The organism is Marivivens donghaensis (genome assembly GCF_030410045.1).
Lineage (GTDB): Bacteria > Pseudomonadota > Alphaproteobacteria > Rhodobacterales > Rhodobacteraceae > Marivivens > Marivivens donghaensis.
Genome location: NZ_JAUFRA010000001.1, coordinates 1 through 55,815, shown reverse-complemented (window position 1 = coordinate 55,815; position 55,815 = coordinate 1). Strand labels below are relative to the sequence as shown.

Sequence of the window (55,815 nt, the reverse complement as noted above, 5' to 3'; positions counted from 1 at the left end):
GCGGTTACGATACCCTCTGGAGTGGTCATGTGTGCGATATCTTTTGCCGAATAGATCGACAGACTTTGACGAACACGGTCCGACGAACACGAGCACCCGAATTTCACGGCTTGGGCGTCATAGACACGGGGGCGTTCCTCGTGGAACAAACGGACCAAGAGGTCGGTCGGCGGGACCACAGGCCCGATCAATTCCAGAGAATCGACCGTGTCTAGCAGGATGTTCGCGCGGTTCCAGTTTTCACCTTCGTCATCATCCAACAGATCAGCAGCCGTCAGAACGCCTTCTTCGCCAGTCGCTTCCTCGCCTTTGGCAAAGGGAGAGGCCTTTGGCATGTGCTGCAGCATCACACCACCAGCGCGCCATGCTTCATCCTTGCCCGGAAGAGTGGATTTGCCGAACGACAGCTCAAACCGTGTCGGGAGCTGTTCGGACTGTGCGAAATAAGTTTCAGCGCAGGCCGAGAGCGATCCGCCCGCAATCGGTGTGATGCCTTGGTATGGGGTGGTGCCCTGACCTTGGTCGATGAGGATCGCGAAATAACCCTGTCCGATCATCTCGAACGGGGGCTTCGACGGATCGAGGCGGGTTTCGTCGAACGACGCGTAACCACGAATACGACCAATCTCGCCCTCGGATTGCGGCGCGTAATAATCCGTCGCGATCAGACGCGCTGGCCCGCTACCCCGAACCTGAAGGGACAGTTTCCAACGCAGTTTCAGCGTTTGACCGATCAGAGCCGTCAGCAGAGCCATCTCTGCGACCAAGGCTTCGATCTGGTCTGGGTAATCATGCTGCTCCAAGACGCGGTTCAGCACCCCGTCCAAACGGGCCACACGACCACGCACGTCCGACGCATCGAGTTGAAACGGGAGTACAGTGTCGTCCCAAGCGATCTGGCTGCCGAGTGTCATAGGCTTTCCTTGTTAGGCGAGGTTTGGCATACCGCGTCCATATAAGCGCATCAAGCGCAGGTCCAAGGGGTATTATCATGAGTATTCGATTTGGTGAGCCGATCCGGCGCGACGTGAAATACAAATTGCGCCCCGGCGCTTATGCCATTTTGCCCCTCGGTGGACGGCTTTTGCTGACCCATCAGGCAGAACCAGAGGACGAATACCAACTGCCCGGTGGTGGCATCGACGCAGGCGAAAGCCCGATTGCCGCGCTTCACCGCGAAGTGTTCGAGGAAACAGGCTGGCACATCGCAACCCCCCGTAAAATTGGGTTTTATCGCCGATTCTGCTATATGCCTGATTACGATATGTGGGCCGAAAAAATCTGCCACATCTATCTCGCGCGCCCTGTCGCACGCATCAGCGCCCCGACCGAAGCAGGTCACACGGCGCTTTGGATGGACAAAGACGCGGCCGAGGTTCTCTTATCAAACGAGGGCGACCGCGCCTTTATCGCGTCACTTTAATCGATCAACGGACGTTTTTCGATCAGGTGACCGTAAAGCGTGGTCAGAATGCTGATTCCGACCATGATGAATACCCAGTTCACGGCCACATCCAAAACAAACGCGATGATGCCCGCAAAGTTATAGACCTGACCGATGATCAAGCTGATCAAGAAGTTCAGGACAGCCAAAATCACAGATACGCCGAAAATGGTGCCAGACATCGGCTTGGTCGCAGCCATGGATTCGGACACTTTGAGCGGTTCGCGCAGTGCGGTTGCAGGGAGAACCAGACCGATACGCAGCCAAAGGTATGAGACCGCAAAACCCAATGCGACGCCGAGGAAGATCGCCACCCCCATTGAAGCCGTCACCGCTGTTAGAAAGCCGATAACAAAGGCAAAAGCAAACGCGGCCAACGCAACGAGTAACGACAGAACCAATGTCTTTCCGATGTAGGCGCCAATTGGCTGACCTTTAAACGCAGGCAACATCCCCGGATATTGTTCCAGTAAGACAAAGCGGTGCCATGCAACTGCGATCCACGCGAAGACGACCGTGAAGATGACGATCGCAAGTAGGACGAACATCAAAGCAGCGCCAGCATTAGAACTGCGACCTTGTTCCATCTGAGAAATAAAATCGAAATTCAGGCCTAACCCGAAAAAGCTGATACCGATCAGCAATAGACCGATCAGGATCGGTCCGACCGACACTTTAAGCGCTTCAGCGAGGTTGCCGAAGATCATGTTGAAAGAGTGTAAAATCAATTTCCACGCCATAACGTAGCTCCTATTTAAATATTTCGCAGAAAGAGCCACGATCACCCCCCTTCCGTCAATGGGCTTCCCTTGCTTGCGCCATGAAAAGAAGGTATCGCCCTGTCGATCTTATTAAAGGAGAGCCCGATGTCTGCACCCAAGAAAGTGGTCCTCGCCTATTCCGGCGGCCTCGACACGTCGATCATTCTGAAATGGTTGCAGACCGAATACGGCTGCGAAGTTGTTACCTTCACTGCTGACCTTGGTCAGGGCGAAGAACTGGAACCTGCACGTGCCAAGGCTGAAATGCTCGGCATTAAATCCGAAAACATCTACATCGAAGACGTTCGTGAAGAATTCGTTCGCGACTTCGTATTCCCGATGTTCCGCGCCAACGCCGTTTACGAAGGTCTCTACCTGCTCGGCACCTCGATCGCGCGTCCGCTGATCTCCAAACGTCTTGTTGAGATCGCGCACGCCACCGGTGCTGATGCTGTGGCCCACGGCGCAACAGGCAAAGGCAACGATCAGGTTCGTTTCGAACTGTCCGCATATGCTCTGGACCCGTCGATCAAAGTGATCGCACCTTGGCGCGAATGGGATCTAACCTCGCGCACCAAACTGATCGAGTTTGCTGAAAAGAACCAGATTCCGATCGCAAAAGACAAACGCGGTGAGGCACCGTTCTCTGTCGACGCGAACCTTCTGCACACTTCGTCCGAAGGTAAAGCGCTGGAAAATCCAGCCGATGCAGCGCCGGAATACGTCTACCAGCGCACCGTTTCGCCGGAAGAAGCACCCGATACGCCTGAGTTCATCGAAGTAACCTTTGAAAAAGGTGACGCAGTCGCGATCAATGGCGAGGCAATGTCGCCCGCGACGATCCTTACCGCTCTGAACGAATACGGCCGCAAGCATGGCGTTGGGCGTCTCGACTTTGTTGAGAACCGCTTTGTTGGTATGAAATCGCGCGGCATCTACGAAACTCCGGGCGGCACCATCCTGCTCGAAGCACACCGTGGTATCGAACAGATCACCCTCGATTCCGGCGCTGGCCACCTCAAAGACAGCCTAATGCCGCGTTATGCAGAGCTGATCTACAACGGCTTCTGGTTCTCGCCTGAGCGCGAAATGCTGCAAGCTGCCATCGATAAATCCCAAGAGCACGTCACTGGCACCGTTCGCCTGAAACTCTACAAGGGTTCGGTTAACACCGTGGGCCGCTGGTCGGATCACAGCCTCTATTCCGAAGCACACGTCACGTTCGAGGACGATGCTGGTGCATACGATCAGAAAGACGCTGCAGGCTTTATCCAGCTGAACGCTCTGCGCCTGAAGCTTTTGGCTGCACGCAACAACCGCGTCAAAGGCTGACGCAGCGTTTCAATTGCGCAATTGATGGCCGCTCCCTAGCCGTATCTAACGGCAGATACAGGGGGCGGCCATGTTATTTTCAGAGATCGTAGAACGGCTAACTAAAGGGCTAGACCCGAGCCGTTTGAGCGACGTTCTAAAGTTCGACTGCGGGCAAGATGGCGTCGTCACGCTCGGCCCCAATGGTGTTGGCACCGTCGATCAAGATGCCGATTGCACCATCGCAATAACGACCGAAAACCTTGCCAAGCTGCTCGCTGGAAAGCTGAACCCGATGACGGGTGTGGTGACTGGCAAACTAAAGATTTCTGGTAATCCTGCTGTCGCCATGAAACTCGGTAAGTTACTGGGCTAGCATCGTATTTTCAGTTTTTCGAGACGTTCATGATGCGGGATCGCCTGCTCGAGCAGAGCTTCATGCTCTGCCTGAACAGCGGGCAATGGACCCTCTGCGCCAGCAAATCCTGTCGAATTATGAACGGCCTCATACCAAACCTTGGCCCAGACGCCGTCAGCAGGATGCCCGCCAGTTGGCCATGACAACATCGCTGGGTCCCAATCCAGACCCAACGCATTACACAGTGCGCGCAGCATACCTTCAGGATTTTGGCGTATGTCAAAGCTATCAATCACGATGGGCTGTTTTCCATCCGCGACAAGTTGATCGAACAACTCGCTCTGTTGGGTGAACCCAATATCGGCCAAAGTCAGGTCGGCATATTTCTTCGAAAAACTCGCAATCACCCGGGCCGGATGACGCAAGAGAAACACATTCTCTACCGCAGCAATCCAATCGCGCGGAATGTGGGGCAGCATGTGTTGGCACATGTGTTTTTGATAATAATGAGGTTTCCCCTCTGGAATTGGCCCCAAAAGGTCGTCAACGACCGCCGCGGCGTTCGTTTTCTGCGAGGCGATCACCTCATCTCGCATCGGGTGATCCAATCCCGTTTTCACCAGATAGGCTGCGTAAAACGGCTCATCGACAACGGCGAAATCCTCTCGCGCCCCGAAAGAATACATCATCGCTGTCGAAAGGTTCCTTGGCCCAGACCACATCGCGATCCGCATCAGTTTGCCTCGCTTTCGATCAGTGCTTTGTAGAGGTCCCGAATGCACTGCGTCACAGGCCCCATTGTGCCCGTTCCGACCTGCCGACCATCGATTTCTGACACAGGTGTTTGCGCACCGAAAGTGCCCGTAAGGAATGCCTCATCCGCGCCGTAAGTATCGACAAGAGAATAGTTTTTCTCGAACACTGGAATGCCGTTCTGACGACAGACTTCGATCACTTTGGCCCGCGTAATCCCGTTCATGCAGTAGTCGCCCGTGCTCGTCCAAACCTCGCCCTTTCGAACGATAAAGAAGTTGCACGCGTTGGTCGTGTTCACAAACCCATGCACGTCGAGCATCAGGGCTTCGTCCGCTCCAGCCTTTTCCGCGGCAATGCATGCGAGGATGCAATTCAGTTTAGAGTGGCTGTTCAGTTTCGGATCTTGGGTCATCGGCAACCCACGGATATGCGGAACTGTGGCCAGACGGATCGGACGCGGAATGGAGGGTTTCGAATGTTCCATGATGATCGTCACCGTCGGTCCCTGACGCGACAGCGACGGATGTTGGAACGGACGACTTTTGACACCGCGCGTCACCATCAACCGCGCATGCGCATCTGTTGTCATCTCATTCGCCGCCCGCGTTTGTTCGAGCGCATCAATCACCTCGGCACGGGTCATCCCAATATTGAGGTCGATCGCCTTGGCCGCCTCGAACAGTCGATCCATGTGATCGTCTAGAAACGCCCAGCGCCCGTCATAAAGGCGAAGCCCCTCCCACACACCATCACCCAACATGAAGCCAGAATCGTAGACCGACACCAAAGCTTCGGCTTTGGGGACGATACGACCGTTTAGGTAAATGAGGATGGTTTCGTTTCGGCTGTCTTCTTCCGCTTGGTGCGTGGTCACATGAGTCATCGCATCCTCCTTTTGATCAAAAGGCTAGACGCGAGATTGGGCGTAGAAAAGCGAAAAATCGGCTTTAGCTCAGCGTGGAATTCATCGACCAAAGTTGCCGAGCGGGACGAGAGAATCCAAATGTAAACATAATACAAAAATAGACTCTAAAGCCCCTTATTAGGGTCTATTTTAAGGGCGAAATGCCTGCACTTCGGCCAGATCAGGGATCACATCGGCGGTGCCTTTGCGCGTCACCATTAGTGCGCCCGCCTTCGTCGCCTGCTGGATCGCCTGCGCCATCGGCATCCCACGATCCAACCCAGCGAGGACATATCCCGTGAACGTGTCCCCTGCCCCCGTGGTATCGACGGGTTCAACTTTGATCGCGGGGAATTCAGTTCGGGCTCCACCTTCGATCAAAACCGCGCCTTTCGATCCCATCGTGATGATGACCGACGCAACACCGAGGTCTTCGGCATCCTTGCCCAGCGCATCGCGGAGCTGCGCCATTTCAATCTCGTTCAGGATCAAGAAATCGAGGTATGGCAAAACGGCCTCAACCGCTTCCGCAGAAAACGGTGCGGAAGCATATGCCACCCGAAGCCCCATTTCGCGACCAAGGGCCAGAGCATCCGCCTGACCGTTGGTTTCGTTCTGCGTCACGATCCAATCGCCAACCTGAGCTTCGGACAATGCGCCACGGATCAGATCGTCGGGTATGGCGATGTTCGCGCCTTGATGCAGGATGATCGCATTTTCGCCCTCGGCATCAACCATGATGATGGCTTGGGCTGGATCGGCATCGACCTCTTGGATGAAACGCGTATCAACGCCGTATTCCATCAAGCGATCACGGGTCCAAAGGCTGTCGGCGGTCACCGCGCCAATATGCCGAACGTGCGATCCCGCCCGCGCTGCCGCGACGGACATATTCGCGCCCTTCCCACCCAGAAAAACCTGTCGGCTGAGTGACGCGAGAGTTTCCCCCGGGGCGGGAATATGCGGCATGGAATAAACGATGTCGGTGTTGATCGACCCTAAATTCCATACCGCCATGTCATCATCCTACGTTGCAGGCAGCCAGAACCGCCATGTTCATAATATCGTTCACTGTCGACACCGTAGAACAAATCTGGATTGGCTTGTCCACGCCAGCGAGGATCGGACCAATTACGGTCGCGCCACCCATTTCCTGCATCAACTTGACCGAGATCGAGGCCGAGTGACGTGCAGGAACAACGAGAACGTTTGCTGGACCTGTGAGACGGCTGAACGGGTAATGTTCCGCCGATTTCGGGTTCAGAGCCACGTCCACGGTCATTTCGCCTTCGTATTCGAAGTCGACGCCGCGTTTATCCAGAACTTTCGGCGCGATGTGCATCTTTTCAGCGCGTTCAGACACCGGATAACCGAAGGTCGAGAACGAAACGAACGCAACGCGCGGATCAAGCCCGAGGTCTTTGGCAACAGCAGCGCCGCGCTCGGCAATGTCGGCAAGGTCTTCTTGATCCGGCCATTCGTGAACCAGAGTATCAGCGATCAGAACGATGCGGCCTTTGTTCAGGATGGCAGAAACGCCAGCCGCACCCGATTTCGGGCTTGCGTCGAACACATGGTTGATCGCTTCGAGGACGTGTGCAGATTTACGGGTCGCACCAGTGACGAGGCCATCACCGTGACCGTGAGCCAACATCAGCGCGCCGAACACGTGGCGGTCACGGGATGCGAGACGGTTGATATCGCTGCGGTCAAAGCCTTTGCGCTGAAGGCGCTGATACAGGAACTCTTTGTACTGCTCGAGGTGCTGCGTGTTACGCGCATTGACGACTTTAACCTCGTCAATCGCATCAGACAGACCTTCTTGGGTCAGCAGATCAGCTACTTCCTGTTCGCGACCGATAACGAGTGCTTGGCCCATGCCGCTGCGCTGGTATTGAACCGCTGCACGCAGAACACGCGGATCGTCGCCCTCTGCAAAGATGATAGTCGCTTGAGCAGCACGCGCACGAGCGCTGAGGCTCTGCAGGATGCTGGCGGTCGGATCCATGCGTGACTTGAGCGACAGCTCGTATGCTTCCATGTCGACGATCGGACGACGCGCAACGCCTGTGTCCATGCCAGCTTTGGCAACGGCGGTCGGGATACGGTGGATCAAACGCGGGTCAAACGGCGTCGGGATGATGTAATCGCGGCCAAAGGTCAATTTTTTGCCGTAGGCCACAGCAACTTCGTCAGGCACATCTTCACGAGCCAGCTCAGCAAGCGCATTCGCACAGGCGATCTTCATCTCGTCGTTGATCGCACGAGCGTTCACGTCCAGTGCACCACGGAACAGATAAGGGAAGCCCAGAACGTTATTCACTTGGTTCGGATAGTCAGAACGGCCCGTCGCAACGATGGCGTCTTCACGGACAGAGTGCGCCTCTTCGGGCGTAATCTCTGGATCAGGGTTCGCCATTGCGAAAATAACGGGGTTCGGCGCCATGCTGGCAACCATCTCGGTGGTCACGGCACCTTTGGCCGAAACGCCCAAAAACACGTCAGCGCCATTCATCGCATCCGCGAGGGTGCGGGCATCCGTGGCTGCAGCATGAGCCGATTTCCACTGGTTCATACCTTCGGTGCGGCCTTTGTAGATCACGCCCTTGGTGTCGCACATGATGCAGTTGTCATGCTTTGCGCCCATCGCTTTGACCAGTTCGAGGCATGCAATCCCTGCTGCCCCTGCGCCGTTCAGAACGATCTTACAATCTTCGATCTTTTTGCCAGAGATGTGCAGCGCGTTGATCAGGCCAGCGGCACAAATAACAGCGGTCCCGTGCTGGTCGTCGTGAAAGACGGGAATATCCATCTCTTCTTTGAGGCGTTGCTCAATGATGAAGCACTCAGGCGCTTTGATATCTTCGAGGTTGATGCCGCCGAACGACGGTCCAAGCAGGCGAACAGCGCGACAGAATTCATCTGGGTCTTCGGTATCAACTTCGAGGTCGATAGAGTTTACATCTGCGAACCGTTTAAACAGGACGGACTTGCCTTCCATCACGGGCTTAGACGCCAGCGCACCGAGGTTCCCAAGGCCCAGAACAGCCGTGCCGTTCGAGATCACAGCCACAAGGTTGCCCTTGTTGGTGTAGTCATATGCCGTCTCAGGGCTGGCGGCGATTTCTTCACACGGGACTGCAACACCAGGCGAATAAGCAAGCGACAAATCCCGCTGGGTCATCATGGGTACGGTCGCTGAGACCTCCCATTTACCGGGGGTTGGTTCCATGTGGAACGTCAGTGCATCCTCGCGTGTGACCTTAGATTTGGACATTGCTTCCTCCGTTAGCACCACAACCCATTACCTTTCCTTACACTATTGCCGCAACGGGATATCTTTGCACTTTCGTCGCTAACATTGGCTGGTTAGGTATATTCCCGACCGAAAAGAGGAAAATTATGTCCAACGTTACGCCGATGATGGCGCAATATCTCGAAATCAAGGCCGCTCACCCCGGTGCATTGTTGTTCTATCGCATGGGCGATTTCTACGAGATGTTCTTTGAGGATGCCGTCGCGGCCTCAGAGGCGTTGGATATTGCGCTGACCAAACGCGGGAAGCATGACGACGAAGATATTCCCATGTGCGGCGTTCCCGTTCATGCCGCCGAAGGCTATTTGCTGACGCTAATCCGCAAAGGGTTCCGCGTTGCCGTTTGCGAACAGTTGGAAAACCCCGCCGAGGCAAAAAAGCGCGGCTACAAAGCGGTCGTCAAACGCGATGTCGTGCGACTGGTCACGCCCGGCACCCTGACCGAAGACAGCCTTTTGGATGCACGCCGCCACAACTACCTCGCCGCTTTTGCCGAAGTGCGGGATGAGGGCGCGTTGGCGTGGGTCGATATTTCAACGGGCGCGTTTCACGTGGTTCCTTGCGCGGCGGTTCGACTTGGGCCTGAACTGGCGCGTCTCACCCCGCGCGAAGTACTGCTGTCCGACGATAGCGCACACCGCGCAACGGTCGAAGAGTCAGGCGCTGCCGTGTCGGAACTCGGTAAAGCAGCATTTGATAGCACTTTGGGCGAAAAGCGCCTTTGCAGTCTCTATGATGTGGCCTCCCTCGACGCGTTCGGGGCGTTCACCCGCGCCCAAGTTTCGGCCATGGCTGCGGTCGTTGAGTATCTTGAGATTACGCAAAAAGGGAATCTGCCCCTCCTGCGTCCGCCCGTTGCCGAAGGCGAAACGGCCAATATGCAGATCGACGCTGCGACGCGTCGGTCGCTTGAATTGACCCACTCTATGGCGGGCGGTCGTGCTGGATCGCTCCTCGCTACGATTGACCGCACGGTTACGGCCGCTGGCGCCCGCTTGCTAGAGCGTCGCTTGTCCTCTCCATCACGCACAATCGACACTATTCAGGCCCGACAAGATGCGGTGAGCTATTTTGTCGAACAGACCAAACTGCGCCAATCAATCCGCGATGGGCTCCGCGGTGTGCATGACATTGACCGCGCCCTTTCCCGTCTTGCACTCGATCGAGCGGGCCCGCGGGACATGACTGCAATCCGCAATACTCTGGGTCAGGCAGAGCAGATCGCGGCCAGTTTGCCAGACAGCTTGCCCGACCATCTACAGTCAGTGACGGGCGACCTGATCGGGCATGACGACCTCTTGGACCTCTTGGATCAAGCACTGATCGCAGAACCGCCGCTACTGACCCGCGATGGTGGCTTCATCGCGCCGGGTTATGACGAGGAACTCGACGAAGCGCGCACCCTTCGGGACGAAGGCCGCAGCGTGATTGCAGCAATGCAGGCGGAGTATTCAGAGCTCTCTGGGGTTCCGAGCCTTAAGATCAAGCACAACAACGTTCTGGGCTACTTCATCGAAACCACCGCGACCCACGCGGAAAAGATGATGACGCCACCGCTGAACGAAACCTTTATCCACCGCCAAACCACCGCCAATCAGGTGCGTTTCACCACCGTTCCATTGAGCGAGATTGAAACGAAAATTCTGAACGCAGGTGGTCGTGCGCTGGAGATCGAAAAACGTCTCTATTCCAGCCTAAGAGAGGCGATTATTGCAAAGGCTGCCCCTCTTTCGGCGCTTGCTAGGGCGCTTTCCGAATTGGACGTTTCTGCAGCCCTCGCCGATCTCGCGAAGGCCGAGGATTGGACCCGCCCGGTCGTCGATTCCAGCCGCGCCTTTAACATTTCCAAAGGGCGCCACCCTGTCGTGGAACAATCGTTGAAGAAATCGGGCGACCCGTTTGTGGCGAACGATACCGACCTGTCCAAATCGAACATCTGGCTCCTCACTGGCCCGAACATGGCTGGTAAATCGACCTACCTTCGTCAGAACGCGCTGATCGCGGTGCTGGCGCAGATGGGTGCTTGGGTGCCTGCGCAGTCGGCACATATTGGTTTGGTCAGCCAGATCTTTAGCCGCGTGGGTGCATCCGATGACCTTGCCCGTGGTCGTTCGACATTCATGGTCGAGATGGTGGAAACCGCAGCGATCCTGAACCAAGCAGACGACCGTGCCTTGGTCATCTTGGACGAAATTGGACGCGGGACGGCGACATACGACGGCCTGTCTATCGCTTGGGCAACGCTAGAGCATCTGCATGACGTGAACCGTTGCCGCGCACTGTTCGCGACGCATTACCATGAAATGTGCCAGCTTGCGGACAAATTGGACGGTGTCGACAACGCGACTGTCACCGTGAAGGAATGGGATGGCGATGTGATCTTCCTCCACGAGGTCAAACGTGGCACGGCGGACCGCAGCTACGGCGTTCAGGTCGCGCGCCTCGCTGGTTTGCCTGCTGCGGTTGTGAACCGAGCCAAGGTTGTTCTGGAGGCGTTGGAAAAAGGCGAACGCGAAGGCGGGACGGCCCAGAAAGCGCTGATCGACGACCTGCCGCTCTTTGCCGCCGTTGCCCCAGCACCCACGCCCGCAAAACCGGCGCAGTCCGAAGTCGAAGACCGTCTCAAGGATATTTTCCCAGACGACCTATCGCCCAAAGAGGCGCTATCACTGCTCTACGAACTAAAAGAGCTGGCGCAAAAATAACGCCAGCTCCGAATTTTGACTGATCGTGTGTGGTCCGATTAGGACGCAGGCATCGACGACACACCGACCTGCGCAGGGCGCAGCAGACGGTCGTGGAGCATAAAGCCAAGCGCGGAAATCTGAATGATGTCACCCGCTTTCGTGCCTGGGAGCGGTGCCTCAAACATCGCCTCATGCTGCTGCGGATCGAATTTGTCGCCAACAGCCGGTTCAATCTTGGTGATGCCATGCTTTGCGAACACGTTCAGCAGTTCGCGCATGGTCAGTTCGATGCCCTCGATCAGAGCGGCTTGAGCTTCGCGCTGATCTTCAGAGATCGCATCAATCGCACGGTGCATGTTGTCGTAAACAGGCAGCAAATCGCGCGCCAGTTTCGAACCACCATAGTTTTCGGCTTCGCGACGATCACGCTCTGCACGGCGGCGCGAGTTTTCGGCATCAGCCACAGCACGCAAGAAGCGGTCTTTGAACTCATCGCGCTCTGCGGTCAGTTGGGCAACCACATCAACTTCGCCCTCGCCTTCGGCCTGATCTTCTGCACCCAGTTCAATCTCGTCAGCCTCGGCGGCAAGTTCATCAAGGCTTTTCGGTTCTTCGCTCATTTCTATTCCTCAACTTTGTCCGGACAGGACACGCCCGACCAGTTGCGCTGTATAATCTACGATTGGCACGATCCGTCCGTAATTGAGACGAGTCGGCCCAATGACGCCAACAGCGCCAATGATCTTACGGTCGGCGTTCATATATGGAGAAACCACCAAAGAGGAACCCGAAAGTGAAAAAAGCTTGTTCTCTGAGCCAATAAAAATGCGAACGCCCTCGCCTTCTTCGGCAAGTTCTAGGAATTCAGAGATATCTTGCTTGCGTTCAAGGTCATCAAACAGGCTCCGAATACGTTCGAGGTCGATGCCGCTCTCTTGATCAGCAAGCAGATTGCCTCGTCCACGCACGATCAAACGCTCGGTCGATTCGCCCTTGTTTTCCCAGACAGCGATACCGCTTTCGACCAGCTGCGCGGCAAGACTGTCAATTTCTTGACGCCTTGCGTTGATCTCGCGGGTCATGACCGTAGACAGCTCGGATAGCGTACGGCCCTCGGCAAAAGAATTGACGAAGTTCGCGGCCTCACGAAGTGAACTCGGCGTTTGACCAGCCGGCGGCGTGAACAAGCGGTTTTCCACATGGCCATCCGCAAACACAAGAACGACCAGTGCGCGATCGGGGCCGAGCGATACGAACTCAATATGCTTGATCGGGGCCTCGTGTTTCGGCGTCAGAACCAAAGATGCCCCACGGGTCACACCAGAGAGCGCAGACCCAACCCGATCCAAAAGCACATTCACATCGCCATTGGCCGCGTCCAGCGTTTGGTCGATCTTTTCACGGTCATCCCCGCTGAGAGAAACCTCAAGCAGACCATCTACAAACATCCGAAGACCCGTTTGGGTCGGAATACGACCAGCCGACACATGAGGACTACCGACGAGGCCGAGGTATTCGAGGTCCTGCATCACGTTGCGGATCGTCGCCGCGCTGACCTTTTCAGACATTTCGCGGGACAAAGTGCGCGACCCGACGGGCGCACCAGTGTCCAGATACCCCTCAACAACACGGCGAAAGACTTCGCGTGAGCGGTCATTCATTTCACTTAACAGTGGCGTATTGTTCATTTCAGCGTTTCCCTAGGGCGAGACAATTAAAACGCTGGGGATCGGCGCGTCAATCGGGCTTGGTTTTCGGACCCGTCCAGCGTATCCCACCCTCAACAGATAAAGGAGAGTTTAATGCGCCCCTCAGGTCGTCAGATAGATGAAATGCGTCCGATTTCAATCGAAGTCGGTGTCACGAAACATGCCGAAGGGTCTTGCCTGATCAAAGTGGGCGACACTCATGTCCTTTGCACTGCCACGATCGAAGACCGCGTGCCTCCGTTTATCAAAGGCTCGGGCCTTGGCTGGGTGACTGCTGAATACGGCATGCTACCGCGTTCGACGGGTTCGCGGATGCGCCGCGAGTCCACGCAAGGCAAACAAGGTGGCCGCACCGTTGAAATCCAGCGTCTGATCGGTCGCTCGCTTCGCGCTGGTGTGGACCGTGTTGCGCTGGGTGAACGCCAGATCACAATCGACTGTGACGTAATCCAAGCCGACGGCGGAACCCGGTGCGCATCGATCACGGGCGGTTGGGTCGCATTGAAACTCGCCGTGAACAAGCTGATGAAGACTGGCGACGTGATCTCTGATCCGCTGGTGAACCCTGTTGCGGCAGTGTCCTGTGGCATCTACGCGGGCCAGCCCGTTCTGGACCTCGACTACCCAGAAGACTCCGAAGCAGGCGTTGACGGCAACTTTGTCATGGCGGGCGACCGTCTGGTCGAAGTCCAGATGAGCGCTGAAGGCGCAACCTTTACCCGTGATCAAATGGCAAAGCTGATGGATCTCGCGGACAAAGGGATTGCAGAACTCGTTGCAGCCCAGCTTCAGGCCGTAAAATGACACGGCGGTTTGACGGGAAAGAACTGGTCGTTGCCACTCACAACAAAGGCAAGCTTGAGGAGATCGCCGATCTCCTCGGCCCGTTCGGGATCACGCTGACCTCTGCTGCAGATCATGGCCTATCTGAGCCTGAAGAAACCGAGTCCACCTTTGTCGGAAACGCTCGGATCAAGGCACATTACGCTGCAAAAGAGACTGGTTTGCCTGCTCTCTCTGACGATTCAGGGATCGAGATCGACGGACTAGATGGCGCACCGGGTGTCTACACCGCAGACTGGGCCGAAACGCCGAACGGCCGTGACTTCGTCATGGCGATGGAAAAAACGTGGGCCAAACTGGAAGAGGTTAACGCCCCCTTCCCACGGACCGCTCGTTTTTGCTGCACCCTCGTCCTCGCTTGGCCGGATGGTCACGATGAAGTGTTCCCCGGGATCATGTCTGGACAGATCGTTTGGCCGATGCGCGGCGACCAAGGCCACGGCTACGACCCCATTTTCCAACCCGACGGCTACGACATCACGTTTGGTGAAATGGACCGTTGGGAGAAGAACAAGATCAGCCACCGTGCGGACGCGTTCGCCAAACTGGTAAAGGGTTGCTTTGCCTGAGGATTGGGAAAACGGGGGCTTTGGGCTCTACATCCACTGGCCGTTTTGCCAGTCGAAATGCCCATATTGTGACTTCAACAGTCACGTCGTCGCGTCCATCGACCAAGATCGCTGGGCGCGAGCCTATTTGTCCGAGATCGATCGCGTCGGACAATTGACCCAAGGCCGCATCCTCAAATCAGTTTTCTTTGGCGGCGGAACACCGAGCCTTATGGATCCAGAATTGGTCCACGCCATCCTCGACAAAGTCCGCAAGACATGGCGGATGACCAACTCCTGCGAGATCACTCTAGAGGCCAATCCAACGTCCGTGGAAGCAAGCCGTTTCCACGGATACCATGATGCAGGCGTCAACCGTGTTTCAATGGGATTTCAGTCTCTAAATAACGACGATTTGCGTGCTTTGGGTCGATTGCACAGCGTCGAAGACGCCATGAAAGCCTTCGATGTCGCACGGAATGTGTTTGATCGCGTCAGTTTCGACCTTATCTACGCGCGGCAAAACCAAACGCTTGAAAATTGGCGAATTGAGCTGAAACAGGCTCTATCTTTGGCCATTGATCACCTGTCGTTGTATCAACTCACAATCGAAGACGGCACAGCATTTGGTGATCGCTACGCCGTCGGCAAACTACGTGGTCTACCCGACGACGACGCGGCTGCAGACATGTATGACGCAACCCAAGAGATCTGCGATCAAATGGGGTTCCCTGTATACGAGGTCTCAAACCACGCCCCCGAAGGCGCAGAGAGCCAACATAATCTGATCTATTGGCGCTACGGCGATTACGCCGGGATCGGCCCAGGCGCGCATGGGCGACTAACGCTCAACGGCATCAGGCATGCGACCGAAACCCATACTGCTCCCCAGATGTGGCTCAATGCAGTTGAAACTAAGGGTAGCGGTGAAACTCTATCTGAAGCGCTCACCGCCGAAGATGCAGTTACGGAGTTTCTCTTGATGGGTATGCGCCTTACTGAGGGCGTTGACCTAAATCGCCTACAGGCTTTAGGCGGAGATCGGTTCTCAAACAACATTAACCGTATGACCGAAATGGGCTTTGTCGAAACGAAAGCGGGCCGCCTGTGCGTCTCTGCAACTGGGCGGCCCGTTCTAAATGGTGTTCTGCGAGAGCTTCTGGCCGATTAACCGACCGACAAAATCCGTAGCAGATCGTCGAGTTGATCAAGGTTCGAATAGCTGATCGTCACCTTGCCAGCTTCGCTACCAACTGGATGATCGATCGATACCTTCATTTTCAGGTTCGCGCTCAATTCTTGTTCGAGTTGGGCTGTATCAGGGTCTTTTGCAGCAGCACGAACGCGATTGTTCTGGGCCACCTTTTCTTTCGCAGGATCCACTTTAACCAATTTCTCAGTATCGCGGACGGACAGCCCCTGCTGAATGATCTTTTGCGCAATAGAAGAGGCTTGATCGTTACCGACCAAAGCTCGTGCGTGACCCGCACTCAACTTACCCTCAATAACCTGCGTCTGAACATCCTGCGGCAGGTTCAGAAGACGCATCAGGTTAGCAATATGGCTACGGCTCTTACCCAGCGCTTGGCTCAGTTGTTCTTGCGTATGCCCGAAACGATCCATCAACTGTTTGTAACCTGCCGCCTCATCAATTGCGTTCAGGTCAGCGCGCTGGATGTTTTCGATGATCGCAACTTCGAGGACTTCAGTATCGGTGAAATCCCGCACAATGACAGGCAGTTCATGAAGTTTAGCGATTTGCGAGGCACGCCAACGGCGTTCCCCAGCAACAATTTCGTATTTAACCTCATCTCGCGGTGATTTGCGCACGATCAGCGGCTGAATAACGCCCTTTTCTTTGATCGACGAGGCAAGTTCATTGAGCGCGTCTTCATTGAAATAGCGGCGCGGCTGATCGGGGTTCGGTTCAATGCGTTCAATAGCGACCATAAGATCAGGGGCGCGCGGTGCTGGAGCTCCAGTGCTGCGATCAACAGGTGCGGTTACGTCCGACATGAGCGCGGAAAGACCACGGCCAAGCCCACGATTTCGGTTCGGTTTATCAGCCATCTGCCTCTCCCTATGTCTTTTCTCGTTCAATTAGTTCTTCGGCCAATTCGCGATAAGCCTGACTGCCACGTGACTGCGGATCATATTCCAAAATGGTCATCGCGAAAGACGGCGCTTCGCTCAATCGAACGTTACGCGGAATGACCGTTTTAAAGACCAAATCACGTAGGTTTTCGCGCGCGTCATCTTCAACCTGTTGAGATAAGTTATTCCGACGATCATACATCGTCAAAACAACACCTTCGATGGCGAGATCGGGATTCGCCGTTAGACGCACCTCGCGGATGGTCAACATCAGCTGTGACAGACCTTCGAGCGCATAAAACTCGCTCTGCAGCGGCACGATAACCGAATCCGCAGCAACCATCGCATTGATCGTCAGAAGGTTCAGAGACGGAGGGCAGTCGATGATGATATAATCGAGGGCAAAGGCATCAATTGCAGGCTGGCGCAGCGCGTCATGGAGCAGGAAGCTCCGCTTTTCATTGGAAATAAGCTCAATATCAGCCGAGCTAAGGTCCGTCGTCGCGGGAATGACCAATAGATTCTCGACAGTCGTCTTATGAATCGCATCAAAAAGTGATTCCTCACCGACGAGCAAATCGTAGGTCGTCACATTCCGCTCATCTGGCTCGATACCCAAGCCAGTCGAGGCGTTCCCCTGCGGGTCGAGGTCAACAAGCAGAACATTTCGGCCCAATTCGGCAAGGGCTGCTGCCAGATTGATCGAGGTGGTTGTCTTACCAACTCCGCCTTTTTGGTTCGCCACCGCAATAATTTTTGGCTGAGTTGTCCGGCTCAAATCAGACACGGCAAAATCCTTTGATTGAAATCACGCAAGCATCGCCATTGGTGATACTTGGCACCTTATTGTAATCAAAGGCCCAAGTTTGCTTTGCCTCAATTATTTCGTCGTCTGCAGTTTTCCCCTTTTGGAATACAGCAACACCGGTTGGAGCCAGATGTCGCTCCGCAAAGCCGAGTAGAATGGTTAACGACGCCAAGGCGCGCGCTGAAATCACATCAGCATTCTGGGAAGGCGCTAATTCGATGCGGTCATCTAGGACAGTAGCATTCAAACCAAGTTCACGGATCGCTGTGCGCAGGAACGTCGCCTTGCGTTGATCGCTCTCAATCAGAGTAAAGCGTGCCTCCGGCTTCTTCTCGACGGCGATAGACGCAAGGATAATGGCCGGAAAACCACCGCCACTTCCGATATCAACCCAGTGGCTCCATTCGACTGGCGCGGACGCCCAAACCTGCGCGGAATCTACGATATGGCGATCCCAGATATGCTCGGCGTCATTACGAGCGATCAAGTTGATCTTTTTCGTCCATTTGCGAACGAGATCTTCAAACGCCCCTAACCTCTCCAATGTTTCACGTGAAACATCTACACCTGCGATCATGCCGACTTCGCCTTTTCGTGTTTCCTGATCCGCGCGAGCAGCAAAACAAGTGCTGCGGGCGTCATCCCCTCAATACGCGAGGCCTGTCCAATGGTCGTTGGCCGAACACGGTTTAACTTCAATGCCAGTTCATTCGATAGCCCCGACACACCCGTATATTCAAACCCTTCTGGAATCTGTACTTCTTCGTCTCGGCGCAGGCTTTCGATATCCTTTGCCTGACGGGAAATGTAGTGAGCATAAAGCGCGTCGCGTTTGATTTGCTGACGAACCTCAGTAGTGATCTCAGACGCTTCCGGTACCAGAGCGAGCAATTCGGCATCTTCAAATTCGGCGAGCGACAGCGCATCTAGAGCAGTTCTTCCAGGACCATCTGGGTTCAATTTAACACCAGTATCCGAGATCTGACGCGCACTCAAAGCGACACCCGAGAGAACGTCTCGTGCATTTGAAATCGCTGACATTTTTTCGCTGAATGTCTCCCAACGATCATCACCGACACAACCTACGTCCCGACCAAATTCGGTCAAACGCTGATCCGCGTTGTCTGCACGTAACGAAAGGCGGAACTCCGCTCGCGACGTAAACATGCGATAAGGTTCGGACACACCGCGGGTGATCAAATCATCGATCATCACACCAATGTAGCTGCTCGTACGGCTGAACGTGATTGCATCGCCGCTTTGGGCAGTCCGCGCAGCATTCAGACCAGCGACGAGCCCCTGCGCCGCCGCCTCCTCATATCCAGTCGTACCATTGATTTGGCCTGCCAAGAATAGCCCTGCGACATCTCGAAGCTCCAACGTCGGCTTCAGCGCTCGAGGGTCAACGTAGTCATACTCAATCGCGTACCCAGGCTGGAGGATCGTAACATTCTCCAAACCCTTCATTGATCGAACATAAGCTTCCTGCACATCGACGGGGAGCGATGTCGAAATGCCATTCGGGTAAATCGTCGGATCATCGACACCTTCTGGTTCAAGGAAAACCTGATGCGAGGATTTGTCAGCAAAACGCACGACTTTATCTTCAATCGACGGGCAATACCGAGGCCCAATCCCCTCAATGTGTCCACCATACATCGCGGAACGAGAGAGGTTATCGCGGATAATTTCGTGTGTTTTTTCGTTTGTATGGGTGATTCCGCAAGAAATTTGAGGCGCAGTGACGGACTTGGATAGGAACGAAAAGAGCGATGGCTCATCATCACCTGGCTGGCTTTCAAGGTCTGTCCAGTCAATCGTTCGACCATCTAGTCGCGGAGGCGTGCCAGTTTTCAATCGACCGAGCGGCAATCCAAAACCATCAAGGCGTTCCGCCAACTTGATCGAAGGCTTATCACCCATTCGACCACCCGATTTTCGGACATCTCCAATATGAATAACGCCGCGCAGGAATGTCCCAGTCGTCAGAACCACAGCGCGTGCTTTAATTTCTGATCCATCGTCCAAGATCACGCCAGCAACGCGAGCTCCGTCCATAATTAGATCGGTCGCTTCACCCTCAACAACCGAGAGATTTGGCTGAATCTGGACCAAATGCTGCATTGCGGCCTTATAACGAGCTCTGTCCGCCTGCGCCCGAGGTCCTTGAACAGCCGGCCCCTTTTTGCGGTTCAGCAGACGAAACTGAATGCCGGCAATGTCCGCCGCAACGCCCATGACGCCATCGAGCGCGTCAACTTCGCGGACGAGGTGCCCTTTACCAAGGCCACCAATCGCGGGGTTGCACGACATCACACCAATGGAATCAAAGCTCAACGTGACTAGTGCAGTTTTCGCACCCATGCGGGCCGAGGCATGTGCTGCATCGGTTCCAGCATGACCACCACCGATCACAACAACATCAAAGTCCAAATGTTTCACGTGAAACACTCCTATTTTCCGATGCAAAAGCTGGAAAAGATGACGTCCAGCAAATCTTCAACATCCACACGGCCTGTGAGCGATTCTGTCGCCCGGGCTGCTGTTCGAATCTCTTCTGCGATAAGATCGGTCATTCCCGTTTCGCTGTCCACGAGCGCAATCGCAGTATCCAACGCCTCACACCCACGCAGGAGCGCAATTCGATGACGTTCCCGCATTGCAACGCCAACACGAGCAGTCTTGGCAACCAGTCGCTCTTCAATCAGAGCAACGAGACGATCAATACCCGCGCCCGTCTTGCCTGAGACACCGATTTCAGAGCCATTAAACTGATCCTGCTTAGCCCGGACAATCAGCGTATCGTTATCAAAATGCTGTGAGATATCTTCACCGATATCCAACATGTAGATAACAAGATCAGCAGCTTCAGCACGTTTCCGCGCCAACTCGATCCCCAGACCTTCGACGACATCGTCGGTCTCACGCAGGCCAGCCGTATCCAGAACGGTGACTGGAAGACCGCCCAAATCCATACGGACCTCGATCACATCGCGTGTCGTTCCAGCGATTTCCGAAGTAATCGCCGCCTCGCGCCCAGCCAGACGGTTCAGGAGTGTCGACTTTCCAACGTTCGGTGATCCAACAATCGCGACTTCAAATCCATCGCGAATACGTTCCGCGATCCGAACACCTTCAGCCTCGGTTTGCATTTCTGTTTGAACGCCGCGCAACAACTCGGTCACTTCAGGCATCACATCGACGGGTACGTCTTCATCGACGAAATCAATCGTTGCCTCAACCAACGCTGCCGCGCGAACTAGACGCTCTCGCCAAGCGATGACCTTATCACCCAAAGCTCCCTGAAACACACGAAGTGCTTGTTTTCGTTGTGCTTCTGTTTCTGCGTCGATCAAATCAGCGAGGCCTTCAACCTGCGCGAGGTCAAGACGCCCGTTTTCAAGTGCACGCCGTGTGAATTCACCCGCTTCAGCGAGCCGAAGACCATCGAAACCAGACAACTCGGACAAAACCGCAGCGATAATTGCAGGTGAACCGTGTAGTTGGAGCTCAACAACCTCTTCGCCTGTAAAACTCCGGCCCTTATCGAAAGTCAGAACCAAGGCTTCGTCGATCAGATCGCCCTGCCCGTCCACGATCCGACGCAAGCCGCGACCCCGAGGCAGATCACGACACAACCGCCGTCCAGCTTCGAACGCGAGACCGCCCGAAATCCGGATGACAGCAACACCTGCTTTGCCCGACGCCGTGGCCAGGGCATAGATCGTGTCCATAACCAAATCCTCCTTGTGGGGATTAGCTATTCATTGAATCGAAGAAGTCAGCGTTCGATTTGGTTTGTTTCAGCTTACCGATCAGGAATTCAATCGCATCGGTCGTGCCCATCGGGTTGAGGATACGACGCAGAACATAAGTTTTCTGCAGATCGACCTTATCCACGAGCAGATCTTCCTTACGGGTACCAGACTTGAGGATATCCATCGCTGGGAAGACGCGCTTATCAGCAACCTTACGATCCAGAACGATCTCAGAGTTACCCGTACCTTTGAATTCTTCAAAGATAACCTCGTCCATACGCGAGCCTGTATCGATCAGCGCGGTCGCGATGATGGTCAACGAACCACCCTCTTCGATGTTACGAGCCGCACCGAAGAAGCGTTTCGGGCGTTGCAGTGCGTTTGCGTCCACACCACCCGTCAGAACCTTACCCGACGACGGAACGGTCGTGTTGAACGCACGGCCAAGACGCGTGATCGAGTCTAGCAGGATCACAACGTCACGTTTGTGTTCCACGAGGCGTTTCGCCTTCTCAATGACCATCTCGGACACAGCAACGTGACGGGATGCGGGTTCGTCGAAAGTTGACGACACCACCTCGCCGCGCACAGAGCGCTGCATATCGGTAACTTCTTCGGGGCGTTCATCGATCAGCAGTACGATAAGATAGCACTCAGGGTGGTTCTTTTCGATGCTGTGGGCGATATTTTGCAGCAATACCGTCTTACCAGTACGCGGTGGAGCCACGATTAGCGAACGCTGACCTTTACCAATCGGCGCAACGAGGTCGATGATACGGGCCGAACGATCCTTAACGGTCGGATCTTCGATCTCCATTTTCAGGCGTTCATCGGGATAAAGCGGGGTCAGGTTGTCGAATGCAACTTTGTGACGCGCCTTTTCAGGGTCTTCAAAGTTGATCTTTTCAACGCTGGTTAGCGCAAAATAGCGTTCGTTGTCGTTCGGCTCCTTGATCACGCCCTCAACGGTATCGCCTGTACGTAGCGAAAACTGGCGGATCATGTCAGGAGAGACGTAAATATCGTCAGGACCGGGCAGATAGTTTGCCTCTGGCGAACGCAAGAACCCGAAACCGTCCTGCAAAACTTCCAACACGCCATCGCCACCGATGATCCAGCCCTCATCTGCGCGTTCACGCAGGATCGAGAACATCATATCGCCCTTGCGCATGGTCGATGCATTTTCGATTTCCAGCTCTTCAGCAACAGAAAGCAGGTCTTTGGGGCTTTTCGCCTTGAGATCGGCAAGGTTCAGGCGGTCTTGCGACATGACAAACCCTTTCGCGGCCATCCGGCCGGCATATTGGTAAATTTTACAGACAGAGTCCCCTTCGGACGAAAGGGCCCTTCTATTACGCGCAGGACCGCGTTGGAGTCAAATTTAGAATTTAAAGATGACCGAAAAGACGATGATCAACATCAAAACGGTCGGAACCTCGTTCATCAAACGATACTGGCGCCCTGTCAGTGTGTTTTTTCCATTCATGAAGTCCTTGCGACGATAGCCAAGCCAGTGATGGAACCATGTCATAGCAATGATCGATGCACCTTTGGTGTAAGGCCAAACCATGTTCCACCCCACAACTCCGGGCGTGAAAACTAACATTAGACCAAAAATCCATGTGGCGATCATTGCAGGGTTCATAATCGCTCTCAGCAAAAGCCGCTCCTGATGCTGGAATAGCTTGTCCATATCGCTATCTGCTTCGACGCCCTGCTTTTTCAGGCCCTCAACGTGATAGACATACAAACGTGGAAGATAGAACAACCCAGCCATCCACGACATGACCGAAACGATGTGCAGGCTCTTTGTCCAAAAATAGGACGCGCTTAGAGCGTCTTGAATCCAATCGATCATTCTTTGCCTCTCTTAGGTCTTCTTACTTAAATAAATAAAGAAAGAAGAAAGGATTTTGATTGTTGTACTGTGGATAACACAGCTATTCGCAATTTTCCCCAAGTTTATCCAGATACTCACAGGCATCCACAAGGTTGAATTCATCTGTGGATATAAAAATTAACCATGTTTAATAAGAGTTTAACGCATCATGCGCCAAATTGACTCTTGGAGCTGACGGAGTCCTTTGTCGATTCTTGCTCTGCGTTTCACATGGCAAAGTTATCCTATCCCCATCTTGGTGAACTGTGCTGGAATCGGGAATGAATGACAGGCTATTTGCCCCCAGCGCCGTCAAGCCCTAAGAACTCCCCAAAGAACACCCAAACTCTCATCGGTTTATCCGCGGTTTTATCCACATGGCTGACCCTATCATCCTCGCATCCAGCTCTGAAATTCGGGCAACCCTGCTGCGCAACGCAGGGGTTCCTTTCACAACGGAAAAGCCCCGTGTCGACGAAGAGATGATCCGCGCCTCGTTAGAAGCAGAAGAAGCATCGCCTCGCGATATTGCAGATTTCCTTGCCGAAGCTAAAGCCCGAAAGGTGAGCCTAAAGGCCAACGGGGCATTGGTGATTGGCTGTGATCAGGTCTTGGATTTAGATGGCTCGGTGATGTCAAAACCTGCAGATCCGTCCGAGTGCCTTGACCAACTAACCACCCTACGCGGCAAAACGCACCGTCTGCTTTCCGCTGCGGTCATCTATAAAGATGGTGAACCCCTTTGGCGGCACGTCGGTGTGGTGCGTTTAACGATGCGTGAGTTTTCTGACGACTTTCTGCGCGATTACGTTGATCGCAATTGGGAGTCCGTCCGCTGGTCAGTCGGTGGATATAAGTTAGAAGAAGAAGGCGTGCGATTGATGTCGCGCATTGAAGGTGATTATTTCAACGTGCTCGGTCTCCCGATGATCGAGCTCCTAAACTATTTGACCGTCCGAGGAGCACTACCCGCATGAGCGACGTTAAGATCCCCCTAGCTGGTGTTATCGGCTGCCCTATTTCGCACTCGCGGTCTCCAATCCTGCATGGGTATTGGCTAAAAAAATACGGTATCGCGGGTCATTATGTTCCGATGCACGTCGAAGCTGCCGATTTCGAAGTTGCTGTTCGCAATATGCACAAGCTCGGATTTGTTGGCTGCAACGTAACGATCCCGCATAAGATCCGCGCGATCGAGATTGCTGATGTTGTGACTGATCGTGCGTCAATGATCGGCGCCGCAAACACGCTGACCTTCCGTGATGGTAAGATCTACGCCGACAATACAGATGGATACGGTTTCACGGCTTCCATCTGGCAAGGTGCCCCAGATTGGCAACCTGATGCAGGTCCTGCGCTTGTTTTAGGTGCCGGTGGAGCTGCTCGCGCTGTGATCACTGCGCTTTTGGACAGTGGCGTTCCTGAAATCCTACTCGCGAACCGCACGCGGACGAATGCCGAAGCGTTGAAAAACGATTTCGGGGCAAAGATTAAAGTCATCGAGTGGGTGCAGGTTGCTGCGACCCTTGGTTCGGCGTCGACCGTGGTGAATACGACGTCGCTGGGCATGACGGGCGGCCCAGAGTTCAAAGTGAACCTTGATGGGCTGAAGCCAAAAACAATTGTCGCGGACATTGTTTACACTCCCCTGCGGACCACGCTCCTCAATGAGGCCGAAAAGGCTGGCTGTCATACCGTCGATGGCCTCGGAATGTTGCTTCATCAGGCGGTTCCAGGATTTGAACGCTGGTTCGGTCATCGTCCTGACGTGGACGACGAAACGCGACGTGTGATTTTGGCATGACGTGGAAGCTTGGCCTGACCGGATCAATCGGGATGGGCAAATCCACGACGGCCGCCATGTTCCGCGACGAAGGCGTGCCCGTTTGGGACGCAGACGCCACGGTTCATAAGCTCTACGCGAAAGGTAGTGCAGCTGTTCTGCCGATTGAACAAGAGTTCCCAGATGCCATCGTGGATGGGGCTGTTGATCGCGATCAACTCAAGCAGATCATCGCGAATGATGTGGGGGTATTGCCGAAACTTGAAGCCATTGTTCATCCGCTCGTTGCGGCGGACAGAGCAGAGTTTTTAGATACTAATAAGGCTGAACTCGTCGTTTTTGACATCCCGCTTTTGTTCGAAACAGGTGCTGATACGTGGCTCGACTCCGTGTTGGTCGTGACCTGCCCGTCAGAGGTTCAGGCCAAACGCGTTTTGGATCGTGGAACGATGTCGCCTGAACAGTTCCAGATGATCCTATCGCGGCAAATGCCCGACGCCGAAAAACGCGCACGCGCAGATCACGTCATTGAGACGCTGACGCTGGACGCGACCCGTGCCGCCGTGCGAAACCTGATTGCAGAGTTGAAAACAAGGCAGTCCCATGCGTGAGATCGTTCTCGATACAGAGACCACAGGATTTGAACCCCACAGTGGGGATCGCATTGTTGAAATCGGGTGTCTCGAACTGTTGAACCACATGCCAACAGGCAAAACGTTTCATGTTTACATCAATCCCGAACGGTCCATGCCTATGGACGCGTTCAAGATCCACGGCATCGGTCCTGACCTTCTTGAACCGCCGCAAGAGGCGCAGCCGGGGCAGGTTAAGCTGCGTGACAAACCCTTGTTTGCCGAGATCGGCCAGAAGTTCCTCGACTTCATTCAGGACTCAAAACTGGTCATTCATAACGCCGGCTTTGACATGAAATTCTTGAACGCAGAGCTGGGCTGGATGGGCTTGCCGTTGATCCCGAACGATCAGGCTTTGGATACGCTAGCGATTGCTCGCAAGAAATTCCCAGGCTCACCCGCCTCGCTTGATGCGCTGTGCCGTCGGTTTGGCATCGACAACTCGAACCGCACGCTCCACGGCGCGTTGCTCGACTCTGAAATTTTGGCGGATGTGTATCTCGAACTGATCGGGGGCCGTCAGCCTGACTTTGCTTTGGCAACGTCATCGCAATCGTCGAGCAGAACAAATGTTGCGGAAGTGGACGACTGGCGGCCAAAACCGCGGTCTACGCCCCTGCCCTCGCGGATCACCGAAGAGGAAGCCGCCGCCCACGCCGAATTTATCGGTAAGATGGGCGACGGCGCGCTTTGGAAAAAGCTTAGTTAGGCTGTGCAGACGCTTCGGCCTGCTGAGCCTGAACGCGGCGTGCAATTTCACCACGGTAGATCGCAACGAAATCGATCGTGTCGAGGTTCACTGGCGGGAAACCACCGTCACGGGTGACGTCAGATACGATGCGGCGAATAAATGGGAAGGTCAGACGCGGGCATTCGATCATCAGGTAGGGGTGCATTTGGTCTTCTGGCACGCCTTCGATGTGGAACACACCAGAATATTCCAGCTCGAGAAGGAACAGCGGCTCTTTGTCGGCTTTGGTGTTCGACGAAACGGTGAGTTTCGTGATGACTTCGTACTGGTTGTCTGCACGTTTACGAGCATCAAGGCTAACCTTCACACCCATTTCTGGCTGTGGATCACCCTTTACGCCCTTCTGAGCGAGGATGTTTTCGAACGACATGTCACGCACGAATTGTGCGATGATGCGGTTCTTGATTTGCGGCTGCTGCGCCGCTTCGGGGGTCTGGGTCTCGGCCATCGGGCAACTCCACATTTAAAAGGTCGGGGATTGTCTATCAGGCCTTTCCAAGACCCTCAATGCTCATGGGCTGGTTAATGACGTGTCCATCCCGATGGATGGGTCGGATGTTTGTCTGGATCAACAGGTTCAAAGTCGCCGTCGATCACATCGTCATACCGTTGCTGTTGGCGCGGCGGCTCACCGAATTGGAACTTCTGAACGTTCACCTTGGTTCGCAGATACTGAAAAACGCGGCTCCGCACCTGCGGAATGAGCAGTAAGAACCCAACGGTGTCTGTGAAAAATCCAGGTGTCAGCAGCAGCGCCCCCGCGAACAGGATCATTGCACCACTGGCTAAGGACTCTGACGGGTCGCTCAGGCTGCTAAAGCTCTGTCGTAGTTTACCTAGTTCCTTTGCGCCCTCGCTCCGCACCAAATTCGCACCGATGACGGCGGTCGTCAGCACGATGAGAAGCGTCCAAGCAAGCCCGATTGCCCCGCCAACAGAGATGAAAAGCGCGATCTCGATCATCGGAACAGCAACAAAAGGTATCAAAAGCCACATCATAAGTCCTTTCTGACCCGTGGTGGACTTGACCGGGCCTCTGCCATACATAAGTCGGGTGGGTAGCGTTTTGAATGCCCACCCAATGAACAAGAGGTTTTTCTTATGAACGGAGTCCTAATTCAGCTGCTGGTCCTAGCTGGCGTTGCTGTTTTCCTGATCCTACGCTTGCGCAGCGTTCTTGGGACCCGTGAGGGATTTGAAAAACCTGCCGTCACACGAAACGAGGCGCCTGATCGTCGTCCCAGTTTCGAGGTGATTGAGGGCGGCCCAGACCGTGACATCGTGGATAACGTTCCCGAAGCCAGCCCCGCTGCCGATGCTTTGGCTGCGATGAAGCGTGTTGACCCAGACTTCACCGTTTCCGAGTTCCTGCAGGGTGCACGTGGCGCGTATGAAATGATCCTTATGGCCTTTGAAAAAGGCGATGTGGCATCGATCCGCCCGTTCATCTCTGAAGATATCTACGACGCCTTCTCTGACGTGATCGCATCGCGTGAAGCAGAAGGTCTGACCGTCGAAGCGACATTTATCGGAATTTCCGAAATTGCAGTGCAAGACGTTGAGTTCAACGACGACACCAAAGAGGCCGAAGTCGGAATCCGCTTTACGGGCGAATACACCTATACGGTTCGCGACAAAGCGGGTGATATCGTTGAAGGGGGGCCAAACAGCACCAAACGTCAGCGCGATGTCTGGACATTTGCACGCGCTATGGGCAGCAACGATCCGAACTGGGTCCTTGTGTCTACAGGTGAATGATGCGGCGGGTCGGGCGCGCGATAGCGTTCTGTCTGACCCTATTTTCGGGGGCGGCTATGGCCGAAACGACCTACACGCTTCTTAATTTCTCAGACTTGAACGGTTGGGCAGAGGATGATCATTCCGCTGCCTTTACTGCATTCAAAGAAACCTGCGACCTGATGAGTGATCCCGAATGGACGACGCTCTGTAATCTGTCCAACGACGTGTCCGATGCCCGAGGATTTTTCGAGCTGTTCTTTAAGCCCGTTATGGTCACCGATGGCGAACCTATGCTGTTCACGGGGTATTTTGAGCCTGAACTGCGTGGCAGCCTTCAGCGAACGGCGACCTTTCGTTACCCGATTTACCGCCTACCCCGCGCCCTGCCCCCAACTGGTCCGTGGTTAACCCGCCAAGAGATCGAAGAGAACGGCGCTCTAGCGTCCCAAGGGCTTGAGATTGCGTGGCTCGCTGATCCCGTTGATCGGTTCTTTCTGCAGGTTCAGGGGTCAGGTCGTATTCGCCTCCAAGACGGTTCTGTTATCCGTGTGGGATATGCAGGGAACAATCGCCGTCCCTATTCGTCGATCGGTCAGGAACTGATCCGACGTGGCATCTATAGCGAACATCAGGTCAGCGCGACGGTCATTCGGAATTGGGTCCGCAATAACCCAGACGAAGGCCGCGCTCTCCTTTGGACCAACGAAAGCTACGTGTTCTTCCGCAACGTGACCGAGGTTCCCGCTGAAAAAGGACCTCTTGGCGCGATGAACAGGTCCATTTCGGCCATGCGCTCTATCGCTGTTGATCCAGCCTACACGACGCTTGGCGCACCTGTTTGGATCGAACGTCACGGCGCAAACTCGATGAACCGTCTGATGATTGCCCAAGACACTGGCTCTGCGATCAAGGGTGCACAGCGGGCTGATATCTTTATCGGCACGGGCGTTGAGGCTGGTCTGGAAGCGGGCGAAATAAAGGATACGGGTCGCATGATCATGCTTTTGCCGATCCAGATGGCCTATGCATTGGTCCCTGAGGTCATCTGATGGCCCGCCGTCGCCGTCAGCTAACCGCTGAGGAAAAAGCTCTTTGGGATCAGGTGGCTAGCACTGCAACGCGTTTAGCATCTGAGGCCCCGACAGTTGCGCCCGATGAACCTGTTCGGGCTCCGTCCCATCATCCTGTTCCAGCACCCGCGCCGATCCCTCGGTTTCGAGTTGGGGCAAAGGTGGATATAAAACCCAAACACAACATCGCTGCCCCGATCCACGAGGCGCTAGCCGCTGCGCCTGTTTCGATGGACCACAAAACCCACCGCAAGATGACCAAGGGCAAACTTTCCCCAGATTCGCGGATCGACTTGCACGGCATGACCTTGCATGAGGCGCATGGCGAGCTGACCCATTTCATCCTGTCATCGCATGAAAAAGGGCATCGACTGGTCTTGGTCATCACGGGGAAAGGCAAGGATCGTGACGAAGGCGGTCCGATCCCGACGCGCATGGGCGTTCTGCGGCATCAAGTACCACAGTGGCTCCGTCTGCCGCCGTTGGGGCGGTTGGTTCTGCAGACTACGCCCGCCCACCTCAAACACGGCGGGCATGGCGCGTATTACGTTTACCTGCGACGTACGCGCTAAGGTTACAGCACGTACCGGCTCATATCGGTGGAGCGTGACAACTCACCGACGTTCGCTTCGACATAGGCCGCATCGATTTTCACGGATTCACCCGACCGATCTGGGGCGTTGAAGGACAGTTCTTCGAATACCCGTTCAATGATGGTGTAGAGGCGCCGCGCACCGATGTTTTCAACCGATTTGTTGACCGTCGCTGCGATATTTGCGATCGCTGCGATCCCATCCTCGGTGAATTCGACAGTGACGTCCTCGGTGCCCATCAGAGCAGAGTACTGCAGCGTCAGCGCATTGTCCGTTTCGGTTAAAATACGAACGAAGTCGCCTTCGGTCAGGTCATTCAATTCGACGCGGATCGGCAAACGGCCTTGCAATTCCGGCAGTAGGTCCGACGGTTTCGCGACGTGGAACGCACCCGACGCGATGAACAGGATGTGGTCGGTCTTAACGGGACCGTTCTTGGTCGACACTGTCGTGCCTTCGATCAATGGAAGCAGGTCGCGCTGCACGCCTTCGCGGCTCACATCAGCACCACGCGCGTCTGCACGGGCGCACACCTTATCGATTTCGTCCAAGAACACGATGCCGCTTTGCTCAACGGCTTCAATCGCGGTCTTCTTAACCAGTTCGTCGTCGAGAAGTTTGTCCGCTTCTTCCGAAACCAGAACATCATAGCTCTCAGCCACGGTGAGCTTTTTCTTCACCGATCGTTGGAATGCCTTACCGAACAGATCACCGAGGTTCATCATTCCGCCCATCTGCGGCTGACCAGGGATTTCAAAACCACCCATCGGGTTTGATGTGTCCTGAATTTCCAACTCAATAACGGTTTGATCCAACTCGCCCGAGCGGAGCTTGCGGCGGAACGCCTCGCGAGTGCCATCGCGAGCCTCGGTCCCTGCAATCGCGTCGATCACGCGCTCTTCGGCGGCGCGCTGCGCGTTTGCCCGAACGTCCTCGCGCATGAATTCACGGGTTTGCAGGATCGCAACATCAACCAGATCGCGGATGATCTGTTCCACATCGCGGCCTACATAACCGACTTCGGTGAATTTTGTGGCTTCGACCTTAATGAACGGGGCGCGGGCGAGTTTTGCCAGACGGCGGCTAATCTCCGTTTTGCCAACACCAGTCGGTCCAATCATCAGGATGTTCTTTGGGTAGACCTCATCGCGCAGATCATCGCCCAATTGTTTGCGGCGCCAACGGTTGCGAAGCGCAACGGCAACGGCGCGTTTGGCCTCATTCTGGCCGATAATAAAACGATCAAGCTCGGATACGATCTCGCGCGGGGTAAGGTCTGTCATGCTGTCCTCTTTTCAACACTTCCGATCTAGGCATCTGAGCGGCAAAAACCAACCCGCACTGTCGTGTTGGATTTGTATATATACGTGATAACCTGTGATCGGAGGACGAAAGATGACCGAGAACCTACCGAAGAAAAAGATCATGGTTCGGCGCGTCACCTCGCCAGTGCGTCCGCGTGCAACCGAAGAGAACGCACCGCAGGTATCCAGTTGGGAAGATAGCCCCCTCGACCTTCCCGAACCCAAACAGGCCATTTCCCTGCGTGTCGATCGGGACGTGTTGGAGTTTTTTAAATCAGGGGGAAAAGGGTATCAGACCCGCATGAACGCTGTCCTGCGGGCCTATATGAAATCTCATAAACGCTGATTAGGCTTTGATTTTTTCGACGGTCAGTTTGCCGTTGGTATAAACACAAATGTCTGCTGCAATCGCCATCGCATCTCGTGCAACAGTCTCTGCATCCTTATCAGTGTCCATCATCGCGCGTGCTGCAGCGAGGGCAAAGTTCCCGCCAGAGCCAATCGCAGCAACGTTGTGCTCTGGTTCCAGAACGTCACCTGCTCCCGTGATCACGAACAAATCCTTACCGTCCGTGACAATCAGCATCGCTTCGAGTTTCTGGAGGTATTTGTCCGTCCGCCAATCTTTGGCGAGGTCCACGCTGGCGCGCATCAATTGACCGGGTGCCGCCTCTAGTTTTTTCTCAAGCCGTTCCAGCAGGGTAAACGCGTCCGCTGTTGATCCAGCAAAGCCACAGACAACGTCCTGACCCCCGGGGGACAAACGGCGCACTTTACGCGCGGTGCCTTTGATCACGGTTTGACCGAGGCTGACCTGACCATCGCCCGCAACGACAACCTCGCCGCCTTTGCGCACACCGATAATCGTCGTGCCGTGCCATCCGGGGAATTCGCTCTCTGCCATATCGGGCCTCCTGTCGTTTGTTCCTATATGGCGGGCAGGGCGCATCGGAACAAGAGCAACGCAAAAGGGCGCCGGTTAGGGCGCCCTTTCGAAAGGATAGGGTGGCCCGATTAGATCGAGTCTTCGATCCAAGCCTGCAATGCTGCTTTCGGTGCAGCGCCTGCTTTGTTGGCGACAACTTCGCCGCCTTTGAAAACGAACAGAGCCGGAATACCGCGCACACCCAGCTGAGCAGGGGAATTCGGGTTTTCGTCTACGTTCACTTTGACGATCTTAACTTTACCGTCCATTTCAGCAGACAGCTCTTCGAGAGCGGGGCCGATCATGCGGCACGGGCCACACCATTCAGCCCAGAAGTCTACGACGACGGGAATATCGGACTGACGCACTTCGGCGTCAAAAGTTGCATCGGTGACAGCTACGGTGGCCATTTGTCTCTCCTACAGGATGTCGGGGCAGAAGGTATGCAGACCCCAACAGATGGTCAAGGCGTAGCGGCGCGACGCAACGCCGCCATGACAATTTCAGATGGCAAATTCATCAGTTTTCCTGTCGCCGTCCATAGGATCGAGCAGTCTATCTGACGATCAGGATAAATCTGCGATAGAGCCGCGTGATAGGCCCCCATTTGGCGCAGGACACCTTCGGGGGTTTGCTCGGGCTGTTCGGGCACGATGCGATTTGTTTTGAAATCCACGCAGGTTACGCGTTCTTTGGAAATGATCAGCCTGTCGATTGCGCCATGAATCCGCCCGCCAAGTTCAGCTAGGTCAGCAGTGATTTCAACCTCAGCCAACGTATCGGACGCAAAAACGGTGGCCAAATCGGGATTGCCCAACATTGCAATCACATCATTGAGAAGTTTATCGCGATCCTCGACTAAACCAATGTCCTCATCGCCTGACATAAGCGCCTGACCGATCCGAGGGCGTTCAGATTCGGGGTGGCTCGGCAGATGTTCGAGCAGCATGTGAACCATGCGACCGCGGGCAAGCGCCACTTCTTTATCCCCGTCTATGATTTCCCCTGCGAGCGCTTTCGCCCCGCCCAAATCAGACGGAGAAATCGTTGAGGCGCGTTGTGGGGGTGCGTCGACGACTGGTAAATTAGGAATAGTGATGGTTGCTTTAGGTTCCTCGGGTTTAGAATTAAGTTCCAAACCGCTCCAATCGTGAACAGAATAGCGGAGAATATCCATTCCACCGAATGGCACCGTCTCAGCGCCCATATGCTCCATCGCTGAACCAACGATGTCATACCATGCCTCTGTGTTGTCTTTGACATCACCAGCGCCACAAAGAATGAGCCACTTTTCTGCCCGCGTTAGCGCCACATAGAGAAGCCGTCGACGTTCACGGATTTCGGCAGCTTTTGCGTCGTCGATCAGGGGAGCGATCGCCTCTGGCGTTTCCTCGCTCAGCGGCCTCCAAATGGGTCCAACCTCAGATTTCAGAATACTGCCACGCGCTTTGACGTCTCGCGTCTGCGTTTCAGGCAGGATCACAATCGGGGCTTCGAGGCCTTTGGACCCGTGAACGGTCATCACGCGGATTTCGTCGCTGTCGCCGTCCATTTGCCGTTTCAAGGTGACGTCTTCGGCTTCCATCCAATGCAGGAACCCTGTGAGGCTCGGCACCGTGCCTTGTTCGTAAGATAGCGCCTGAGACAAGAGCGCGTCGATGGCGTCCTCAGCCTCGGCCCCTAATTGCCGAACGAGCGCTTTGCGCCCGCCGTGGCGGGTTAGAATGCGTTCGATCAGATCATAGGGCCGCAAAAAGTCAGCGCGGTTCCGTAAATCATGCAGGACGGCGAGCGTTTTTCCGTGCTGTTCGGTTTGGTCGCGCAACGCTGCCCATAGGTCGCGGCTACGACCATAGGCGAGGGTAAAGAGGTCCTGTTCAGACCACCCAAACAGCGGCGATTTAAGGGCAGCGGCGAGGGACAGATCGTCCTCTGCCAAGGCGATAAAGCGCAGGAGCGCGAGGATATCCTTAACCGCCAACTGATCGTTCAGGATCAATCGGTCAGCGCCGGCAATTGGCAGGTTCAGATCCTTACACGCACGGATGATTTCGTTGAACAAAGTCTTGCGCCGCTGGACAAGGATCAGGATGTCGCCAGGCCGCACTGGGCGCCGATGATAGGTGCCCGTTTTTCCATTTTCCGCCGGAATAGTCTCTGTATCCAGCATCACCTTAATATTCTGTGCGATGCGTTGAGACAGCTGAACATCGGCCTCTTCATCACTGACGAGGTCATGCGGATCGTGCCAATCGTTCTTTTCAGGCTTCTCGGTTTTCTCGATAAACGGCCAGAGATCGACGCGCCCCGGCATCTCGGACTTAAAGGCGCTGTGGATCACCTCATCGCTAAGACCTTCGGCCAAATCGCCAGTGAATGCATGGTCCACGAACGATAGGATCGCGTGAGAGGAACGGAACGAAAACTGAAGCTCTGTCGTGATCAGCGGCGTTTCTGTATTTTCGAGTGCCGCATCAAAATACAGGCGCATATCGTCGAATTTCTCGGGGTCCGCGCCTTGGAACGAATAGATCGACTGCTTTTTATCACCAACCACGAAAATGGTGCGTTGTTGATCGGCGCGCGCGCCTTCGCCAGCGGCAAATTCACCCGCTAGTGCCTTAACCACATCCCATTGCGCTGGGCTGGTGTCTTGGGCCTCGTCCACCAGAATGTGGTCAATCCCGCCGTCCAGTTTGAACAACACCCATTCCGCCACTTCCGAGCGTTTCAAAAGGTCACGCGTTTTCAGGATGAGATCGTCGAAATCGAGCAAGCCACGCTGAACCTTGCGGTTCTCATAGGCAGGAATGAATACCTTCGCAAAATCGTAGAGGAGCATGGTGCGGTCGAGCGCAGCACAGGCCTTGAGGTGTTGGAAGGCAGCGGCCGTTCGATCCATCCACGCATGAAGATCGTCGATCACGGGGGCGAAAGCGTCGACCGCTTTTGTGTGATTTGATTGTGGGTAGTTGACCGACTTTGAGGTATTCTTTCCCGTGTATAGGAATTCAGAAAACAGGGTCGAAAGCAGGGCAAAATCAGGATTTTTGTAATCGAGCGACTTCAGCGTCGCTGCGAATTTCTTGTAGGTATCGGTCGTTGAAGCCGCGCATTGAACGATCTCTTCCGCAAGCGCATCTTCGCCTCCGATCAGTGCGATTGAGATCGCGTCAGATGGCTGTGCGCCTGCAGGCAAGCCAAACCCAACCGCCAGATCATCACGGGTCACATCACGTTGAAAGTCGTCCTTGAACCGCAGCACATCCTTGGCCAGTGCCATCAGCTGATCGTCGGATACGTGCTTGGCCACGGCGTCGATAACATGGGCGTCTGGGCCTTCTGCGATTTGATCGAGGACCTCGGCGCGCAATAGCTCTGCCGCGCGATCTTCCATCTCAGCAAACTGCGGAGAGACGGAAGCCTCTAGCGGGAAGCGGCGCAGGATCGACGAACAAAACGAGTGAATTGTCTGGATACGGAGCCCACCCGGAACTTCGATCGCGGTCGCAAACAGACGACGAGCATCGGCGAGCTCTTCGGTCGTTAGGCCGCCTTCGACACCCATATCGAGTAAGTCCTGCCGCAGCTTGTCGTCGGGCATCATTGCCCATTCGCCGAGGCGCTTGAACAGACGGTTCTGCATCTCAGCCGCAGCGGCCTTGGTGTAGGTCAGACACAGAATATGCGAGGGATCGACCTTGTCGAGGAGCAGCCGCGCCACGCGGTCCGTCAGAACCCGTGTTTTGCCCGACCCAGCGTTTGCCGAAACCCAAGTCGATGCCCGTGGATTGGCGGCGGCAATTTGGCGGAGTGTTGCGTCATCCTTCATTTCAGAACCTCCGCTTTGGGGGCTTGGCTCAGGTTCCATTCACCATATCGCGCGAGGTGATCGTAATCGCTGCCATAGGCCGAGGTTTCGGCGGCCATCATCGCCGTGTAGCCCCGCGCCGGATCGGTCCAGGCTTTGATCAGGAGTTGGAACTTCATCCATTCATCATCGACGGACAGATCCTCTATCGCATCTTTGCGCTTCTTCGGGGAGGCATCCGTCAGAATGGGCGCACGCACCGATTTTGCGCCCGCTTTGATTGGGATGAATTCCGCATCCAAGGCCTCTTTGCGGCCAATGTCATTGAACGCGCCCAGCGCAACCATGGCCGCCTCAAGGATAAGCTGCTTGTCAAAGTAGAGCTGCTGTTTCTCGCTCGGCGGGGTGCCCGTCTTGTAATCGTAAAGGATGACCCGACCGTCGTCAGTCTTATCAATACGGTCCGCCTTGCCTTTGAGTTTGAAGTCGAGGTCAGGGAGGGTGATTTCCCCCCACGCTTCGAGCTTGGCTGGCGCACCACGTTTCCGACGGTCAACTTCGGTCGAGAGGAACCAATCCGCGGCGCTGTCCATCCGCGCATACCAGAGCCGCCGCGTTGCGGGCCAAGGACATTGCGCCTCTAGTTCGTCTTTGGTGAGTTGCATCAAACGATCACGCGCCGCAGGAGTGGCGGGATCATGATCCTCGCTTATGAACTTCTGCAGGACGTCGTGGATGATGTTACCGCGCAACGGGGCATCCGCCGTCGGGACCAGAGGGTTCAGCGCATAAAGCCCAAGCACCTTTTTCGCGTAGATTGCATATGGATCGCGGATCAGCGTTTGGATTTGCGTGACGGACAGTTCTTTGGGCCGAGCCTCGATAGGCGGGCAGGGCGATGGGCGGGGCGCAGGAGTGCCGCGCGGTTTCTCGGCCGCGCTGATGGCTTCGGCGGTTTTGATCCACTTCGACCCGCGCTCTCGCATCGCCTTTAGCGCCTCGGGTCCAGACTGATCCGTAAGACCGTCGAGCAGGTTGGTCAATCGGTTCACCCAGCGGGATGGCACAGTCTGGGCTTCCTCGGATCGCGCTGCACGGGTGATCCAGACTTCCTTGGCTGCGATGGCTTGCTGATAGTCGTGCGCGGACAGACCAATGCGGCGTTCAGGCAGTAATAGACCCGATTTCAGCCGCATATCCCTGTTCAACCACGGATCAGGCGTTGGCGTTTCAGGCCATGTACCATCGTTCATTCCGCCCAAAATCACCAAGTCGGCGCTTTGAACACGGGCTTCTAGTGTCCCCCAAAACAGAATGTTTGGGTGGCTGATGTCGGGATTGCGGACTTCGGCGCCAGACAAAATTGACCCAACGATCCCGCTATAGTCACGCGCCGACAGCGCACCACCGTGTTCGGCGTGCAGTGTAAGATCAGCCATCACCGCCTTAGCCAAACGACCAGCAGCCTCGTCCCAGAGACCACTTTCGCCAGCCATCGGGCCAGTGGCAAAGGCTTCGGTCAGTGCGAGATGCTGCGCTACGTGGTCGGGTAGCGGCAGATCATCGTCAGGCTTTGGCCCGCTATGGATTTGATCGAGCAACCCTGCGATCCATTCGGCCCAGTCTTTCTGAGCGTCCTTTTCTGCCCACCCGCGCAGGTCGGCACCGGTTGGATAGGCTGGACCTTTCTTCCGAATTGAGAGCTCTAGTTCGTTCGTTAGACGGACGTGATCACCACGGTTCCCACCCGATGACACCAGCGGATGTTTCAACAGCGCGAGGAGGCTTTCGCCCGTGATCTGATCGACCCGCAAACCAGCGACCTGACGCAGCAAACGCCCCGGTGCAGAGAGGTGTAGTGGTTGACCCGCAGAGTCATCTGGAACGACGTTCCAGCGATCCAATGCCGCAGCCACCTGACGGGTGAGCATTCGGTCGGGTGTGATCAGTGCGGCTGTGATCCCTTCGTCCATCGCAGCGCGGAGCCTTAGGGCAATCGTTTCGGCCTCTGATCTGGGGGAGGGTGCCTCGACCAAGGTCACGTTTTCCATCGCGCTGGGCAGATCGCCCAACTCTTTGCCGTCAGTCAGCCATTGATCGGTCACAGGGGCAGGGCGCAGCGATAGCGAAATCACCCGATTACGCGCTGCGCTAAACACTTCGGTCGAGTCCCAACAGGGGATGTCCGAAATCGAAAGGTCTAGCCGCTCCATCAGCAGTTTAAAGCGGTACTGGGGATGGTCCTCAAACCGTCGCCGGTCGGTCATGGCGTCCCAGATTGCGGGGGGCATATCGTAATCCACACCGGGGAGGATCACCGCGCCTTGGGGCAGGCGTGATACGGCCTCCATCAACATCGCAGTTGCGCCACGCGAGCCTGTCGAACCCGCGATAATGATCGGGTGCGTCGGGGGCTTGTCAGACCAGCGTGCAATGAGGCGTTCGATCACCATGCGTTGGCGGGCTTCTACGTCGGGTGGTTCTTGGGCAAAATCGAAGTACCTTAGAACGATGCCGATGAACTCTTGGGTACGCGCCCAATGGCCCGACCTATCAGTCACGTCGAGGTCTAGCACTGTCTGCGGATCAACGCCTTCGCCGTGCATTTCGTCCATCAGTTTGGCGAGGCTGTCCGAGAGCGCATAGAGCACCGAGCGAGGCGCCAAATCAGGCTGACTGTCCAACAAAGCGCCGACCAACGGTGCCAACTCCAACCGACGACGCAGGCTAGCAACGGGTGGCGGCACGTCTATTGCCACAGGATCGCGGGCGAGATCAGTGACCAGCCGCAGTCGTGGCAACAGTCCCGCAGGACCATTGTCGAACACCTCGCGCATACGACGCTGCATGCGACGTGTGTTCAGGAAAATCTCAACCTTGGCAACCTCTTCGGGCGGCATCCCCCGCAGACGCTCCATCACGCCTTTGGTCAGGGAGTTCGCGAAATCCACCCCGGGGGGCAGGCCAAAAATGCGAGGCTTATCGGTTGGTTCAAACATCATCACTCAACATCCCTTCGGCCACCGCGATGCTTTCGGGGCGACCAACGTCACACCATTTACCATTATATTCGACGCCGTAGAGCGTTCCTCTAGCAAGCATTCGGTTCCAGAGTTTCCACATAGAGAACGACTGTTCCATGACCTCATCCAGATCAGCAGTCCGAATGATCTGGCAGCCCGTATAGATCGCGCCAGCGCCACGGCGAATCCGCCCTGCCTCATCAGTCAGGAAATCACCCTGACCTGTGTGACCGAGCGCGTTGTCTTTGTTGACGAGCAAAAGCAAACCGTCCATGTCATCGCGCCAATGTTGGCGCAGCGTGTCAAAGGGGTTGTCACCGCGCCAAACCGCATCGGTGTTCATCGTGAAAACAGGCCCATCGCCTAGCAACGGCAAGGCATGTTTCAAACCGCCGCCCGTTTCGCGCAAGAGATCGGTTTCGTCCGAGATGTGAACGTCGGCTGGGACTGAATCGCGGATTTGTTCTGCCTTGTAATGCACGTTCACCACGCAGGTGAGCCCCTCCGCCAGATCGAGCGCATGAAACAAGAGCGGCTTGCCCGCAACATTCACCATCGGCTTGGGCCTGTCGTTGGTCAGCGGCGCCATTCGGGTGCCAAGGCCAGCAGCAAAGAACAAAGCGGATTTGGGTGTCATATGGTCAGGTCCGGAAGGATCAATTCGGAAAGGTCGCGCAAGTCTGGATGAGCTAAATCGCGTCTCAGGTGGCCGATCACGCGCGGGATGAGTGGCTGATATTTTAACTTCTTATCACGCTGCACCAGTCGTGCGAAAATACCGAGGATGCGGAGGTTTCGCTGCACAGCGATCGTCGAAAATGCTGCCATATCGATGTCTTTGGTCAGTGCTTCAACCGTGCGATCAGACACGTCCCGCCGCGCATCGCGCAGTAGCGACACGAGATCATATAAAGGGTGCGCCAAAAATGCGTCCTGAAAATCAAGGAGGCCGACGCGATCGGTTCCCTGTTTTTCAGGACGCCAAATCAGGTTCTCAGCGTGAAAGTCCCGCAGCGACAGGGTGTAAGGGTGCGGGACCAAACGCTCTAACGCGGCCTTCATTGCAAAGGCGATTTTCAATCCATCAGCGCTGGGCGCGAACCATTCGGAATAAAGCCCAACCATGTCTGCGCCGACCTCGGGGGTCATGGTTTTTAACCCAGCTGGGGCAGGGGACGCGCCGATTTTTTGGATACAGTCCGCAGCGGCTTGATACAGGGTCAGCTCATCGGCATCACCCGCCGCAATCCAATCGGCATAGTGACGAGGGCCGAGATCGTCAATGATCGCGAGGCCTGCCATTTCATCGCATTTCAGGATCTCTGGCGGACATAGCCCAATGCCTGCGAGGTGGGTCGCGATGCGCAGAAACGGCGCGAGGTCTTCACCAGTTCCCGGCGGCGCGATCATCAGGATCACGGTTTCATCATCGGGACTGGTAAGACGTCGATAGCTACGGGCAGAGGCATCGCCCGCGACAGGTGTTTGGTGCCAGTCCTGCCAAATCGTTCCGTCGAGAAATGCAGAAACCTCAGACATCGATTGCGCCCAAACGTGTTTGCCAATCAGCAGGGCCAACAAACGTGACATGGTGCGGATCGGAGGCCACAAACCGCAACGTTAGAGCCGATTTTGGCGCAAGATCGGCCAACCGATCCGGCCATTCGATCAGACAAATCGCGGTTTCGAATGCTTCGTCCAGACCAAGCTCGATCGCCTCATCGGGGTGGCTAAGTCGATAGAGGTCACAGTGCCAGATATCGACGTCATCCTCGTAGGTTTGAACCAAGGTGAAGGTTGGCGACGGTACGTCCTCTTCGTAGCCAAGGCGGGCGCGGATAAGGGCACGTGAAAAAGCGGTTTTGCCAGCGCCGATGTCCCCTTCGAGGAGTAAAACATCGCCAGCTCGCAAAATCGGTGCGATCCGCTGTGCGAGCGCATCGGTGTCCTCTTCGGACGGTAGCAAAACTGGGCCTTTGGTAAATGTCATACCCCCAAACTAAGGGTTGGTGGTGCACTCGCAAGAGGCAATCAACCCTGTGCCGCCCAAAGTGCGATGACGGCTTCGCGCCCAGACTTGCTATCTCCCGTATGACGGAACCGAACGAGCGTCGCACCGTTGGGCATAGGGCGGGTGCTGCATTCAAGCAATCGACCATCATTGTGGCGAATGGTATCGCTCCAGACCTGAGAAGATCGGCTAGGGCCACCATCTTCGCGCAACCTCGTCCAGATTGGTGTTGGGGCGGTGGCATCCTGCCAAATTCGCGATTCATCAAGTAGCGTAGACCCAACAAAGGGCGCAGTTTTTGTGTAGTGCCAAAGCTGATGATAGCTTTGGTTCGACATGACCAAAGTTCCAGCCGCCGAAAAGACAGCGATTGCGTCGTCGAGGCTATCTATTACGGCCTGGCCCGTTTCGATCTGCGCCTCAAATCGTCGAGTGAGCGAGATTTCAGAGGTTACGTCTTCAACGAGAAATGCCAATGCACCGTCAGGATGGGGTCGTCCGACAATTCTGTACACTTGGCCGTTGGGCAGTTCCCAATTCACCGAATACAGGCCTGCTTTGGCTTCCTTCTCGAGCGAGACAATCTGATCGCGCCATGATCGCTTATCTGCTGCAACATGGGTGTTCTTTTGGTCCCGAAGCTTATCGAAAAAGGCGTGCAGTTTGGGCCGAGCAGCTAGGAAATCGGCAGGGAGTTCTGTCAGATCATGAAGGGCAGGGTTGAAGACGATCAATTCGCGGTCGCTGTTGAAAATGGCCAAACCCACGGACAATTGGGCAAAGGTTTTGACCAAGGTTTGCACGTAGCTTCGCTGGGTTTCTTCGGCTTTCGTCACCTTTGTAACATCGACGGCAAAGTGGATTGTTTCGGCGTTGCGATGTGCCTTGGTGACTTCAAACCATTTTGGCGGCCGACCAGTGCCCAGATCAATGCTGTGGCGTGTCGGAATAAGGTCGTCTTGGGCATCGAGGTTAGAAAACAATTCCGCAGGTGGCCATGGTGGGATATCTGTCTCTGCACAGCCGGCCACCTGCGCGGCGATGTCGAGGTAGCTGCGGTTGGCCCAAGTGATTGTCCCTGTGTCATCCTGTTTCCAGATCAACTGAGGTGCGCTTTCTGCTATTCCCCGCAGGGTATGAAGCTCGTCCTCAATCGAAGTGAGTGTCGCGATATCGACGGCGGTTCGGCGTCGGAACCCTTCTTGAAATGTAACGCGGATGATCGCGTCACATAGTTCGACCTCCAGTCGTAAATCTGGGTCTGATGGGGATGTCAGCACCTTTGACCCACCTGATTGGATCGACGACATCGTGGTCCGGAGTTGCGGAAAATTCGACGCAAAGAAACCGAGGAAGCGATCCCAATCCGTTTTTTCTGTTGCCCTTCGGCGCAAGAGGGCACGAGCCGACGGTGTTGCGTCAATTAACTGCGTTTCGTCAAAGAGAAACACGATCTCATCTTCGGCTTCGCGGATCATGGCGCGTGCGCTTTGGTTTTTTTGATCCAAGAACTGCGCCAGAACGGCAACGATCAATCCGGCCGCCGCGACAGAGATGAGGCAGAGCCCAAAAAGATACATGCCCGACATCGGTCGAATCCCTTGTTAGCAACAAAGGAACTTTTGCGGATCAGGGTTAATTGCGCGTTAATCGCCAAAGGGCAGGTTTTCTCCCAAACCGCCAGCGCGGTCGCCCTTGGACGGGTCGATCTGGTCGCGGTTCCATGTGACGGCGACCAAGGCTCCACCGAGCGACCCACCGTTCGCAAAATCGAGCCGCGCGCCTGACCGTTCCAGCAGCGTTTTCGCGATAAACAGGCCCAAACCCATGCCTTCATACCCTGGGCGACTGGTGTCCTCTCGCCGCCGCATGAATGGATCACCGATGCGAGCGAGAATGGCGGACGGATAGCCTGGTCCATCGTCGGAAATGCGCACACTGACGGATTTGTCGGTCCATGTGCTCTCGATTAGGACTTTATCCGACGAAAAATCGACTGCATTTTGAACAAGGTTGCGAAGTCCATGCACGATCTCTGGCCGACGTTCGATGATCGGTTGGCGTGCAGGCATTTCTGTTTCGTCAGAGATCACGAACACCAACCGTTTGCCGCGCATCAGGTGGGGTTCAGCGGCCTCTCGCAAAAGACCCCCCAACGGAACGCGGCGCATGTGCAGGTCGTCTTTACCTGCGCGGCCCATCGACCGAAGGATCGCAGTGCAGCGATTGGCTTGTTCCCCGATCAGGCGCACATCGTCGGCGAGGTCTGGATCATCGCCTAGTTCATCCAATAACTCACCGCTGACCAACTTAATCGTCGCGAGAGGCGTTCCCAATTCATGCGCGGCAGCAGCGACAACACCACCCAAATCGGTGAGCTTTTGTTCACGGGCGAGAGCCATTTGCGTAGCCAGCAGCGCGTCGGACATTTCGTGGATCTCAGACGTGATCAGACGCGCATAAGCGCCAAGGAAAACTACGCCAATCACAAGCGCGACCCAGAATCCAAACCGAAAGAGGTCGGGCATTTGCAATACGTCACCTGCCATTGAGCGCAGCGGTATATGCCACGCGGCGAGGGCGGTCAGAATGAGGATCGTGATGATCCCGAGGATCGCCGTATCGCGGAGCCGCAAGAAAGTTGCTGCGATGGTAACAGGCGCCAAAACCAACAGGGCAAACGGGTTGTTTAAGCCGCCCGTGAGATACAACAGCAGACACAACTGCAGCAAATCGAAGAGAAGCATCAGCATCGCTTCGAGTTCGGACAGACGCTTGGTCTCTGGATAGAGGAACGTCGAAAACAGGTTGGCGATGATCGATGCACCGATTGCCATCGCAGCAAGGCCAACTTCGAGGTCGAGGCCCAAAATGCGCACCGAAACAACGAGCGCGATGATCTGACCTAGAATGGCGATCCACCGCAAAATGACCAAGGTCCGAAGGCGGACCCAGCTGCTTCTCTCGCGATCGTGATGTTTGATTTGCCGGTCAGGGATCATTTTCGTCCAATCTGCGTCATGCTGAACTATTGTTATTTGGACCCGCAGCGGCAATCAATGCGCGACCAAAGGAGAGTTCGATGGAAAAGAAAATTGCTCTAGCTGCTGTATCAGTCGCGGCGTTGTTCATTGGTGGCACCCTTGCTGTGGTGAAATTGAACGCGCCCGATCAGGATTTCGCCCAATGTGGTGCGACTGCAGTCGCTGGCAGTTCTGTCGGCGGTCCGTTTGAGCTGGTGAACAAAGACGGTGTGACAGTCACCGATGCTGACGTAATCACAGGCCCGACAGTTTTGTATTTCGGCTACACCTTCTGTCCAGATGTTTGCCCTCTCGACAACATGCGCAATTCTCGGGCGGTTCAGATCCTTGATGAAAAAGGGATTTCTGTCACGCCAGTCTTTATCTCCATCGACCCAGAGCGTGACACCCCAGAACGCGTGGGCGAATTTGCCTATAACTTCCACGACCGTATGATCGGCCTCACCGGGACGCCAGAACAGACCGATGCAGCCTCCAAAGCCTATCGGACCTATTACCAGAAAGAGGCGAATGGTGATCCTGAGTATTACCTCGTGGATCACTCTGTTCAGTCCTATTTCAACATCCCGGGCTATGGCGTGATCGACGTTTTCGGTCACAACGACACTCCTGAAAATGTGGCGCAAAGGATGGAGTGCTTGATCGAAATGGTCGGTGCGAATTGACCTTGGGGGCTCTGCCCGCTACCTGTTGAGAGCGCGACATATGAGGCGGACCTAATGGATAATGAACCCATTGATCTGGGCGAAGACAGAACGCTGCTCTTGGTGGATGATGACGAACCGTTTTTGAAACGGCTCGCAAAGGCTATGGAGAAGCGTGGGTTTTCTGTAGAAACCGCGGGGTCTGTCGTTGCTGGTAAGGCAATCGCCACCGCCCGACCGAGCGCTTATGCGGTCGTCGATCTACGGCTCGAAGATGGGAACGGTCTGGACGTTGTTGAAACGCTCCGCGAGCGCCGCCCTGATAGCCGTATCGTTGTTCTGACAGGATACGGTGCAATTGCGACGGCCGTGGCTGCAGTGAAAATCGGCGCAACGGACTATCTGTCCAAGCCAGCTGACGCCAACGACATCGTTAACGCTTTGCTGCAAAAAGGCGACGAACTGCCGCCGCCGCCCGAAAACCCGATGAGTGCGGACCGCGTGCGCTGGGAGCATATCCAGCGTGTCTACGAACTGTGTGATCGCAACGTGTCGGAAACGGCGCGTCGTCTGAATATGCACCGTCGGACGCTTCAACGTATTCTGGCAAAGCGCAGCCCGAAGTAGGGATTTACATTTCAGCAAGCAAGGCCGCGTGACGCGCGGTGAAATCCTTGCGAACTTCGACGGGAGGCCGCAAACGGATGCCTAATTTGGCGACCAATTGTTTGTCGAGTTTCCCAAAGTGCTTGTCGGCTTCGCTCGTTGAAAACCCCGCGATCTGGGTCGCTTCCAACCACGCACTGACTTTGTCTGCTTCCTTAATCCGCTTCTTAATCTCAGTGGGCAATTTTGCAGGTAGCCCAAAACGAATGTGAATGGCGGCAGTCAGCCGTTCGTCGAGTTCGCCGTAGTTCGGACCAACTGCCGCTTTAACAGGGCTGATCATGTCGCCGATCACGTATTCAGGCGCATCGTGCAGCAACGCTGCGAGCTTCCATTTGGTCGCAATACCTGGATTGTCGCGGCTGAAAATCTCTTCGACGAGAAGCGAATGTTCAGCGACGGAATAAGCGTAGTCGCCGATTGTTTGGCCGTTCCAGCGCGCAACAAAAGCTAATCCGTGGGCGATGTCTTCGACCTCAATATCCATTGGGGTTGGGTCCAAAAGATCGAGCCGTCGACCTGACAACATGCGCTGCCATGCGCGGGATTGTTTCGCTGCCATGAATTTTCCAGTCCGTCGAAGTTGTCGCGAAAGGTCTACAGTGCTATTTGCCCATCAACAATTGGATTGGAAAGGGCCTAGAGCCATGGATTACGTCGTTAAAGATATCTCGCTTGCAGCATTTGGCCGCAAAGAATTGAACATTGCAGAAACCGAAATGCCGGGTCTGATGGCTTGCCGCGCTGAGTTCGGTGAATCGAAGCCGCTCAAGGGCGCGCGCATCGTTGGCTCGCTCCACATGACTATCCAAACCGCTGTGCTGATCGAGACGCTGGTCGCGTTGGGCGCAGACGTTCGTTGGGCATCGTGCAACATCTTCTCGACCCAAGACCACGCCGCTGCGGCGATCGCTGAGGCTGGCATTCCGGTCTTTGCGGTTAAGGGTCAAACCCTTGAAGAACATTGGGATTATCTCGACAAGTCCTTCATGTTCCCCGAAGGCGCGAACATGATCCTCGACGATGGTGGCGACGCGACCCTCTACGTTCTTCTGGGCGCTCGCGCCGAAGCTGGCGAAGACATCATTCCGGTCCCGCAATCCGAAGAAGAAGCCGTCATCAAAGCGCAGATCCAGAAGCGCATGAAGGCAAGTCCAGGCTGGTTCACCAAGACCAAAGAGGCGATCCAAGGCGTATCGGAAGAGACCACCACCGGTGTTCACCGCCTCTACGACCTGCACAAAAAAGGCCAGCTTCCGTTCCCTGCGATCAACGTGAACGATTCTGTGACCAAGTCGAAGTTCGACAACAAATACGGCTGTAAAGAATCGCTCGTTGACGGCATCCGCCGCGCAACTGACGTGATGATGGCCGGTAAAGTGGCTGTTGTTTGTGGCTACGGCGACGTTGGTAAAGGTTCGGCTGCATCTCTCGCGGGCGCTGGCGCTCGTGTGAAAGTGACCGAAGCTGACCCGATCTGCGCATTGCAAGCTGCGATGGATGGCTTTGAGGTTGTGCTGCTCGAAGATGTGGTGTCCTCGGCTGACATCTTCATCACCACCACTGGCAACAAAGACGTGATCCGCATCGAGCACATGCGCGAGATGAAGAACATGGCGATCGTTGGCAACATCGGCCACTTCGACAATGAAATTCAGGTCGCTAGCCTACGGAACCACAAGTGGACCAACATTAAAGATCAGGTCGACATGATCGAGATGCCGTCTGGCAACAAGATCATCCTTCTTTCCGAAGGCCGTCTGCTGAACCTTGGCAACGCAACGGGTCACCCGTCGTTCGTGATGTCCGCATCCTTCACCAACCAAGTTCTGGCTCAGATCGAGCTGTGGACCAAAGGTGACGAATACCAGCCGGGCGTCTACATCCTGCCGAAACACCTCGACGAGAAAGTTGCACGTCTGCACCTCGACCGTATTGGCGTGAAGCTGACGACTCTCTCGAAAGAGCAGGCAGATTACATCGGCGTCACCGTCGAAGGCCCGTTCAAGCCAGAGCACTACCGCTACTAATCATCGGTAGATTTGCGAATTCGACCGCCGTCCCAATGGGGCGGCGGTTTTCGTTTGCGGCTATGGTGGTGTCAGAGTGCAACACAAAACATGCGATTTTTCGCAGGCATCGCGATTTAAGGGCGGATTTTGCTTTACCGTTACACGGCAGCGGGCATAGGCTTTGCTCATCCTAGGGCTGTATTTATTAATTTGGCCCGCGTGCAAAACAAACGAGGGGGCACCAGAATGGGTAAACGGGACGAATTGATCGCCAAATATGCCGACGATCTTAAGAACAAATGTGGCATGACACCGGATATGGACCTGCTGAAAAAGGTTACCATCGGCTGCGGTCCGTCGATTTACGACGCTGACGCAAGCACCGTTGCGGCCTCGCAAGAGTCCGAGCTGGACACCGTAAAAAAGAACTTCCTAATCAAAAAGCTCGGCCTGAAAGACGGCCCTGAGCTGGGCGAAGGTCTGAATGCTGTGATCGAAACCTACGGCAAGTCAGAGCGCAACAAATACCGCGCCGTTGTTTACTACATGCTGGTAAAACACTTCGGCAAAGAAGCTGTCTACGGTTAATCCTTACGGATTGACGAAAATGCGAAGGGCTTTTCCTTTGAGGAGAGGCCCTTTTTGCATGTAGGGTTAGACAACCAGCCAGAACGGCAGACCTTTTCCAGCGTGTGGGAGCGCGGGTGAGAGAGGGGTCTAGCCATCTTTGTGTGGCTGGACCCCAATCCCGTTTAAATGCCGCCCATCGTGCAGATCAATTGCCATTCTTCCTCTGTCACGGGTTGGACAGAGAGACGAGAGTTCTTAACCAGCACCATGTCCGCCAGTTCCGCCGTAGCCTTGATCTGGTCGAGCGTAACTGGATGCGGAAATGGAGTGACCGCTTTCACGTCGACGCAGTCCCATTTGGGATCGTCGGTGGTGCTGTCAGGGTGTGATGTGGCGCAGACCTCTAGGATACCGACAATCTCTAACCCTTGGCGCGAATGGTAAAAGAACCCTTTGTCGCCAACCGCCATGGCCCGCATGTTATTGCGGGCTTGGTAGTTTCGAACGCCGTTCCATTCTTCACCTGCGTCCCCTTTGGCAACGAGGTGGTCCCAGCCGAAAACATCCGGTTCAGACTTGAACAGCCAATAGGCCATTAGCCGATCACCTTTTTCCACTCTTCGATGCGGACTTTTTCGAACAGTCCTGCTTTGGCGTACGGATCATTGTCTGCCCAAGCCTGCGCCGCGGCAAAGTCAGCCACGTCGAGGATGATCATCGACCCGTGCATCTCGCCCGCTTGGTTCAAGAACGGGCCAGCCATTTCGACCACGCCAGTTTCCTTGATGTAGGCAAGGTGTGCCTCGCGGTTGTTAAGACGAACTTGGAGCGCGCCGTCTTTGTCTTTGGTGATGATTGCAAAACGCATTTTATTCCTCCTTGAGTGGGCGCGACAACAGCCCTTGAATAGCATCCGCGATGCTCGATTTCCCATCAAGCAATCCAGACAACATGGTGACGATTGGCATTTCTATGCCCTTTTCACGAGCGAGTTTTGCCACAGCGTGCGTGGTTGCGACGCCTTCGACGGTGACCGTCGGATCGAACCCTTCCATACGGCCAAGTGCGAGGCCGTAGCGATAGTTGCGGGACTGTTCCGATGTGCAGGTCAAAACCAGATCCCCAAAGCCTGACAGCCCCATCAGGGTGTCGGATTGGCCACCCATCGCGATGGAAAGACGCATCATTTCCGCCATGCCGCGCGTCATGAGGGCCGCGCGGGCGCTGTCCCCCATGCCTTCACCGATGCAGGCGCCACAGGCAATCGCCATCACGTTTTTCAGCGATCCGCCGAGTTCGGCGCCGATCACATCTGTGGTGCGATAGAGCCGCAACGTTTTGGTCGAAAGGTCGGCCTGAAGCTGTGTGCCGATGCCGTCATCGGCGCAGGCCAAGGTCAGCGCTGTTGGCAACCCTTTTGCAATGTCCGCGGCAAAGCTCGGTCCAGTCAGGATTGCTGCGGTCGCAGTTGGGATCAGTTCAGAGATCGACGATGCAGTGCCTTTGAGCGTGGTCAGATCGATCCCTTTGGCGCAGGACACGATGGTTTTTCCAGCGAGGCGATCCGCGTGGGCCGACAGGAACGTCCCGATCTGCTGGGCAGGAACAGCGAGCAAGATCGTGTCGGCCTCAAAAACAGTCTCTAAATCGGAGGAAACGTCGATACTTTCTGGCAAGATCACATTGGGCAGGCGGGGGGTCGCGCGGGTCGACCGCATGGCTTCTACCATCTCAGCGTCGCGCGCCCACAGGTGGACGGGTGCTTTTTTGCCCAAGGAAACCGCCAGTGCTGTGCCGAATGCGCCTGCGCCTGCCACTGCGATGGTCATGCTTTCGCTCCCTTTTTCCCAGAGCCTAAGAGGGCGGGGGCACGGTCGTCTAGTGGCCATCTTGGGCGGGCCTTAAACGTCATATCGTCGCTCTGACCTGCGAGCAGTCGAACACCGCCTGCATAGGCGATCATGGCTGCGTTATCGGTGCAGAGGTTCAATGGAGGCGCGACAAAATCAGTCTCTAATTCAGCGCAAAGCGCCATAAGTGCCGCTCTGATCGGACCATTCGCAGCGACGCCGCCAGCAATCGCAAAAACGCGTTTTTTGGGCTGAAGCTCGAAATACTCGGTCAACGCGCGACGGGTTTTCTCGAACAAAATATCGGAAACCGCCAGTTGGAACGCTGCAGCAAGATCGGAACGGTCTTTTTCCGTTAACCCACCTTTTTCCGTAACTACCGCATCTCGTGCGCGCAGAAGTGCGGTCTTGAGCCCCGAGAACGACATATCGCAGCCAGCACGATCTAATAGCGGGCGCGGAAGGGTAAACGCCTTTGCATCGCCAGTCTGCGCCGCGCGTTCCACATGAGGACCGCCCGGTTGTGGCAGTCCCAACAGACGAGCCGTTTTGTCGAACGCTTCCCCCGGTGCATCGTCGATTGTTCCACCGATCCGACGGAAGGTTTCAGGCCCTTCTGCAATCAGGAACTGGCAATGCCCACCCGAGACCAGCAGCATCAAATAGGGAAATGTCACCGCATCCGTCAGGCGCGGGGTTAGTGCGTGGCCCGCAAGGTGGTTTACACTGACAATCGGCAGACCAGTCGCAGTTGCGATGCCTTTTGCGCACATGACGCCAGAGAGAACGCCCCCGATCAGCCCAGGCCCAGAGGTAACAGCGATCCCGTCGATGTCGCCTAAGGTCATACCTGCTTCGGCCAAGGCCTCTTCGATGCAAATATCAACGCGCTCCGCATGGGCGCGGGCCGCAATTTCAGGCACCACGCCGCCAAAGTCCGCATGCAGGTCGTTTTGACCCTTCACGACCGACGCGAGGACGGTCGCGGTATCGTCCAGACGCACGACGGCAGCGGCTGTGTCGTCACAGCTGCTTTCGATGCCAAGTATAGTCAGGGCTTTTGTCATGTGGTCCTGTTGGTTAGGTGTTAATGGCAGGTATCACTCTGCACGCGCCTGAACAATGCCGGAGCCGCTATGACCACTCTTGTTCTCACTCGCCCCCAAGCCGACTCTGAGCGGTTTTTAGCTGCGGTCGAGGCGGAGTTTGGCCCTGTGAAGTCGGTCATTTCCCCCGTGATAGAGGTGGTTTCGCTACCCGTTGATCTGCCGTCCTATGATGAGGTTATCCTAACTTCGGCGAATGGGGTGGCAGAGGCGAAACGGCTGGGTGTCAAAGCTGGAACGCGGGCATGGTGCGTTGGTCAAAGAACAGCAAAACTCGCGTCTGAGGCCGGATTAGAGCCTATTTCGGCCGATGGCAACGCGGACGACTTGGTTGAACTGATCCTGTCCCAGCCCACAGCAACGCTCTGCCATATTCGTGGGGTCCACTCGCGGGGTCAGGTCGCTGCACGGCTCATTGCGCAGGGGCGCGTGTGTAAAGAGGCGATAGCCTACGATCAGCGCGATATTCCGCCCACAGAGGCTGCGCTTCAGGCTCTCGCTGGGACTGATCCAATCGTTCTGCCGTTATTTTCACCGCGTAGCGCATTGCTGATTCCAGCGGTTCAACAGGCCCTTGTGCATGTTATTGCCATGAGCAGTGCCGTTGCGGCTGAGGTGGCCGATCTTGGCGCGGATACTGTTACAATCGCTGAAAACCCCAATTTCGAAGCCATGCTTGCGGCGACCTGTCGCCGTCTGGACAGCCTTTTGCGGCGTGGTCGTGCTTGAGGCGCGACGCGGCAGGGCATAGGTTGGACTTGAATTTTAATGGGTTGCGAGGATTCGTCAGTGTCAGAGGAAGAAAAGCCGAAAGTCGAACCAGAAGTTGAAGCCACGAGTGGTGAAAAACTTGATGACGACGAGCAGGCGACTGAACAAACCGATGACATCGAAGATGCCGAAGTCGTCGAGGACGACGCGCCAGAAGAAAATGAAGCTCTAACCGAAGAGCCGTCAGGCGACGATCAAGCCATCGTCAAAGAAGAAAAACCTGAAACGCCAGCCGTTGCCGCGCAGCCCGAAAAGCCCCGCAAGGGTGGATTTTTTGGCGTTGTGCTTGGCGGTTTGATCGCTGGTGGCATCGGCTATGGTGCGGCGTGGTATACGTTGCCCAAGGTTGATCCCGCTGCAATCGACGCCCAATCGGCAGAGATCGCTGAGTTGCGGAAGTCGATTGAGACTCTGCAGGCGTTTGACCCAGAAGCGCTGATTGACAGCACGGTTGGCGCTCGCACGGATGCTGTGCAGCGTGACTTGACGGCCTCGATTGCTGAGATCGCAACCAAATTGGATGCAATCGATAAGCGGATCGCTGCCGTAGAGTCGCTCCCGCTCGGCGGTGAAGCCACTGTCGCGTCGATTACGCAATCTGTGCAGGCCCAATCTGACGCACTGCGTGCAGAATTGGCGGAGCAAGAGGCGCGGATCCAATCTATTGCCTCCGCTACGGCGGATCAGTTGCAACAAGCCCGCGATGCCGCCGCCGCCGATGAGGCCGCAGCTGCGGAGGCCGAAAAAGCAGCGATGCAACGTGTTGCAATTGCGCGTGTTCAAACAGCGTTAGAGGCAGGGACACCCTTTGCCGATGCGCTTCCTGATCTGGAATCGGTGCATGGTGTCTCGATCCCAGCTGGGCTTGCTGCCCCTGCAGCAGAGGGCGTCGCGACCTTGGTCACATTGCAGGATGATTTCCCTGCCGCCGCCCGTGCTGCACTCGACGCGGCTCGTCGTGCTGGTGTGGCAGGTGAAACGGGCGGCACGGTTGGTGGGTTCATGAGCAACCTGTTCAACGTGCGCTCCGTGGCCCCGCGTGAGGGCACTGACGTGGACGCTATCCTCTCCCGTGCCGAAGCTGCCGTCCGCGATGGTCGTGTTGCGGACGCAATTGCAGAACTTGATGGTCTACCCGAACAGGCAGCGGTGCAAACTGCTGCATGGCGCGAACTGGCAGAGACGCGGCTCGCCGCTTTTGCCGCGCTTGATGACCTAGTTGTAACGATGAACCAGTGAGGCCCCGATGATGCTTTGGTCCCTAATTAAGATCCTTGCCTTCGTGTTGGGCGTAACTGCACTGACCTACGGTGCGATGGAATTGTCCCAAATTCAGGGTGAGGTGCTGATCACCTTTGCTGGTTTGGAAATGCGGCTCGGCCCCCTTGAACTCGCTTTCGCTCTCGTCGGCATGGTCGTTCTCACTTGGGTCATGTTCAAGCTGTTTGGCATGTTGGTGGCGTTTCTCAAGTTCCTGAACGGCGATGAAACGGCTGTATCGCGCTACTTCACCCGCAATCGCGTAGAGCGAGGGTATCAGGCTCTCACCGAAGGGATGATGGCTGTTGCCTCTGGCGAGGGACACCTTGCGTTGGCCAAAGCCGCCAAGGCTGAAAAGCTACTCGATAAGCCCGAACTGACGACCCTCTTGATTGCCCAAGCCGCAGAGGTCGCGGGTGATCAGAAGAAGGCGGAAGCTGCATATAAGCTCCTCCTGACAGAAGACCGTACACGATTTGTCGGCATCCGTGGGCTGATGCAGCAGAAACTCGCCGCTGGCGATACTGAAACAGCGCTGAAGCTCGCGCAGAAAGCCTTTGAACTGAAGCCCAAGCACGAAGCCACTCAGGACACTCTCCTGAAACTTCAGGCCGATAGCGGTGATTGGACGGGCGCACGTGCGACTTTGGCTGCTAAGGCGAAGTCGGGTGGCTTGCCCAAAGATGTGCTCCGTCGTCGCGATGCGGTCTTGGCCCTGTCCGAGGCCAAAGACCTGATCAGCGAAGACTCGTCGATCGATGTTCAAGAGGCTGCAATTGCCGCCAACAAACAGTCGCCCGACCTAATCCCCGCAGCGGTCATGGCCGCGCGTGCGCACATCGCCAAAGGCAAACCAAAGCTCGCCGCGCGTGTTTTGACAAAGGCTTGGACCGCGAAACCGCATCCTGATCTCGCCGCTGCTTTTGCCGAGATTGAGCCAAACGAAACACCCGCCCAGCGCCTGAAACGCTTTAACGCGCTGACAAAAGTGAACCCAACCGATCCCGAAACCCAAATGCTCTTGGCCGAGTTGCAGATCGCAGCCGAGGATTTTCCAGCGGCCCGTCGCGCGTTGGGCTCCTTGCCCGAAGATGCACCAACCGCACGCGTCCTGACGCTCATGGCGGCGATTGAACGCGGGTCTGGGTCTGAGGATCAAGTGGTTCGCGGTTGGCTGACCAAAGCACTCGTGGCACCACGCGGTCCGCAATGGATCTGCGACAAATGTCAGAGCATTCATGCCGAGTGGGAACCCGTCTGCCAAAGCTGCGGATCGTTCGACACCCTTTCGTGGAAAGCACCCGCCAAGGCCGAATTTGCAATGCCCGCTGGCACTGAGATGCTACCGCTCATCGTGGGGGCCGCTCCGTCGCCTGTGGGGGAAGATGAAATCGAAGCTGAGGATATTTCCTCAGCCGAGGTTCAAAAATAACACTTTTCGGGGCGGCACAGCAGTGCTAATAGCCGCCCCAGCGCCGCTGTAGCTCAGCTGGTAGAGCACGTCATTCGTAATGATGGGGTCGGGGGTTCGAGTCCCTTCAGCGGCACCAATAAAGCAGAACATGCCCAGCGCATTTTATGCTTAACTATCTGGAAACACTCAAAGATTTACTTCAGCCCTAGCATTGGGCTTGCCATGAGTGTTGACCAGAATGCAGACCAAAAGTGTCCCATATACGTTTAACCGTGAGGGGTATTACTACTTCTCTAGACGTGTACCGAACGACTTAGTTGATCATTACAGCTATCCACGAGTCGTTCAGTCGCTTCACACAAAGCAGTACTCCATAGCTCGAACACGGGCTGTGATGCTGGCAGCTAAACTGGATGAACACTGGTCTCACATGAGGCTTGCCCATGCTGAGCTACCCGGAAAGCATTTGCTAAAGCAGAAGAGCGTTTCGTTTGTGCCGAGTGGTACTGCATCTCAGGTGATGCATAGCATGTGCTTAACGGAAGCCGTTGAGACGTACTTGTCCCTTAAGGGTGCTGGTAAGCCCAAGACCTTCCATACTGCTGCACATCGTACCTGTGGCTACCTTGTTGATGCTTGTGGCTTGAAGCACCTGCATGAGTACACTCGTAGTGATGCTCTGGCTTTCCGTGACAGTCTGATTGCTCGTGGTTTAGCTGGCTCCAGTATCACTCGTATCTTCAATAGTGTTGTGGCTGTGTTCAACTTTGTGAACTCTGAACATGCACTAGACCTGAAGAACCCTTTCACTCGTGTGTACCATGATAGGTCTGCTGGCGTGTCAGAACGTCAGCCTGTTGCGGTGCAGGACATCCGTGTTGTGCAAGCAAAGTGCAAAGAGCTTGATGATGAAGCCCGTTGGTTGGTGGCTTTGGTGAGTGACACTGGGCTACGCTTAGCTGAAGCAGCAGGGGCAATGGTGTCTGATCTGAAGCTGGATCATCCTGTTCCGCATATCATCATTGAACCCAATAGTTACCGTGGCCTGAAGACATCGGGCAGTAAGCGTATTGTGCCTCTCGTTGGTGCATCTCTCTGGGCTGCCCAGCGCATTGTTGAGACTTGTGGTGATGCAAAGGGACCTGCTTTCCCGAGGTACAATAAGAAGGGTCAAACCAATGCGAACTCAGCCAGTAGCGCTCTGAATAAGTGGTTGAAGCCATTTGTTGGTGAAGGATGTTCTATGCATAGCTTCCGTCACTCCATGCGTGACAGGCTGAGAGCCGTTAGCTGTCCGACTGAGATGGTGGATCAGCTTGGGGGATGGTCGCACGATAGCGTGGGGCAGGGCTATGGACGTGGGTATGAACTCGAACAGCTTCAGCAGTACATGAAGGCAGTTGTTTTGACTTGAGTGGTGTCTGACTTTCGAATGGTCAACACTCATGGCAAGCCCAATGCTAGGGCTGAAGTAAATCTTTGAGTGTTTCCAGATAGTTAAGCATAAAATGCGCTGGGCATGTTCTGCTTTATTGGTGCCGCTGAAGGGTTAGACGTTGGGTTCTATTCCCGTTACAGGCACAACAACTCTGCTAACACTCTGATTTCATTACATAGGCTAATCCGTAGTTCATCACAATACGGCACATCTTGGTCAGT

The 55,815-nt window shown here is 55.4% G+C and carries 55 protein-coding genes, 1 tRNA gene and 1 pseudogene (1 of these 57 only partly in view); 25 read left to right on the top strand and 32 right to left on the bottom strand.

The features are described 5' to 3' along the window. Window positions 1–914: the 5' portion of an Hsp33 family molecular chaperone HslO gene (gene hslO / locus QWY83_RS00280; RefSeq protein ID WP_249946606.1), read on the bottom strand. Its footprint begins 91 nt before the window's first position; 914 of the gene's 1,005 nt are visible here — the first part of the coding sequence; it begins with the start codon at window positions 912–914; its stop codon lies off the left edge, out of view. 77 nt (window positions 915–991) lie between these two features. Between hslO and QWY83_RS00275 the strand changes: the two genes are divergently transcribed. Continuing rightward, on the top strand, window positions 992–1,423 hold the full coding sequence (locus tag QWY83_RS00275) for an NUDIX hydrolase (RefSeq protein ID WP_249946605.1): 432 nt from the start codon (window positions 992–994) through the stop codon (window positions 1,421–1,423). Here QWY83_RS00275 and QWY83_RS00270 read toward each other — a convergent pair. Continuing rightward, window positions 1,420–2,184 (bottom strand): hypothetical protein, encoded by a 765-nt coding sequence (locus QWY83_RS00270; protein ID WP_249946604.1) that lies wholly within the window; start codon window positions 2,182–2,184, stop codon window positions 1,420–1,422. The genes QWY83_RS00275 and QWY83_RS00270 overlap by 4 nt on opposite strands. A gap of 126 nt (window positions 2,185–2,310) precedes the next feature. Here QWY83_RS00270 and QWY83_RS00265 point away from each other — a divergent pair, with 126 nt between their 5' ends. Together QWY83_RS00265 and QWY83_RS00260 are read left to right on the top strand one after the other, a co-directional pair. Then, complete coding sequence (locus QWY83_RS00265) at window positions 2,311–3,537, top strand: argininosuccinate synthase (RefSeq protein ID WP_249946603.1); 1,227 nt, start codon at window positions 2,311–2,313, stop codon at window positions 3,535–3,537. 70 nt (window positions 3,538–3,607) lie between these two features. Then, entirely contained in the window at window positions 3,608–3,892 is a 285-nt protein-coding gene (locus QWY83_RS00260; protein ID WP_249946602.1) for an SCP2 sterol-binding domain-containing protein, read from the top strand. Here the strand turns inward: QWY83_RS00260 and QWY83_RS00255 are convergent. The 4 genes from QWY83_RS00255 to QWY83_RS00240 form a co-directional block, all read right to left on the bottom strand. Continuing rightward, window positions 3,889–4,608: a sulfotransferase gene (locus tag QWY83_RS00255; protein WP_249946601.1), complete on the bottom strand. Its 720-nt coding sequence runs from the start codon at window positions 4,606–4,608 to the stop codon at window positions 3,889–3,891. The two genes, QWY83_RS00260 and QWY83_RS00255, sit on opposite strands and share 4 nt — an antisense overlap. Next, complete coding sequence (locus QWY83_RS00250; protein WP_249946600.1) at window positions 4,608–5,513, bottom strand: D-amino acid aminotransferase; 906 nt, start codon at window positions 5,511–5,513, stop codon at window positions 4,608–4,610. Before QWY83_RS00250 ends, QWY83_RS00255 begins: the two co-directional genes overlap by 1 nt. Before the next feature lie 171 nt (window positions 5,514–5,684). Further along, on the bottom strand, window positions 5,685–6,551 hold the full coding sequence (locus QWY83_RS00245; RefSeq protein WP_249946599.1) for a ribokinase: 867 nt from the start codon (window positions 6,549–6,551) through the stop codon (window positions 5,685–5,687). A 4-nt stretch (window positions 6,552–6,555) separates the two neighbouring features. Next, the gene (locus QWY83_RS00240) at window positions 6,556–8,811 is read right to left on the bottom strand and encodes an NADP-dependent malic enzyme (protein WP_067552446.1); all 2,256 of its coding nucleotides are present in this window, start codon (window positions 8,809–8,811) and stop codon (window positions 6,556–6,558) included. Window positions 8,812–8,936: 125 nt separating this feature from the next. Here QWY83_RS00240 and mutS point away from each other — a divergent pair, with 125 nt between their 5' ends. After that, window positions 8,937–11,555: a DNA mismatch repair protein MutS gene (gene mutS, locus QWY83_RS00235; protein ID WP_249946598.1), complete on the top strand. Its 2,619-nt coding sequence runs from the start codon at window positions 8,937–8,939 to the stop codon at window positions 11,553–11,555. A 38-nt stretch (window positions 11,556–11,593) separates the two neighbouring features. Here the strand turns inward: mutS and QWY83_RS00230 are convergent, their stop codons facing one another. Beyond that, entirely contained in the window at window positions 11,594–12,157 is a 564-nt protein-coding gene (locus QWY83_RS00230; protein WP_105236181.1) for a nucleotide exchange factor GrpE, read from the bottom strand. A gap of 9 nt (window positions 12,158–12,166) precedes the next feature. After that, window positions 12,167–13,225, bottom strand: coding sequence for a heat-inducible transcriptional repressor HrcA (hrcA, locus tag QWY83_RS00225; RefSeq protein WP_105236182.1), 1,059 nt, complete (start codon window positions 13,223–13,225; stop codon window positions 12,167–12,169). Window positions 13,226–13,339: 114 nt separating this feature from the next. On the opposite strand from hrcA, the gene rph reads away from it, so the two are divergent. The 3 genes from rph to hemW are packed head-to-tail and all read left to right on the top strand — an operon-like array spanning window position 13,340 to window position 15,808. Further along, complete coding sequence (gene rph / locus QWY83_RS00220; RefSeq protein ID WP_105236183.1) at window positions 13,340–14,050, top strand: ribonuclease PH; 711 nt, start codon at window positions 13,340–13,342, stop codon at window positions 14,048–14,050. Beyond that, window positions 14,047–14,658, top strand: a complete 612-nt coding sequence (rdgB, locus tag QWY83_RS00215; protein ID WP_067552419.1) for an RdgB/HAM1 family non-canonical purine NTP pyrophosphatase — start codon at window positions 14,047–14,049, stop codon at window positions 14,656–14,658. The genes rph and rdgB overlap by 4 nt, the downstream gene beginning before the upstream one ends. Next, complete coding sequence (hemW, locus tag QWY83_RS00210; RefSeq protein ID WP_249946597.1) at window positions 14,651–15,808, top strand: radical SAM family heme chaperone HemW; 1,158 nt, start codon at window positions 14,651–14,653, stop codon at window positions 15,806–15,808. Before rdgB ends, hemW begins: the two co-directional genes overlap by 8 nt. Here hemW and QWY83_RS00205 read toward each other — a convergent pair. The 7 genes from QWY83_RS00205 to QWY83_RS00175 form a co-directional block, all read right to left on the bottom strand. Continuing rightward, a complete protein-coding gene (locus tag QWY83_RS00205; protein WP_249946596.1) occupies window positions 15,805–16,707 on the bottom strand; it encodes a ParB/RepB/Spo0J family partition protein in 903 nt (300 codons plus the stop codon). The genes hemW and QWY83_RS00205 overlap by 4 nt on opposite strands. Before the next feature lie 10 nt (window positions 16,708–16,717). Continuing rightward, window positions 16,718–17,518: a ParA family protein gene (locus QWY83_RS00200; protein ID WP_249946595.1), complete on the bottom strand. Its 801-nt coding sequence runs from the start codon at window positions 17,516–17,518 to the stop codon at window positions 16,718–16,720. Then, a complete protein-coding gene (gene rsmG / locus QWY83_RS00195; RefSeq protein WP_249946594.1) occupies window positions 17,511–18,116 on the bottom strand; it encodes a 16S rRNA (guanine(527)-N(7))-methyltransferase RsmG in 606 nt (201 codons plus the stop codon). The genes QWY83_RS00200 and rsmG overlap by 8 nt, the downstream gene beginning before the upstream one ends. Next, the gene (gene mnmG / locus QWY83_RS00190) at window positions 18,113–19,990 is read right to left on the bottom strand and encodes a tRNA uridine-5-carboxymethylaminomethyl(34) synthesis enzyme MnmG (protein ID WP_249946593.1); all 1,878 of its coding nucleotides are present in this window, start codon (window positions 19,988–19,990) and stop codon (window positions 18,113–18,115) included. Before mnmG ends, rsmG begins: the two co-directional genes overlap by 4 nt. A gap of 2 nt (window positions 19,991–19,992) precedes the next feature. Beyond that, window positions 19,993–21,273, bottom strand: a complete 1,281-nt coding sequence (gene mnmE, locus QWY83_RS00185; protein WP_249946592.1) for a tRNA uridine-5-carboxymethylaminomethyl(34) synthesis GTPase MnmE — start codon at window positions 21,271–21,273, stop codon at window positions 19,993–19,995. A gap of 22 nt (window positions 21,274–21,295) precedes the next feature. Next, window positions 21,296–22,567 carry a transcription termination factor Rho gene (gene rho, locus QWY83_RS00180; RefSeq protein ID WP_067552437.1) on the bottom strand — a complete coding sequence of 424 codons (1,272 nt, stop codon included), beginning with the start codon at window positions 22,565–22,567 and terminating at the stop codon, window positions 21,296–21,298. A 111-nt stretch (window positions 22,568–22,678) separates the two neighbouring features. Then, on the bottom strand, window positions 22,679–23,155 hold the full coding sequence (locus QWY83_RS00175) for a CopD family protein (protein ID WP_249946591.1): 477 nt from the start codon (window positions 23,153–23,155) through the stop codon (window positions 22,679–22,681). Window positions 23,156–23,553: 398 nt separating this feature from the next. On the opposite strand from QWY83_RS00175, the gene QWY83_RS00170 reads away from it, so the two are divergent. Genes QWY83_RS00170 through dnaQ form a run of 4 tightly spaced genes read left to right on the top strand, consistent with a single transcriptional unit; the run spans window position 23,554 to window position 26,300 of the window. Then, a complete protein-coding gene (locus QWY83_RS00170; protein WP_249946590.1) occupies window positions 23,554–24,153 on the top strand; it encodes a Maf family protein in 600 nt (199 codons plus the stop codon). Then, window positions 24,150–24,980: a shikimate dehydrogenase gene (locus QWY83_RS00165; RefSeq protein ID WP_249946589.1), complete on the top strand. Its 831-nt coding sequence runs from the start codon at window positions 24,150–24,152 to the stop codon at window positions 24,978–24,980. Before QWY83_RS00170 ends, QWY83_RS00165 begins: the two co-directional genes overlap by 4 nt. Next, complete coding sequence (gene coaE / locus QWY83_RS00160) at window positions 24,977–25,570, top strand: dephospho-CoA kinase (RefSeq protein ID WP_249946588.1); 594 nt, start codon at window positions 24,977–24,979, stop codon at window positions 25,568–25,570. The genes QWY83_RS00165 and coaE overlap by 4 nt, the downstream gene beginning before the upstream one ends. Next, on the top strand, window positions 25,563–26,300 hold the full coding sequence (dnaQ, locus tag QWY83_RS00155) for a DNA polymerase III subunit epsilon (RefSeq protein ID WP_249946587.1): 738 nt from the start codon (window positions 25,563–25,565) through the stop codon (window positions 26,298–26,300). The genes coaE and dnaQ overlap by 8 nt, the downstream gene beginning before the upstream one ends. Here dnaQ and secB read toward each other — a convergent pair. Both secB and QWY83_RS00145 read right to left on the bottom strand, forming a co-directional pair. Further along, window positions 26,293–26,790 (bottom strand): protein-export chaperone SecB, encoded by a 498-nt coding sequence (gene secB, locus QWY83_RS00150; protein ID WP_249946586.1) that lies wholly within the window; start codon window positions 26,788–26,790, stop codon window positions 26,293–26,295. The genes dnaQ and secB overlap by 8 nt on opposite strands. 74 nt (window positions 26,791–26,864) lie before the next feature. Continuing rightward, window positions 26,865–27,338, bottom strand: a complete 474-nt coding sequence (locus QWY83_RS00145; RefSeq protein WP_249943054.1) for an FxsA family protein — start codon at window positions 27,336–27,338, stop codon at window positions 26,865–26,867. Between the two features lie 105 nt (window positions 27,339–27,443). Between QWY83_RS00145 and QWY83_RS00140 the strand changes: the two genes are divergently transcribed. From QWY83_RS00140 to QWY83_RS00130, 3 genes are read left to right on the top strand one after another with little or no spacing between them, the layout of a single operon-like run. Beyond that, window positions 27,444–28,100: a Tim44/TimA family putative adaptor protein gene (locus tag QWY83_RS00140; RefSeq protein ID WP_249946585.1), complete on the top strand. Its 657-nt coding sequence runs from the start codon at window positions 27,444–27,446 to the stop codon at window positions 28,098–28,100. Continuing rightward, window positions 28,097–29,131 carry a murein transglycosylase A gene (gene mltA / locus QWY83_RS00135; protein ID WP_494337415.1) on the top strand — a complete coding sequence of 345 codons (1,035 nt, stop codon included), beginning with the start codon at window positions 28,097–28,099 and terminating at the stop codon, window positions 29,129–29,131. The genes QWY83_RS00140 and mltA overlap by 4 nt, the downstream gene beginning before the upstream one ends. Then, a complete protein-coding gene (locus QWY83_RS00130) occupies window positions 29,131–29,724 on the top strand; it encodes a Smr/MutS family protein (protein ID WP_249946583.1) in 594 nt (197 codons plus the stop codon). Before mltA ends, QWY83_RS00130 begins: the two co-directional genes overlap by 1 nt. A gap of 2 nt (window positions 29,725–29,726) precedes the next feature. Here QWY83_RS00130 and hslU read toward each other — a convergent pair whose 3' ends face one another. Then, window positions 29,727–31,028 carry an ATP-dependent protease ATPase subunit HslU gene (gene hslU / locus QWY83_RS00125; protein ID WP_249946582.1) on the bottom strand — a complete coding sequence of 434 codons (1,302 nt, stop codon included), beginning with the start codon at window positions 31,026–31,028 and terminating at the stop codon, window positions 29,727–29,729. 112 nt (window positions 31,029–31,140) lie between these two features. On the opposite strand from hslU, the gene QWY83_RS00120 reads away from it, so the two are divergent. Continuing rightward, window positions 31,141–31,395, top strand: coding sequence for a BrnA antitoxin family protein (locus QWY83_RS00120; RefSeq protein WP_105236199.1), 255 nt, complete (start codon window positions 31,141–31,143; stop codon window positions 31,393–31,395). Here QWY83_RS00120 and hslV read toward each other — a convergent pair whose 3' ends face one another. From hslV to regB, 9 genes are all read right to left on the bottom strand, one after another. Further along, the gene (hslV, locus tag QWY83_RS00115; RefSeq protein WP_249946581.1) at window positions 31,396–31,953 is read right to left on the bottom strand and encodes an ATP-dependent protease subunit HslV; all 558 of its coding nucleotides are present in this window, start codon (window positions 31,951–31,953) and stop codon (window positions 31,396–31,398) included. It abuts the gene before it with no gap. A gap of 110 nt (window positions 31,954–32,063) precedes the next feature. Beyond that, the gene (gene trxA / locus QWY83_RS00110) at window positions 32,064–32,384 is read right to left on the bottom strand and encodes a thioredoxin (RefSeq protein ID WP_067552369.1); all 321 of its coding nucleotides are present in this window, start codon (window positions 32,382–32,384) and stop codon (window positions 32,064–32,066) included. 53 nt (window positions 32,385–32,437) lie between these two features. Then, on the bottom strand, window positions 32,438–35,806 hold the full coding sequence (addA, locus tag QWY83_RS00105; protein WP_249946580.1) for a double-strand break repair helicase AddA: 3,369 nt from the start codon (window positions 35,804–35,806) through the stop codon (window positions 32,438–32,440). After that, window positions 35,803–38,787, bottom strand: coding sequence for a double-strand break repair protein AddB (gene addB / locus QWY83_RS00100; protein WP_353958929.1), 2,985 nt, complete (start codon window positions 38,785–38,787; stop codon window positions 35,803–35,805). Before addB ends, addA begins: the two co-directional genes overlap by 4 nt. Further along, entirely contained in the window at window positions 38,777–39,445 is a 669-nt protein-coding gene (locus tag QWY83_RS00095) for a nucleotidyltransferase family protein (RefSeq protein ID WP_249946579.1), read from the bottom strand. Before QWY83_RS00095 ends, addB begins: the two co-directional genes overlap by 11 nt. Next, complete coding sequence (locus QWY83_RS00090; protein ID WP_249946578.1) at window positions 39,442–40,398, bottom strand: aminoglycoside phosphotransferase family protein; 957 nt, start codon at window positions 40,396–40,398, stop codon at window positions 39,442–39,444. The genes QWY83_RS00095 and QWY83_RS00090 overlap by 4 nt, the downstream gene beginning before the upstream one ends. Then, window positions 40,340–40,798 (bottom strand): tRNA (adenosine(37)-N6)-threonylcarbamoyltransferase complex ATPase subunit type 1 TsaE, encoded by a 459-nt coding sequence (gene tsaE, locus QWY83_RS00085; protein WP_249946577.1) that lies wholly within the window; start codon window positions 40,796–40,798, stop codon window positions 40,340–40,342. The genes QWY83_RS00090 and tsaE overlap by 59 nt, the downstream gene beginning before the upstream one ends. A 41-nt stretch (window positions 40,799–40,839) precedes the next feature. Continuing rightward, window positions 40,840–42,399: a PAS-domain containing protein gene (locus tag QWY83_RS00080; protein ID WP_249946576.1), complete on the bottom strand. Its 1,560-nt coding sequence runs from the start codon at window positions 42,397–42,399 to the stop codon at window positions 40,840–40,842. Between the two features lie 66 nt (window positions 42,400–42,465). Further along, window positions 42,466–43,821, bottom strand: a complete 1,356-nt coding sequence (regB, locus tag QWY83_RS00075; RefSeq protein ID WP_249946575.1) for a sensor histidine kinase RegB — start codon at window positions 43,819–43,821, stop codon at window positions 42,466–42,468. 80 nt (window positions 43,822–43,901) lie between these two features. Here regB and QWY83_RS00070 point away from each other — a divergent pair, with 80 nt between their 5' ends. Then, window positions 43,902–44,528: an SCO family protein gene (locus tag QWY83_RS00070; RefSeq protein ID WP_249946574.1), complete on the top strand. Its 627-nt coding sequence runs from the start codon at window positions 43,902–43,904 to the stop codon at window positions 44,526–44,528. A 54-nt stretch (window positions 44,529–44,582) separates the two neighbouring features. Beyond that, complete coding sequence (locus tag QWY83_RS00065) at window positions 44,583–45,134, top strand: ActR/PrrA/RegA family redox response regulator transcription factor (RefSeq protein WP_067552343.1); 552 nt, start codon at window positions 44,583–44,585, stop codon at window positions 45,132–45,134. A 4-nt stretch (window positions 45,135–45,138) separates the two neighbouring features. Here QWY83_RS00065 and QWY83_RS00060 read toward each other — a convergent pair whose 3' ends face one another. Further along, on the bottom strand, window positions 45,139–45,735 hold the full coding sequence (locus tag QWY83_RS00060) for an HD domain-containing protein (protein WP_249946573.1): 597 nt from the start codon (window positions 45,733–45,735) through the stop codon (window positions 45,139–45,141). A gap of 85 nt (window positions 45,736–45,820) precedes the next feature. Here QWY83_RS00060 and ahcY point away from each other — a divergent pair, with 85 nt between their 5' ends. After that, window positions 45,821–47,203: an adenosylhomocysteinase gene (gene ahcY, locus QWY83_RS00055; RefSeq protein ID WP_067552336.1), complete on the top strand. Its 1,383-nt coding sequence runs from the start codon at window positions 45,821–45,823 to the stop codon at window positions 47,201–47,203. 228 nt (window positions 47,204–47,431) lie between these two features. Next, complete coding sequence (locus QWY83_RS00050) at window positions 47,432–47,773, top strand: DUF2853 family protein (protein WP_105236209.1); 342 nt, start codon at window positions 47,432–47,434, stop codon at window positions 47,771–47,773. A 164-nt stretch (window positions 47,774–47,937) separates the two neighbouring features. Here QWY83_RS00050 and QWY83_RS00045 read toward each other — a convergent pair whose 3' ends face one another. Genes QWY83_RS00045 through tsaD form a run of 4 tightly spaced genes read right to left on the bottom strand, consistent with a single transcriptional unit; the run spans window position 47,938 to window position 50,672 of the window. Further along, entirely contained in the window at window positions 47,938–48,351 is a 414-nt protein-coding gene (locus QWY83_RS00045; RefSeq protein ID WP_249946572.1) for an EVE domain-containing protein, read from the bottom strand. Next, window positions 48,351–48,623: a YciI family protein gene (locus QWY83_RS00040; protein ID WP_105236211.1), complete on the bottom strand. Its 273-nt coding sequence runs from the start codon at window positions 48,621–48,623 to the stop codon at window positions 48,351–48,353. Before QWY83_RS00040 ends, QWY83_RS00045 begins: the two co-directional genes overlap by 1 nt. A 1-nt stretch (window position 48,624) precedes the next feature. Continuing rightward, the gene (locus tag QWY83_RS00035; protein ID WP_249946571.1) at window positions 48,625–49,584 is read right to left on the bottom strand and encodes an NAD(P)H-dependent glycerol-3-phosphate dehydrogenase; all 960 of its coding nucleotides are present in this window, start codon (window positions 49,582–49,584) and stop codon (window positions 48,625–48,627) included. Continuing rightward, the gene (gene tsaD, locus QWY83_RS00030) at window positions 49,581–50,672 is read right to left on the bottom strand and encodes a tRNA (adenosine(37)-N6)-threonylcarbamoyltransferase complex transferase subunit TsaD (RefSeq protein WP_249946570.1); all 1,092 of its coding nucleotides are present in this window, start codon (window positions 50,670–50,672) and stop codon (window positions 49,581–49,583) included. Before tsaD ends, QWY83_RS00035 begins: the two co-directional genes overlap by 4 nt. A 69-nt stretch (window positions 50,673–50,741) precedes the next feature. Between tsaD and QWY83_RS00025 the strand changes: the two genes are divergently transcribed. The 6 genes and pseudogenes from QWY83_RS00025 (at window position 50,742) to QWY83_RS00005 (ending at window position 55,570) form a co-directional block, all read left to right on the top strand. Next, window positions 50,742–51,440, top strand: a complete 699-nt coding sequence (locus QWY83_RS00025; RefSeq protein ID WP_249946569.1) for a uroporphyrinogen-III synthase — start codon at window positions 50,742–50,744, stop codon at window positions 51,438–51,440. Window positions 51,441–51,500: 60 nt separating this feature from the next. Beyond that, window positions 51,501–52,721 (top strand): COG4223 family protein, encoded by a 1,221-nt coding sequence (locus QWY83_RS00020; protein ID WP_249946568.1) that lies wholly within the window; start codon window positions 51,501–51,503, stop codon window positions 52,719–52,721. 10 nt (window positions 52,722–52,731) lie between these two features. After that, window positions 52,732–54,174, top strand: a complete 1,443-nt coding sequence (locus QWY83_RS00015; RefSeq protein WP_249946826.1) for a heme biosynthesis protein HemY — start codon at window positions 52,732–52,734, stop codon at window positions 54,172–54,174. A 42-nt stretch (window positions 54,175–54,216) separates the two neighbouring features. After that, window positions 54,217–54,292 (top strand) — tRNA-Thr (locus QWY83_RS00010). A 102-nt stretch (window positions 54,293–54,394) separates the two neighbouring features. After that, window positions 54,395–54,580 (top strand): annotated as a pseudogene (locus QWY83_RS14215) (DUF6538 domain-containing protein); the annotation flags it as partial. A gap of 105 nt (window positions 54,581–54,685) precedes the next feature. Further along, window positions 54,686–55,570 carry a site-specific integrase gene (locus QWY83_RS00005; protein ID WP_249946567.1) on the top strand — a complete coding sequence of 295 codons (885 nt, stop codon included), beginning with the start codon at window positions 54,686–54,688 and terminating at the stop codon, window positions 55,568–55,570. Window positions 55,571–55,815: the final 245 nt, after the last annotated feature.

Bases quoted from the DNA above. Each gene is read 5' to 3' on its own strand.
- QWY83_RS00275 (WP_249946605.1), top strand. From the start codon at position 992: ATGAGTATTCGATTTGGTGAGCCGATCCGGCGCGACGTGAAATACAAA.
- QWY83_RS00270 (WP_249946604.1), bottom strand. From the start codon at position 2,184: ATGGCGTGGAAATTGATTTTACACTCTTTCAACATGATCTTCGGCAAC.
- QWY83_RS00265 (WP_249946603.1), top strand. From the start codon at position 2,311: ATGTCTGCACCCAAGAAAGTGGTCCTCGCCTATTCCGGCGGCCTCGAC.
- QWY83_RS00260 (WP_249946602.1), top strand. From the start codon at position 3,608: ATGTTATTTTCAGAGATCGTAGAACGGCTAACTAAAGGGCTAGACCCG.
- QWY83_RS00255 (WP_249946601.1), bottom strand. From the start codon at position 4,608: ATGCGGATCGCGATGTGGTCTGGGCCAAGGAACCTTTCGACAGCGATG.
- QWY83_RS00250 (WP_249946600.1), bottom strand. From the start codon at position 5,513: ATGACTCATGTGACCACGCACCAAGCGGAAGAAGACAGCCGAAACGAA.
- QWY83_RS00245 (WP_249946599.1), bottom strand. From the start codon at position 6,551: ATGGCGGTATGGAATTTAGGGTCGATCAACACCGACATCGTTTATTCC.
- QWY83_RS00240 (WP_067552446.1), bottom strand. From the start codon at position 8,811: ATGTCCAAATCTAAGGTCACACGCGAGGATGCACTGACGTTCCACATG.
- mutS (WP_249946598.1), top strand. From the start codon at position 8,937: ATGTCCAACGTTACGCCGATGATGGCGCAATATCTCGAAATCAAGGCC.
- QWY83_RS00230 (WP_105236181.1), bottom strand. From the start codon at position 12,157: ATGAGCGAAGAACCGAAAAGCCTTGATGAACTTGCCGCCGAGGCTGAC.
- hrcA (WP_105236182.1), bottom strand. From the start codon at position 13,225: ATGAACAATACGCCACTGTTAAGTGAAATGAATGACCGCTCACGCGAA.
- rph (WP_105236183.1), top strand. From the start codon at position 13,340: ATGCGCCCCTCAGGTCGTCAGATAGATGAAATGCGTCCGATTTCAATC.
- rdgB (WP_067552419.1), top strand. From the start codon at position 14,047: ATGACACGGCGGTTTGACGGGAAAGAACTGGTCGTTGCCACTCACAAC.
- QWY83_RS00205 (WP_249946596.1), bottom strand. From the start codon at position 16,707: ATGGCTGATAAACCGAACCGAAATCGTGGGCTTGGCCGTGGTCTTTCC.
- rsmG (WP_249946594.1), bottom strand. From the start codon at position 18,116: ATGATCGCAGGTGTAGATGTTTCACGTGAAACATTGGAGAGGTTAGGG.
- mnmE (WP_249946592.1), bottom strand. From the start codon at position 21,273: ATGGACACGATCTATGCCCTGGCCACGGCGTCGGGCAAAGCAGGTGTT.
- rho (WP_067552437.1), bottom strand. From the start codon at position 22,567: ATGTCGCAAGACCGCCTGAACCTTGCCGATCTCAAGGCGAAAAGCCCC.
- QWY83_RS00175 (WP_249946591.1), bottom strand. From the start codon at position 23,155: ATGATCGATTGGATTCAAGACGCTCTAAGCGCGTCCTATTTTTGGACA.
- QWY83_RS00170 (WP_249946590.1), top strand. From the start codon at position 23,554: ATGGCTGACCCTATCATCCTCGCATCCAGCTCTGAAATTCGGGCAACC.
- QWY83_RS00165 (WP_249946589.1), top strand. From the start codon at position 24,150: ATGAGCGACGTTAAGATCCCCCTAGCTGGTGTTATCGGCTGCCCTATT.
- coaE (WP_249946588.1), top strand. From the start codon at position 24,977: ATGACGTGGAAGCTTGGCCTGACCGGATCAATCGGGATGGGCAAATCC.
- dnaQ (WP_249946587.1), top strand. From the start codon at position 25,563: ATGCGTGAGATCGTTCTCGATACAGAGACCACAGGATTTGAACCCCAC.
- secB (WP_249946586.1), bottom strand. From the start codon at position 26,790: ATGGCCGAGACCCAGACCCCCGAAGCGGCGCAGCAGCCGCAAATCAAG.
- QWY83_RS00145 (WP_249943054.1), bottom strand. From the start codon at position 27,338: ATGTGGCTTTTGATACCTTTTGTTGCTGTTCCGATGATCGAGATCGCG.
- QWY83_RS00140 (WP_249946585.1), top strand. From the start codon at position 27,444: ATGAACGGAGTCCTAATTCAGCTGCTGGTCCTAGCTGGCGTTGCTGTT.
- mltA (WP_494337415.1), top strand. From the start codon at position 28,097: ATGATGCGGCGGGTCGGGCGCGCGATAGCGTTCTGTCTGACCCTATTT.
- QWY83_RS00130 (WP_249946583.1), top strand. From the start codon at position 29,131: ATGGCCCGCCGTCGCCGTCAGCTAACCGCTGAGGAAAAAGCTCTTTGG.
- hslU (WP_249946582.1), bottom strand. From the start codon at position 31,028: ATGACAGACCTTACCCCGCGCGAGATCGTATCCGAGCTTGATCGTTTT.
- QWY83_RS00120 (WP_105236199.1), top strand. From the start codon at position 31,141: ATGACCGAGAACCTACCGAAGAAAAAGATCATGGTTCGGCGCGTCACC.
- hslV (WP_249946581.1), bottom strand. From the start codon at position 31,953: ATGGCAGAGAGCGAATTCCCCGGATGGCACGGCACGACGATTATCGGT.
- trxA (WP_067552369.1), bottom strand. From the start codon at position 32,384: ATGGCCACCGTAGCTGTCACCGATGCAACTTTTGACGCCGAAGTGCGT.
- addA (WP_249946580.1), bottom strand. From the start codon at position 35,806: ATGAAGGATGACGCAACACTCCGCCAAATTGCCGCCGCCAATCCACGG.
- addB (WP_353958929.1), bottom strand. From the start codon at position 38,787: ATGATGTTTGAACCAACCGATAAGCCTCGCATTTTTGGCCTGCCCCCC.
- QWY83_RS00095 (WP_249946579.1), bottom strand. From the start codon at position 39,445: ATGACACCCAAATCCGCTTTGTTCTTTGCTGCTGGCCTTGGCACCCGA.
- QWY83_RS00090 (WP_249946578.1), bottom strand. From the start codon at position 40,398: ATGTCACGTTTGTTGGCCCTGCTGATTGGCAAACACGTTTGGGCGCAA.
- tsaE (WP_249946577.1), bottom strand. From the start codon at position 40,798: ATGACATTTACCAAAGGCCCAGTTTTGCTACCGTCCGAAGAGGACACC.
- QWY83_RS00080 (WP_249946576.1), bottom strand. From the start codon at position 42,399: ATGTATCTTTTTGGGCTCTGCCTCATCTCTGTCGCGGCGGCCGGATTG.
- regB (WP_249946575.1), bottom strand. From the start codon at position 43,821: ATGATCCCTGACCGGCAAATCAAACATCACGATCGCGAGAGAAGCAGC.
- QWY83_RS00070 (WP_249946574.1), top strand. From the start codon at position 43,902: ATGGAAAAGAAAATTGCTCTAGCTGCTGTATCAGTCGCGGCGTTGTTC.
- QWY83_RS00065 (WP_067552343.1), top strand. From the start codon at position 44,583: ATGGATAATGAACCCATTGATCTGGGCGAAGACAGAACGCTGCTCTTG.
- QWY83_RS00060 (WP_249946573.1), bottom strand. From the start codon at position 45,735: ATGGCAGCGAAACAATCCCGCGCATGGCAGCGCATGTTGTCAGGTCGA.
- ahcY (WP_067552336.1), top strand. From the start codon at position 45,821: ATGGATTACGTCGTTAAAGATATCTCGCTTGCAGCATTTGGCCGCAAA.
- QWY83_RS00050 (WP_105236209.1), top strand. From the start codon at position 47,432: ATGGGTAAACGGGACGAATTGATCGCCAAATATGCCGACGATCTTAAG.
- QWY83_RS00045 (WP_249946572.1), bottom strand. From the start codon at position 48,351: ATGGCCTATTGGCTGTTCAAGTCTGAACCGGATGTTTTCGGCTGGGAC.
- QWY83_RS00040 (WP_105236211.1), bottom strand. From the start codon at position 48,623: ATGCGTTTTGCAATCATCACCAAAGACAAAGACGGCGCGCTCCAAGTT.
- QWY83_RS00035 (WP_249946571.1), bottom strand. From the start codon at position 49,584: ATGACCATCGCAGTGGCAGGCGCAGGCGCATTCGGCACAGCACTGGCG.
- tsaD (WP_249946570.1), bottom strand. From the start codon at position 50,672: ATGACAAAAGCCCTGACTATACTTGGCATCGAAAGCAGCTGTGACGAC.
- QWY83_RS00025 (WP_249946569.1), top strand. From the start codon at position 50,742: ATGACCACTCTTGTTCTCACTCGCCCCCAAGCCGACTCTGAGCGGTTT.
- QWY83_RS00015 (WP_249946826.1), top strand. From the start codon at position 52,732: ATGCTTTGGTCCCTAATTAAGATCCTTGCCTTCGTGTTGGGCGTAACT.
- QWY83_RS00005 (WP_249946567.1), top strand. From the start codon at position 54,686: ATGTGCTTAACGGAAGCCGTTGAGACGTACTTGTCCCTTAAGGGTGCT.